This is a genomic window from Massilia eurypsychrophila, from assembly GCF_002760655.1.
Lineage (GTDB): Bacteria > Pseudomonadota > Gammaproteobacteria > Burkholderiales > Burkholderiaceae_D > JAFCUW01.
Map to the genome: position 1 here is coordinate 1 of NZ_PDOC01000026.1, position 57,525 is coordinate 57,525.

The following is a 57,525-nucleotide window of genomic DNA, read 5'->3' on the forward strand; positions in this document are numbered from 1 at the left end:
ACGGGGCTCGTCAACAGGAGACCAAGGTGAAGCCGATGGTTTCCACGACAGTGAAGAACTCGATCGACCGGGTTGAACACAGATGAACGCAGGCATGGCGCGCCGGGTTCGGTGCCATGACGTCAACCGTTCCAACCGCCCGGTGCGGACCCGCATGCCGGGTGGTGTGGCAGGGGAGCGGCCTTCGGGCCGTCCCCTATGCCGATCAGAACGTGTGGCGGATGCCAAGCGCCATGCTGTCGGTCGAATCGAACCCGGTTTGCTTGTCGCGCAGATAGATCGCATACACATCCGTGCGTTTCGACAGCACATGGTCATAGCCGATCGACGCGGTCTTGCGCACGTTATCGGCCAGCGCGGCGCGGGTGCGCTTGGTGTTGCCGTACTCGGCCAGCAACGCGCCCTGCGCCGTGACCGGCACCTTGAGTCCGACATCCCAGCCGCGCGTGCCGTTGACGACGCCGCTCGCTTCCGACTTCACCACCGAGCCATACACCTTGGCGACCCGGAAGTCGTACGCTGCGCCCAGCAGATAGCCTTCCTGCTGGGTCAGCGGCGCGATGACCGGAACGCGCACGCGCTGCGCCGAGAAAGCGGCGCTGAAGTTGCCCTTCAGGTAGTTGGCGTGCAGGCCGAGGTTGGCGGTGCTGCTGCTGCCGGCAACTTCGCCCAGGCCATAGATCACGTTGGCGGCAAAACCGTTGGTGCGCGGCGTCACATACTGGACCGCATTGTTCCAGACGGTGTCGCCGATCAGCGCGCCGTTGTAGGTGCCGACGAACGACTGCAGTACCAGCGGCGAAAATACCACCGAACTGCCGAACGGGCTCAACATGCCCATATTGATATAGGTCGGATTGGTCTGGCGCCCGACGGTCAGCTTGCCGAAACTGCCTTCCACGCCGACATAGGCATTGCGCGAAAACAGCGGATCGGCCGCGCTGCGCCCCTGCGCGCCGGTATCGGTCTGAAAGAAGCTTTCCAGCGCAAAGATGACCTTGTTGCCCGAACCGAGGTCTTCGGATCCGCGAAAGCCCCAGAACGACGTCGTCAAGCCGCCGTGTCCGATGACGGTGGTCGCCGCCGGACCGCCGCTGCGCTCGAGTTTGCCGGCGTAGGCGCCGACCAGGCCATACAGCTGGACCTGGGTGCCTGCTTGTGCCAGTGCGCCGAACGAGGTGCCGGCAGCGATCAACCCGGCGCCGAAGCGCAGGAAGTTAAGAGTGTTCATGTTTGTTCCCTGAGTGAAGTTAGGCAGAGCGGCGGTTCCGGCAGCCGGAACCGGCACTTATTGCTGCAGAATCTTGGCTTTGGTGATGACATCGCCCCACTTGGCGATATCGGCGGCAAGCAGCTGCTTGGTCGACTCGGGCGTGCCGCCTTGCGCGACGATGCCGAGCGCCAGCAGGCGCGCCTTGATCTCCGGTTTGGCCAGGGCGGCCTTGACTTCCTTGTTGATGCGGTCGATCACGGGCCGCGGCGTGCCGGCCGGTGCGGCCAGCGCGTTCCAGCTGGTGGCCTGGTAGTTCGGCAAGCCGCTCTCTGCAACGGTAGGCACATTCGGCAGTCCGACAAAGCGTTTTGCGGAGGTGACGGCGATGGCGTTGAAGCCGCCGGCCTTGATTTGCGGCAGCGCCGGGCTGAGAATTTCGACTGATGCGTTCACTTCACCGGTGGTCGTTGCCGTCAACACTTCCGGCGAACCTTTGTACGGCACGATCAGTGCGTCGATGCCGGCCATCGAGGTGAACAGCTCGGCGGCAAGGTTCTGCGTGCTGCCGCGGTTGATGGTTCCGATGCTCAGTTTGCCTGGGTTGGCCTTGGCGTAGCCGATCAGTTCGGCCACCGTTTTGACCGGCAGGTTCTTGTTGACCAGGATGGCCAGGTCGAAGTAGCCGAGCGTCGAGATCGGCACGAAATCGGCCAGCGTGTCGTAGGGCAGCTTCAACTTGAACAGGTTGGCGCTGACGGCGGTGCCGTTGCTCATCAACAGCAGCGTATAGCCGTCGGGCGTGGCGGAGGCAACCGAATTGGCGGCGACGATGCCGCCGGCGCCGGGCCGGTTTTCGATGATGATGGGCTGCTTCATCGACTGCGCCATTTCCTGCGCGACCATGCGCACCGTCAGGTCGGCCACGCCGCCGGCGCCGAACGGCACGACGATCTTGATGAGCTTGTTAGGGAAGTTCTGCGCGCTGGCGGAGACCGACACTGCCAGCGAGAATACGGCCAGTGCGAACTGCAGGCGCTTCATTTTTTGCGAAATCATAGGTTGCCTCTGTGAGTTGGATCGGCGCTTCTGGCGGCGCCTGCTATCGGGAAAAGATGCCCCGCCCGGTTTCGCCGCGTTGTGCAGCGAAATGACGTGAAGCGATTATCGAGTAGCAAAAGCCAGCCAACAACCCTATGCAGCGCCTAACAGATATCGCAGAATGTTATAGCTCGCGTTTTTGCTCGCTATCACGCCTGCACTTCACGCAGCACTTCACGCGTGATGCGCTCGAGGATTTCCAGGGTCGCCTGCTGCGTGCTGGTGGTGGGCCGGTCGGCGCCGATGGCCACCGACAGCAAAGGATACAGGCCGGGATTGGTAATCTGGCGCGTGCTGAAGCGCTCGGGCTGCGCCGCCGTCAGCACCGCGTGGCGCGACAGGATGGCATTGCCGACGCCGTCGGCCACCAGGTCGAGGATGGTGGCGACGCTGTCGACTTCCATCGCGATGCGCGGCTGCACGCCAATATTGAGCAGCGCTGTCTCGACGTGCATGCGGATGGCGTTAGGCCGGCGCGGAATGATCAGCGGGTATTGCGGGATGTCCTTCAGCTCGACCTGCCCATCGGCATTGCCGCCTGTCTGCACCAGCAGCAGCTCGTCTTGCAGCACCGGGCGCAGCTCGACGCCGGGCGACGGAAACGCGTTATACAGCAGCGCGATGTCGAGCTGGCCGGTCAGCAGCGACTCCTGCATCGTTTTCGACAGCCCGTCGACGATCGACAGCGTCGCTTCCGGCATCAGGCGCTTGAATTCGCGCGTGACCGGCACCGCCAAGATGCGGCCCAGCGTCGGCGGCAGCCCGATCGCCACCCGGCCGGCGAGCGAGCCGCGCACCCGCGACAGTTCTTCGCGCAGGCGCTCCATCTGGTGCAGCACGCCGCGGCTGTGCTCGAGCAGCACTCTGCCCGCCTCGGTCAATGTGATGCCGCGCCCGTTGCGCACCAGCAGGTTCTGGTGCAGCTCGACCTCCAGCAGGCGCACCTGGCGACTCAGTGCGGGCTGCGCGATGTCGAGCACGATCGACGCCCGCGTAAAGCTGCCCAGTTCGGCGACGCGCACAAAATACGACAGCTGTTTCAAATCCATTTGCAACTCCTGACATGTTTGCGCCCATGATATAGCAACTTGTTATAGCTGATAGATTTTCGGCGGCCTGTCACAAACGGCAGCGCCGCCCCAGAATGTCACCCATGCAAACCCCTATTCCCACCCTGTTCATGCGCGGCGGCACTTCGCGCGGCCCATTCTTCCGCGAGTCCGACCTGCCGGCCGACCGCGCAACGCGCGAGCGCGTGCTGCTGGCGGTAATGGGTTCGCCCGACCCGCGCCAGATCGACGGCCTGGGCGGCGCCCATCCGCTGACCAGCAAGGCCGGCATCGTGCGCAAGAGTGCGCAGCCAGGCGTCGACCTCGATTTCCTGTTCGTCCAGGTGCAGCCGGGCCAGGACAGGGTCGACACGACGGCCAACTGCGGCAACATGCTGGCCGCGGTGGTGCCGTTCGCGCTCGAAACCGGACTGGCCGCGCCGCAAGGCCCGGTGACCACCTTGCGCGTGCTGACCCTGAACACCGGCATGCAATGCAACATCAGCGTGCTCACCCCCGGCGGCCAGGTCGCGTACGACGGCGAAGCCCGCATCGACGGCGTACCGGGCACATCGGCGCCCGTGAAGATCAACTTTCTCGACACCGCCGGCTCGGTGTGCGCCAGCCTGCTACCGACCGGCAACGTCAAGGATGACATCGACGGCGTCGAAGTGACCTGCATCGACAACGGCATGCCGCTGGTGATCCTGCGCGCCGAGGCGCTGCAGTGCAGCGGCTATGAAAGCGTGGCCGAGCTGAACCTCAACACGGCGCTCAGGCAGCGCATCGAAAAGCTGCGCATTGCCTGCGGCTTAGCGATGGGCCTGGGCGACGTGACGGCCAAGAATTACCCGAAGATGACGCTGATCGCGCCGCCACGCGCCGGCGGCAGCATCTGCACGCGCAGCTTCATCCCGCACGTCTGCCACGACGCCATCGGCGTGCTGGCCGCGGTCACGGTGGCCACCGCCTGTGTGATTGACGGCTCGGTCGCCGACGGCGTCGCCGTGCCGGCCGCCGCCGGCGCCGCTGTGTCGGTCGAGCACCCCACCGGGGAGTTCTCGGTCGAGCTCGACGTCGACCCGGCGCAGCCGCAAAAAGTCCTGCGCACCGCATTGCTGCGCACCGCGCGCCTCATCATGCGCGGCGAAGTGATGGTGCAAAACACCATTTGGAACAAAGGAAATAGAGGAGAAGCAGCTTGATCATCGATATCCACGGTCACTACACCACCGCGCCGCCGGCGCTGGAAGCGTGGCGCAACCAGCAGATCGCCGCCCTGAAGGACAGAGCGCTGGCGCCGTCGATCGCGTCGCTGCGCCTCAGCGACGATGAACTGCGCGAGAGCATCATCGGCAACCAGCTTGGCAAAATGACCGAGCGCGGCATCGACCTGACCATTTTTTCGCCGCGCGCCAGCTTCATGGCGCACCACATCGGCGACTTCAATACCAGCGCCAACTGGGCGGCGATCAACAACGAGCTGTGCTACCGCGTCAGCCAGCTGTTCCCGGACAACTTCATCGGCGCGGCGATGCTGCCGCAGTCGCCTGGCGTCGATCCGGCCAGCTGCATTCCCGAGATCGAGCGCTGCGTGAAGGAATACGGCTTCGTCGCCATCAACCTCAACCCGGACCCGTCGGGCGGTCACTGGACCAGCCCGCCGCTGACCGACCGCCACTGGTATCCGGTCTACGAGAAGATGGTCGAGCACGGCCTGCCGGCGATGGTTCACGTCTCCACCTCCTGCAACGCCTGCTTCCACACCACCGGCGCCCACTACATCAATGCCGACACCACGGCGTTCATGCAGTTCCTCAGCGGCGACCTGTTCAAGGATTTCCCGACCTTGAAGTTCGTCATCCCTCACGGTGGCGGCGCCGCGCCGTATCACTGGGGCCGCTACCGCGGACTGGCGCAGGAGATGAAAAAGCCGCTGCTGCAGGACCACCTGCTGAATAACATTTTCTTCGACACCTGCGTGTACCATCAGCCTGGCATCGACCTGCTGACCAAGGTGATTCCGACCGAGAACGTGCTGTTTGCGTCCGAAATGATCGGCGCCGTGCGCGGCATCGACCCGGAGACGGGCCACTACTACGACGACACCCGGCGCTACATCGAGGCGGCCAGCCTGAGCGCCGAACAGCGTCACCAGATTTTCGAAGGCAATGCCCGCCGCATCTACCCGCGGCTCGACGCCGCGCTGCTGGCCAAAGGACTGTAACCATGAATACTCCCGCGAACATGCCAACCTTTAACCAGCTCGGCGTCGTCAAGCGCAACATCGTGCGCGCCGATCGCGAGGCGGTCGACCTGCTCGGCCGTTTCGGCAGCGCCACCGTGCACGAGGCGATGGGCCGGCTCGGCCTGATGAAGCCGTACATGCGGCCGATCCACCCGGCACACGTTTCCGGCACCGCCGTCACCGTGCTGCTGCATCCGGGTGACAACTGGATGATGCATGTCGCCGCCGAGCAGATCCAGCCAGGCGACATCGTCGTCGCGGCCATCACGTCCGAGTGCAGCGACGGCTATTTCGGCGACCTGCTGGCGACCAGCTTCATCGCGCGCGGCGCCCGCGCACTGATCATCGACGCCGGCGTGCGCGATGTGCGCGAGCTCGGCGCGATGGGCTTTCCGGTGTGGAGCAAGGCGATCAGTGCAAAGGGCACCATCAAGGCCACCCTCGGCTCGGTCAACGTGCCGGTGGTATGCGCCGGCGCGCTGGTCCAGCCGGGCGACGCCATCGTCGCCGACGACGACGGCGTGGTGGTGGTGCCGGCCGCCGACGTCGTGCGCGTGGCCGCAGCGGCAGCAAAGCGCGAGGCGCTGGAAGCGGACAAGCGCGCCAGGCTCGCTTCCGGCGTACTTGGCCTCGACATGTACGACATGCGCGACGCCCTCCAACAAGCCGGACTCATTTACCTTGACTGACACCAGCATGGACATCAACATCGCTACCAAGACCGAAGGCTGGCTCGACTGGCATCAGGATCCGGCCACGCCGCGCTTCGAGCTGCCCGCCGGCGCCGTCGACGCCCACTGCCACGTGTTCGGCCCCGCCGCCGAATTCCCCTTCGCCCCGGAACGCAAATACACCCCGTGCGACGCCGGCAAACAGCAGTTGTTTGCCTTGCGCGACCACCTCGGCTTTGAGCGCAACGTCATCGTGCAGGCCACCTGCCACGGCGCCGACAACTCGGCGATGGTCGACGCCTGCCTCGCCTCGAACGGCAAGGCACGCGGCGTGGCCACCGTGAGGCGCGACATCAGCGACGCCGAATTGCAGCGGCTGCACGAGAGCGGCGTACGCGGCGTGCGCTTCAACTTCGTCAAGCGCCTGGTCGACTTCACGCCGAAAGAGGAGCTGCTGGAAATCGCCGGCCGCATCGCCGCCTTCGGCTGGCACGTGGTGATCTATTTCGAGGCGCAGGACCTGCCGAATCTGTGGGATTTCTTCACCGCGCTGCCGACCATCGTCGTCGTCGACCACATGGGCCGCCCGGATGTCGGCAAGCAGGCGACCGGGCCGGAGTTCGCGCTGTTCGTCGATTTCATGCACCAGCACCCGAACGTGTGGTGCAAGGTCACGTGCCCGGAGCGGCTGTCAGTCACCGGACCGAAAGCGCTCGACGGCGAAGCCAATCCGTACCGCGACGTGATTCCGTTCGCCCGCCACATCGTCGAACAATTCCCCGACCGCGTGTTGTGGGGCACCGACTGGCCGCACCCCAACCTGCAGGACCACATGCCCGACGACGGCTTGCTGGTCGACTTCATCCCACACATCGCACCGACCGCCGCTCTGCAGCAAAAGCTACTGGTCGACAATCCGATGCGCCTGTACTGGCCCGAGGATTGAAAACGTCAGCGCATCGCGTCCAGCTCCTCTTCGGTGAAGCCGGCCAGCCGGCGCGCTTCGAGGTTGAAGGGGCCCTTCAGTACCGGCGCTTCGTATTGCGCGGCCAGTTCGGCGTAGATGGCGCGCGGTTCCAGCGCGCGCTGGCGGCACAGGTAGCCGTACCAGCGGTTGCCGATTTCGACGTGGCCGACTTCCTCGCGCAGGATCAGATCGAGGATGTGGGCGGCGGCCAGGTCGCCGGCCTGCGCCAGCTTGGCGCGCAGCGGCGGGATCGCGTCGAGCCCGCGCGCTTCGAGCGTGCGCGGCACCAGCGCCATGCGCGCGAGCACGTCGCCGCGCGTCTTGTCGACCATTTCCCACAAGCTGTCGTGGGCCGGGAAATCTCCGTACTGAAAGCCGAGCGACTGCAGGTGCGCGGCGAGCAAGGTGAAATGCACCGCCTCCTCCGCCGACACGCGCAGCCAGTCGGTGTAATAGTCGGCTGGCATGTCCCGAAAACGCCACAGTGCGTCGAGCGCCAGGTTGGTGGCGTTGAACTCGATGTGGGCCAGCGCGTGGATCAGCATGGCGCGCCCTTCGATCGTCACCATCGAGCGGCGCCCGACCAGCCGCGGCGCGACCAGTTCGGGGCGCGGCGGGCGCCCCGGAATGGCGCCGGAGGCGTCCAGCACCGCGCCGGCGTCGAGCAGCATGGCGCCGCAGGCATGGGCGCGCGCCATCGCGGCCACCTGCCGCGCCTTGGCGGCCGGGTCGGTTTCGAGCAGGCAGTGCAGCGCGCTTGCGCGCAGTTCGGGCGACAGCACCATCGGATAGTCCGTCATAATTGAAAGCGCGCAGTGTAGCAAAACGGCGGGCGCGGGCCTGCACTTTGGCCTGCCTGTGACTGTTAAATTACGGTCAATAAGGGTTTCTACCTAGTTGCAAATCAGACTATTTGCTGATACAACCGTAGTGCAAACTAACGAGCATAGCTCCGCGGTTGTATAGACAGAGAGCAACGGCAGTTCGCTACGGCGCGCTGCAAAGATTCGCTCACGATGATCATAAAAGTTATAGAGGAAGACACCCGATGAAATTGACACTTTTGAGCACCGCTGCGTGCATGGCTTTGATGGGCGGCGTCATGACGCAGGCCCAGGCCCAGAACTACCCGACCAAGACGATCACGATGGTAGTGCCGTTCGCCGCCGGCGGGCCGACCGACACGGTGGCGCGTCTGGTCGCCCAGTCGATGGGCACCAAGCTCAAACAGACGGTTCTCATCGAGAACGTCGGTGGCGCCGGCGGCACCATTGGCGCCGCACGGGTCGCCAAGTCGGCGCCGGACGGCTACACGCTGTTCCTGCACCACATCGGCCAGTCGACCGCGCCGGGCCTGTACCGCAAGCTCAGCTACAACGCCATCGACAGCTTCGAGCCGATCGGCCTGGTCACCGACGTGCCGATGACGATCGTCGCGCGCAAGGACTTCCCGGCCAAGGACATGAAGGAATTCCTCGCCTACGTCAAAGCCAACAAGAGCAAGGTCACCTACGCCAACGCCGGCATCGGTTCGGCCTCGCACCTGTGCGGCATGCTGTTCATGACGGCAATCGGCACCGACCTGACCACGGTGCCGTACAAGGGCACCGGCCCGGCGATGAATGACTTGCTCGGCGGGCAGGTCGACTTCATGTGCGACCAGACCACCAACACCACCAGCCAGATCAAGGGCGGCAAGATCAAGGCTTACGCCGTCACCACCAAGACGCGCCTGGCGTCGATGCCTGACCTGCCGACCTTGAACGAATCGGGCCTGCCGGGCTTCGAAGTGGCGGTCTGGCACGGCCTGTACGCGCCGAAAGGCACGCCGAAACCAATCGTCGACGCCCTCGCCGACGCCTTGCAGGTGGCGCTGAAGGATCCGACTGTCAAGCAGCGCTTTGCCGACCTCGGCACCGAGCCAGTCGCTGACAGCCGCGCCCGTCCGGAGGCGCTGCGCGCCCACCTGAAGGCCGAGATCGACCGCTGGGGCCCGATCATCACCAAGGCCGGCGCCTACGCCGACTGATCGACCCTGTCCGGGCCGGCGCGCAGAGCGTGCCGGCCCCTTGACAACGCCATACAACAACACCGCGGCCCGCCGCGCGCGCGCTTTTGGCGGGCGCTTTCGGGACCGCAAGATTTACAGTAACCAGGGGACACGCAGTGCCATCATTTATTCGTCATCCAAAGGACTTTTGGACCGGCATCATCTTTCTATTTTTCGGCCTCGGCGCCGTATTCATCGGCCAGGACTACGCGATGGGTTCGGCCGGCCGCATGGGCCCGGCCTATTTCCCGAGCGTGCTCGGCACCTTGCTGGCCGTGATTGGCCTGATCGGCATCATCCGTTCCTTCATCCTCGTCGGCGAGCCGATCGGCCGCTTCTACATGAAGGAACTGCTGATGATTCTCGCAGCGATCCTGCTGTTCGGCATCCTGATGCGCGGCGCCGGCTTGGTACCCGCGATCCTCGTGCTGATCTTCCTGAGCGCCTACGCCGGCCCCAAGTTCAACTTGAAGGAAGTGACGTTTCTGGCCGTCGGATTGGCCGTTTTTGCCGTGGTCGTGTTCGTCAAGCTGCTGGGCTTGCCGATGGCTGCCTTCGGTCCCTGGTTTGGTGTCTGAGTAGAAAAATATGGAAATCTTAAATAACCTCCTGATGGGCTTTGACACGGCCCTCTCGCTCACCAACCTGATGTATTGCCTGATCGGCGTGTTCGTCGGCACCGCCGTCGGCGTGCTGCCTGGCTTGGGTCCGGTTGCCACCATCGCCATGCTGTTGCCGGCCACCTTCGGCCTGCCGCCGATCTCGGCGCTGATCATGCTCTCCGGTATTTACTACGGCGCACAATACGGCGGTTCGACCACCGCCATCCTGGTCAACCTGCCGGGCGAATCATCGTCCGTGGTGACCGCCATCGACGGCTACCAGATGGCGCGCAACGGCCAGGCCGGCAAGGCGCTGGCCACCGCGGCGATCGGTTCGTTCTTCGCCGGCACCGTCGCCACCATCCTGCTGGCGCTGTTCGCGCCGCCGCTGGCCGAACTGGCACTGAAGTTCGGCCCTGCCGAATACTTCTCGCTGATGGTGCTCGGCCTGGTCGCCTCCGTGGTGCTGGCCAGCGGCTCGCTGCTCAACGCGATCGGCATGGTGATTCTCGGCCTGCTGCTCGGCCTGGTCGGCACCGACGTCAATTCCGGCGCCGCGCGCTACACCTTCGACACGCCGCAGCTCGCTGACGGCATCAACTTCGTCATCGTGGCGATGGGCATGTTCGGCATCGGCGAAATCGTCCGCAACCTGGAGCATGACGAGACGCGCAACCTGGTGATGAAGAAGGTCTCCGGGCTGATGCTCAACAAGGACGACTTCAAGCGCATCATCGCGCCGGTCCTGCGCGGCACCTTCCTCGGTTCGGCGCTCGGCATCCTGCCGGGCGGCGGCGCCATGCTGGCGTCGTTCGCGGCCTATTCGATCGAAAAGAAAGTGTCGAAAAATTCCGCCATGTTCGGCAAGGGCGCGATCGAAGGCGTGGCGGCTCCCGAGTCGGCCAACAATGCCGGCGCGCAAACGTCGTTCATTCCGATGCTGACCCTGGGCATTCCGTCGAACCCGGTGATGGCGCTGATGATCGGCGCCATGATCATCCAGGGCATCCAGCCAGGTCCTGCCGTCATGACCGAACAGCCGGCCTTGTTCTGGGGCCTGATCGCCTCGATGTGGATCGGTAACTTCTTCCTCATCGTGCTGAACCTGCCGATGATCGGCCTGTGGGTCAAGATGATCATGGTCCCGTATCACCGCCTGTACCCGGCCATTTTGATGTTCTGCGCGATCGGCGTGTTCAGCCTGAACAACAGCGACTTCGACGTCTGGCTGATGGCGCTGTTCGGCCTGTTCGGCTACATCTGCGCCAAGCTCGGCGCCGAGCCGGCGCCAATGCTGCTCGGCTTCATCATCGGACCGATGATGGAAGAATACCTGCGCCGCGCGCTGCTGCTGTCGCGCAGCGATCCGATGGTGTTCGTCGAGCGTCCGATCAGCGCGGTGATGCTCGGCCTGGCCGTTGCCGCACTGATCGTCGTGCTGCTGCCGTCGCTGCGCAAGAAGCGTGAAGAGGCGTTCCACGAAGAATAAAACGGGAACGTGGCGATAAAAAGCCCCTGCATGCAGGGGCTTTTTATCGTCGGCGGTCTTAGGTAGCAGTTGACCTCAGCGAAATCACTCATTCTTGACAGCTAATCGCTACAGTTAAAAAAGCAGGGTGGCACTTACGCCGCCCAGCTCTTGGGGACTAGATATGGCTGAAAAAAGCGATTATTGATTGCTGCAGAAGGGCAATCGACTGGCGGAATTTTGGACAAGGTACGAAAGTTCCATATCGAGCGGCGAACAAATGATTACCTCAAATCGGTAGAACGTCACGATGATTACAACCAAATCAACATCATCGGGTTCGTTTTTTTCACACACGAAAGAGCCATCGAACCAAAGCTCCCCCTTGATCCCAAGAGCGGAGAGTTCTACCGCAAACTTTCTCAACCCTTCGAGGAGCATTGGCCTGCGTTGCGAGTACGTGAACGGTTCAACAAAGGTCGCGGGCAGCTCATCTAACGTGAACCTGTGAAACCCGGCTGGCAAGAGGTGAGGGAATTCAGGTTTGGACATGGTTGCCAATTGTACTTGACAATTGGTTAACTCGACAGTTCGATCAACGCACTGTTTGATACGTTATCAACCGATCATCCGCCAGCCGAAGGGTTACACCTCCGGCTGGTTAAGTCGTAGCCGCAAGTTGGAGCTTGGAACTCTTAATACCGATGCCCGGAAGCGCTGCCCGCCCGGCTGACGCGGCGTCGTCCGGGCATCGGACTTGAGCTTGAGCGAGATCAAGCCCGCCGGGATGGGCCGCAACGAAGCAGAGGGAGCCGCCGTCCTAACGAAATACGCTCCGCTTGCGAGGCCCCATGCGCGATTCCAAGTATTCCCGGCCTACTGCCGAGTCTTCCTCGCCAGCCGGCCCGCGCGCCGTGATCGGGCTGGGCGAGGCAATCGCCCTGATCGTCGGCGTCGTCATCGGCGCCGGCATCTTCAAGGCGCCGTCGATGGTGGCCGGCATGACCGGCGACGCCGGCTGGATGTTCGCCGCCTGGGCGCTGGGCGGCCTGATGTCGATTGTCGGCGCGCTGTGCTACGCCGAGCTGAGCACGGCGTATGCCAATGCCGGCGGCGACTACCATTTCCTGCAGCGCGCCTACGGCAATTCGGTGGCCTTCCTGTTCGCCTGGGCGCGCTTCTCCGTCATCGCGACCGGCTCGATCGCGCTGCTCGGCTTCGTCTTCGGCGACTACATGCACCAGGTGCTGCCGCTGGGCGGGCCGCAGTCCGCCTGGGGACCTGCCGCCTACGCCGCAGCGGCCATCATCGCGCTGTCGTGGCTTAACATCGGCAACGTCAAATACGGCACCACCACCCAGACGTGGCTGACGGCGCTGGAGGTCGGCGGCCTGCTGCTCATTGTCGGCGCCGCGCTGTTCCTCGTCGCCGGCGGCCATGCGCCGCCCGCGCCTGCCGCCGCTGCCGCAGCCGCAGCCGCTACCGCGCCGGGCATCCCCGCCTCGTTCGGCCTGGCGATGGTGTTCGTGCTGCTGACCTATGGCGGCTGGAACGAGGCGGCCTACATCAGCGCCGAACTGAAAGACGGGCGGCGCAACATGGTCAAGGCGCTGGTGCTGTCGCTGCTGATCATCACGGCGCTGTACATGCTGGTCAACTGGGCCTACTGGAAAGGCCTCGGGCTGGCCGGCATGAGCGGCTCGGAAGCGATTGCCGCGGACCTGCTGCGCACCGCCTTCGGCCGGCCCGGCGCGGCGATCATTTCGCTGATCATCGCGCTGGCGGCGATCACGTCGATCAACGCCACCATTATCGTCGGCGCCCGCTCGAGCTACGCGGCCGGGCGCGACTGGCCGGTGCTGGCGCCGCTGGCGGTATGGGACGCGCGCCGCGGCACGCCGGCCAACGCCCTGCGCATCCAGTGCGCCGCCGCGCTGGTGCTGCTGCTCGTCGGCGTGTGGACCGGCAGCGGCTTCAAATCAATGGTCGAATTTACCGCGCCGGTGTTCTGGCTGTTTTTCCTGCTGTCGGGCGTCTCGCTGATCGTGCTGCGCATCCGCGAGCCGCACACGGCGCGGCCGTTCCGCGTGCCCTTGTATCCGCTGCTGCCGCTGGCGTTTTGCGCCACCTGCGCCTACATGCTGAAGGCCAGCCTGTCGTACGTCTACAGCCAGTCGCTCGGCGGCTGGAACGCCGCCTGGGTCGGTGTCGTCGTGCTCGCCGTCGGCGGCATCCTGCTGCGGTTCCTTCGCCGCCGCGCACCCGCGCCCGGCAACTAAACCCGCCTTTCGATTAACAGGAGAAGCCCATGTCCCCTTCGCGCCTCGGTCCCCGCTTGATCAATCTGCCCCGCTTTCTCAGCCAGGTCCTGTGCGTTTTCCTCGTCGTCGGCGCCGCCGCCGCCGACCAGCGCCCGCGCCTCGACGTACCGTTTGTGCCGACGCCGCAGCCGGTCGTCGACCGCATGCTGAGCCTGGCCGACGTCAAGAAAAATGACGTCCTGTACGACCTTGGCAGCGGCGACGGCCGCATCGTCATCACCGCGGCCAAGCGCTACGGCGTGCAAGGCATCGGCATCGACCTCGATCCGGTGCGCATCGCCGAAGCGCGCGCCAACGCCCGCAAGGCCGGCGTCGACCGCCAGGTCAAGTTCGTCGCGGGCGATCTGTTCAAGGCCGACTTGTCGAACGCGACCGTGGTGACGCTGTATCTGCTCGACAGCATCAACCGCGAACTGCGCCCACAACTGTGGAAGCAGCTCAAGGTCGGCACCCGCGTGGTGTCGCACGCGTTCGACATGGGCGAGGAATGGCCGCCGCAAAAGACTGAATCGGTGGACGGGCGCACCGTCTATTTCTGGACCATCACGGAGGCCAACAAGCGCGCCGCCGCGAACTTGAAGCAATCGCCCGAGCGTGCCGGGCGCTGACGGCAATGACGCGGCAGCGGCAATGGCAGCAAAGGCGCCAGCGAAGGCGCCGGCCGGTTTCGGACGCCGTTGCCCTCACGGCGCCACCGGCAGGCCCTGCTGGCGCAGGAACTGGCGGATGGCCGCATTCGCCGCCTGCGCTTCGGCGGCGGAAAAGCCGCCGTGGTTGCCCGTCTCGATCGTCACGAGCCGGTTCGGCACGCCGGCGCCATCAAGGGCCGCGTGCAGCGTTTCGGCCTGGCTGTAGGGCACCACGGGATCGCGCTTGCCGTGCACGCTGATGACCGGCGGCAAGCCGGCGCGCACCAGCCGCAGCGGCGAGAGTTGGCGCGCCAGCGCCTCGCGCTCGCTGTTGCTGCCGAACCATTCGATGGCGTAGTGGCGTTGCTGCGGGCCATCGAGCATCGCCTCGACGTCGCCGATGCCGAACCAGTTGACCACCGCCGCCACGTTCATCGCCGGCTCGGCGCCACTGTTCCAGCGCGTCGCGTCCGGCGTCGGACAGGCGCGCTCGAACGGCGAGCCGGCCGGCAGCAGCGCGGCCATCAGCGCGAGGTGGCCGCCGGCTGAGTCGCCGGCCACCACCATCGTGCTGGCGTCGGCGCCGTGCGCGGCCGCGTTGGCGCGCAGCCAGCGCAGCGCGCAGCGCACGTCCTCGACCGCTGCCGGCGCCGGGGCCACCTTTGCCAGGCGGTATTCGACGTTGGCCACCGACCAGCCCATTGCCAGGTAAGGCAACAGCATGAAGGCGGCGTTCTCCTTGCGTCCATCGACCCAGCCGCCGCCGTGAAAATACACCAGCAGCGGCGCCGGCGCGCGCCCTTTCGCCGCCGCGCGGTGCAGGTACAAGTCGAGCTTGAGCTGCTGGCCGGACGCCGTGCCGTAGACCAGGTCGGGCTTGACCTGGTAACGCACGCCGGCCGCGTCGGCAAATTCATCGGCGCGCGACGGCAGTGCGAGGGTCAGGGCGATCAGCGCGGCCGGCAATAGCAAGCGGCGAACCAGGCGACGGGCGACCAACATAAAGACTCCACGGAAGATGGCGTGCGTGCACGCGAAAGTAGATTGAGGTGACCGTTCATGACGTACGCATTCTGCGCCGATCGGGCCGGGGCTGGCCGGCGAACTGGCCGGGCGCCGCGCCGACATCGTCAGCGTAGCGCTCGGTTTCAACGATTGGTATTGGCACGCAGGCACCTTGGCCGACACGGTGTGGCGCTTCGAAGCCTTGCCGGCACGCTTGCGGCGCGCCCAGCCAGGCGCGCTGATTGTCGCCATCACGCCGCTGGCCAGCACGGCAAATCCGGCCGGCGCGAAGGCGCCGTACTCGCTCAACTGCGCGGCGCCCTTGCTGCAGTGGTAGCGCGCCGCCGCGCTGCCGGCGACCATCGCTTGCGCCTGGTAGCCGGCGAAGCGCTGAGCAACAGCGCCATGCTGCTCGACGCGTCCACCTGTCGGTCGAGGGCGCCGGCAGATATGTCAGCGCCCTCGCCGGCACCCTGCCTGCCGTCAGAACTTCGCCTTGAGGCTGACGAACACCTGGCGGCCATTGGCGTAGTAACCGAGCGGCATTTCCTCGGTGATGGCGTAGTAGCGGCGCACCGGGTTCAGCAGGTTGTTGGCGTCGACCGTCAGCGACAGCGTGTTCGACAGCTTGTAGGTCGCCGATGCCGACAACGTGCCCTGGGCGGCGGCGTAGTTGGCGCCGATGCGCACCAGCGTGGTCGGGTTGACTTGGTCGACGCCGTTGCCGCTAAAGCCGATGGCGTAACGGGTACGGTAGTTCCACGCCAGGCTGGCGCTGAATTTTTCGTCCTCGTAGTAGCCGCGCAGGTTGTAGGTGTACTTCGAGGTGTACACCATTTCGATGCCGTCCTCGTCTTTGCTGTTGACGTAGGTGAGGTTGCCCAGCACGCCGAAACCCATGCCGACCGGCTGCTCGACCGACAGTTCGACTCCGCTCAGCTTGGCGCTCTTGCCGTTCGACGACGATACCGAGTAGTCCGAGAACGACGTTGTCGCGTCCTTGGTGGCGGCGAACTTGGTAATGTTGAACAAACTCTGGATCGACGTGCCCGGCTTGACATAGTTGTGGATGCGCTGGCTGAAAATGGAACCGGCCACGTAAGCGCGCGGTGCGTAGTACCAGCCGAGCGAAGCGTCGACGTTGTTGGCGATGATCGGCTTGAGGTAAGGGTTGCCGGCCGACGCCGTCAAAGTGGTGTCGTTGACGCCCGACAGCGAGCCGGCCAGCTGGCTGAAGTTGGGCCGCCCGAGCGTGCGCGAGGCGGACACGCGTCCGATCAGGCCGTCGTTGAAATCCCAGCGCAGGTTCAAGCTCGGCAGCCAGTCGCGGTAGACGTTCGACACCGTCACCGGCAGGTAGCCCGACAGGCGTGAACTGGTGATGGCGCCCTGGCCGATCAGCGTGCCGCTGCCGGGCACGCAACTGGTCGCCATTGCCGGGCAGGCCAGCGCGCCGTTGTTGAGGGCTCGGTAGAAGTCCGAGCGCACGTCGGTCTCCACCCAGCGCACGCCGACATTGCCGCTGAAGCGACCTTGCTCGAAGTCCTGGGCGATGTAGGCCGCGCGGTTCTTTTCCGTGACGGTCGCGCTCGAGCCCCAGTTCTTGTTCAGCACCGGGTCGTAATTGATGTTGGCGTTGCCCCAGGCGATCAGGGTGTCGGTGTCGTAACGCGGCAGGTTGCGCGGGAAGTTGCCCGACAGGTCGCCGGCATAGTCGGACGGGAAGCTGGTCGACGGGACGGCCCAGGTCGCAAATGGATAGAACTTGTCCATGTCGGCCTGCGACGAACCGCCGGCGCCCAGGCCCGGCAGCTTGTACTGGCCGTTGACGGTGATCTTGTCGTTGGTGTGCGAACTGGCGCGCACGCCGAACTTGAGCGTGGTCAGCGCACCCTGTTCCAGGCGCAGCTGGCCGTCGGCGTGGGCGTAGTCTTCCTTGTCGAGCGTGTAGATGGCGCCGCCGACGTTCGGCAGCAGGCGGTAGTTCTGCAGCTTGGTCAGGTCGGTGCCGATGACGTTCCAGTCGGCCGGCTCGCGGCCGTTGTCGTTGAGCTTGTAGCTGACGCCCTTGTCGAAGATCTCGTACAGCGCGCCCGGCTGGCCGGCCGTGGCGCCGGTGCCCTTGGTCGCGCCGAGCTTGCCGCTGAAGGTCAAGCTCGGCGTCGCTTTCCATTTGATGTCGATGTCCTGGTACGCGGCGGTCGACCTGGCGCCGGTGCGCGCCTGGTGGGCGAACTGCAGCGTGTTGCCGTCCTTGCGCGTCGGATTCGGCACCAGCGTGCCGGCGGTGATGACGTCGCCGGCGATGGTGTAGCCCTTGATCAGGGCGCCGTTGTTGACGATCGTGGCCAGTTCGGCAAATGCCGACGTGTTGTAGTTGTCGGCCGTGAGCGAGGAGTCGAACACATTGATGTTGACGTCGAGCTGGCTCGTTGGCTTGAATTGCAGCCCGACGTAGCCGCCCTTGCGCTTGCGCACGCCTTCGAAGAAGGCCGAATTGAGCTGGCTCGGCACGCGCTTGCCCTTGAGCGCGAGATCGCCGCCGCGGGCCGGATCGGCCGCCGCCTGGGTGTTCAGGTACAGGCCCTGGCCGAAGTTTTCCTGGCCGTCGCGGCGCAGGTGGCGATCTTCGCTGAAGGCCTGGACCAGCACGCCGAAGGTGTTGGCCTCGTTCTTCCAGTTGATCAGCGCGCTCAATTGCGGATCGGTCTTGCGCGCGAGCGTCGAGTAAGCCACGCCGGCGCTCACTTCGCCGATGAAGTTCTTCTTCTGGTCGAGCGGGCGGCGGGTGATGATGTCGACCGTGCCGGCGATGCCGCCTTCGACGATGTCGGCGCGGCCGTTCTTGTAGACGATCGCCTGGCCGATCAGCTGCGACGGCAGCATGCCGAAGCTGATGCCGCGCGTGTTGGTGTTCTGGTCGCCGATGTACCAGTCGCCCGAGCTGAGCGAGTGGCCGTTCAGCGTGGTCAGGTTGAGGAACGGCGGCGTGCCGCGAATGGCGATGCGCTCGGCTTCATCGAACGCCAGCGCCGAATTGTAGGTGATGTTGACGCCGGACAGGCGCGCGAGCGAATCGGCGATGTTCTTGTCGGGCATCTTGCCGATGTCTTCGGCCGTGACGACCTCGATATTGGTGTCGGCGTTCTTCTTCACCGCCATCGATTTTTGCAGCGAAGCGCGCAGCCCCGTCACTTCCACCGTCTGCATCGCCGGCCCCTCGGTGCTCTGCGCCAGCGCCTGGCTGGTCAGCGCGAGCAGCGCCAGGGAAATCGCCGCGGCCATCGGTGTCTTTTGTACGTTCATCCAGGTCTCCATGAGTTTATTGTTATCGCTGCATACAAAATAATCCAACTGGTCTAATTAGTCAAACAGAATATAGACCACTTGCCCATCATTGCTGTGTGAACATTCTGACGGGCCGCTCGCCGCGTCTTTCCCGCAACAGCTCGACCTGCGTGTAGCGGCCTGGCAGGCGCACCTGGCGCACCCCCGCCGCCAGCAGGTCGAGCGAGCGCCACGCCTGGCCGTCGTGGCCAATCAGCCGGTAGCGTCCGGCCGGCATGGCTGGCACGCGCCACTGCACCGATCCTTCCCGGCTGGCGTTGGCGCGAGCGTGCAACTGCTGCAGCGGCACCGACGGCTGGCGCCAGCGCGGGCCGAAAAACGGGTGCGCCGCAGCGCCGCTATCGCGATAGAAGGCGGTCAACTGGCCTGCATACAGATCGGTCACACCGCGGCTGTACCACAGCACGTGCCCGCCGTTGCCCATGCTGCGGGTCAGTTCGATCGACTGGCGCAGCTGGTCCCAGCTCGAATCCGGGCCGTCTCCGACGATGCGGATGCCGGCTACCAGGTCGCGCTGGCGGTCGCCACCGGTGGCGCGCACTGCTGCCGCCTGGTCGCGCCAGGTCTGGGCAAACGCGGCGTAGCTATTGCGGTAGGCCTGCGGGATGAACTCGTCCCAGCGTGGCGCGCTGGCGGTGCCGGCGCTGCCGCCGGCGCTCCAGCCGCTCCAGCGCGGCCAGTCGAGCAGGTAGTGCTCCCACGCCCACGGATGCACGGCCGGACTGAGCGAAATGAGCAGGCTTGGGCGGCGCGCGCGCAGTTCGCGCACGAACTGCTGCGCAAAGGCGTCGACCTTGTCGGCGCGCCAGCGCATCCATTCGGCGTCGCGAAAGTCGTCCGGCGGCTGGCGTCCATCGTGCTCGCCGGCGTACACTTTGCGCGTGTAGTCGTCATAGCCCATCGTCACATACGGCCAGACGATGCGGTCGTCGAGCTGGATGCCGTCGATGTCGTACTTGTCGACTGCCTCGAGCACCAGATCGAGCAGGAAGCGGCGCGCCTCGGGGTGCAGTGGGTTCATCCATACAAAGCCGTTCGGCGCCACTTCATTGCCGGCGATGTCGCGACTGAGCCACTCCGGCTTTTGTCGGCGCAGATGGTTTATCGTGTCTTTATAGGCGGCCATGAAGCCGTACTCGAACCAGGAGACATAAATGAGGCCGTTGCGGTGCGCCTCGATCAGGGTCTCCTGCAGCAGGTCGCGCGCCGGGGCCTGGCGCTGCGCCAGCGTGTCGCTCGGATCCTGCGGCATCGGCGCCGGGCGCTGGCGCACGCCGATGGTTTTTTCCAGTACGTCCGACGGGAACTGGGTGTAGCCGTTCTTCCAACTCTCGACGTACACGGTGTTCAGGCCGATGTCGCGCAGGCGCCGCATGGTGGCGGCGCTGGCGGCAGGCGACGCGATGGCGCCGTTCGCCGTGGTGGTGACCCAGGTGCCGCGCACCTCTGCGGCAGGGGTGGAAAGGGTGGCAGGCGCGGCGCCGGCCAGCGCCGGCAACGCCAGCGTCACGGCCAGCGTCAAGGCGGCATGCGCCAGCTTCAACGAATGGCTCGGGCGCTGCGGCGCCGTACCACGACTTACAGTTGGCATAGATTCCTTTTTGATAAACTAGACCTTTGGTGCAAAATAATAGTACCATTGGATCAGAAAAATGAAATGCTTTTTTCGTTCCGACCCACTTGCCGACGCCATGACCCTGATTCCTACCATGCCCGATTTCGCCAGCACCGCCTTCCTTGACCAGCACATGCGCGACATCATGGCGTTCTACGACGGCCGTTGCGTCGATCCTGCCGGCGGCTTCTTCCATTTCTTCCGCGACGACGGTAGCGTCTACGACCGCCGCACGCGCCACCTCGTCAGCAGCACGCGCTTCGTCGTCAACTACGCGCGCGCGGCGCGCCACTGGCAGCGGGCCGACTACCTGGAGCTGGTGCGCCACGGCCTCGATTTTATCGAGCAGGTCCACTGGCAAAGCGCCACCGGCGGCTACGCCTGGCTGCTTGAAGACGGCAAGCCAGTCGACGCCACCAACCATTGCTACGGCCTGGCGTTCGTCATCCTCGCCTACGCCGAAGCGCTGAAGGCCGGCGTGGCCGGCGCCGCCGAAGGGCTGGCGCGCGCCAACGCCTTATTGGTCGAGCGCTTCTGGTCCGAGCAGCACGGCCTGCTGGCCGACGAATACGACGCCACCTTCACCACCTTGTCGCCGTACCGCGGCCAGAACGCCAACATGCACGGCTGCGAAGCGCTGATCAGCGCCTTCGAAGCGAGCGGCGACGAAGCCTACCTGACGCGCGCCGTGCGCATCGCCGACGGCGTCACCGCCGGCCTGGCCGCACAATCGGATGGCCTGGTCTGGGAACACTACGACAGCAACTGGCGCGTCGACTGGGACTACAACCGCGACGATCCGCGCCACCTGTTCCGCCCATGGGGCTTCCAGCCTGGCCACCAGACCGAGTGGAGCAAGCTGCTGCTCACCTTGCACCGCTACCGTCCCGACGCGGCGATGGCCGCGCGCGCGAAGATGCTGTTCGAGCGCGCGGTGACCACCGCCTGGGATAGCGAGCGCGGAGGCCTGTACTACGGCTTCGCTGCCGACGCCAGCATCTGCGACAGCGACAAGTACTTCTGGGTCCAGGCCGAAAGCCTGGCCGCCGCTGCGCTGCTAGACGAACAATTCCCCGGTCAAGGCTTCGACGGCTGGTACGACCGCTTGTGGCAGTACAGCTGGACGCACCTGGTCGACCATCGCTACGGCGCCTGGTACCGCATCCTCGACGAGAACAACCGCAAGTACGGCGACGAAAAGAGCCCGGCCGGCAAAACCGATTACCACACGTATGGCGCCTGCGCCGAAGTGCTCGAGTCGCTGCGCCGGCAGGGCCGCGCATGACGCGCGCCCCGAAGGCGTTGCTGGCGTTCGGCGAAGTGCTGATCGACCTGCTGCAGGACCCGGCCGACGGTGCGCTATACCACCGCAACGCCGGCGGCGCGCCGGCCAACGTGGCGGTCGGCTTCGCCCGCCTTGGCGGCGCCGCCAGCTTCATGGGCATGCTCTCGACCGACGCGTTCGGCCGCTTCCTGCACGACGCCATGACCGGCAACGGTGTCGACATGCGCTACGCGCGCACTACGCACGATGCCAACACGGCCTTGGCGGTGGTATCGCTGGCGGCCGATGGCGAGCGCAGTTTCGGCTTCTACCGCCCGCCTGCGGCCGACCTGCTGTTTACCACGGCCGACATCGACGGCGCCGCGCTGGCCGACGCGCCCTGGCTGCACCTGTGCTCGAACAGCCTGACCGATGAACCGGTGCGCGGCGCCACGCTGGCGCTGCTCGACCATGCGGCCACCGCCACCTGCCCGATCAGTTTCGACGTCAACTGGCGTCCTTCGTTGTGGCAGGCCGGCAGCGAGCGCGCCGGCAGCCGGGCGCGTGTGCATGCCCTGCTGCCGCGCGCCCACCTGTTAAAACTGAGCGCGGAAGAGTGGCGCTGGCTGGCCGGCGGCGACGCCGATGCAAGCGCCGAATCGGACGATGAAGCCCTGTGCGCACACTGCTTCGCTGGCGTGACGGCGATCATCGTCGTCACCGACGGCGCCCAGCCGGTGCGCACGCGCTTGCGCGGCGGCGGCTGGACGGCGCATCCGCTGCAGCCTGTCGCCGTCGTCGACAGCACTGCCGCCGGCGACGCCTTCGTCGCTGGACTGCTGACGCGCCTGGCCGCCACCGGCGCCGGGCCGGACGACCTGCCGGCCACGCTCGGCGACGCCACGCTGCTGGCAGCGCACATCATGTTCGCCGCGCGCTGCGGCGCGTTCGCCTGCGGCCTTTACGGCGCCTTCGACGCCCTGCCGATGCTCAGTGACCTGACTTAGCGCGCCGGTGAGGCGTGCGCCGGCGCAGCGGTCATGGCGGCGGCAAACCACTGCGTCACCAGTTCGGTGCGGGTAATCGCCGTGCCGACGGTGACGGCCCAGGCGCCGGCTGCGCGCGCCAGCACAACGTCGGCCGGGGTATGGATGCGACCTTCGGCCATCACCCGCGGTACTTGCGCGGCCAATGCGGCGATCAGATCGAAGTCGGCGGCATCGGGAACAGCGCCGCCAGTGTAGCCGGACAAGGTGGTGCCGATGATGTCGAAGCCGAGCGCGTGCGCGGCCAGAGCGTCCTCCTCGCACGAGCAATCGGCCATCGCCCAGGCGCCGCCTGCGCGGATCGCCGCCAGCAGATCGGCCAGCGCCACCGGACGTGGGCGCGCGGTGGCGTCGACGGCGACGATGTCGGCGCCGGCGGCGATCAGCGCATCGACGTCGGCGATGAAGGGCGTGATGCGCACGGGCGAATCGTCAAGGTCGTACTTGACGATGCCGATGATCGGCACGTTCACTTGGGAGCGCACGGCGGCTAGCCGCTCCGCGCCTTCGATGCGGATGGCGCCGGCGCCGCCGACCACCGCCGCCATCGCAAAGCGGGCAACGATGTCATGCCGGTCGAGCGGGCCATCGTCGATCGGCTGGCACGACACCACCAGCCGTGCGGCCATCTGGCGGTCCAGTGCAGCGAGCGTATCGAACGCGCGGCGACGCGTCATGGCGCCGCCTCGTCGTTGTCGCTGCCTGCGGCCGGGCGCAGCACGCTCACCTCGAAGCGATAGCGGTCCGCGCGGTACAGGCTCTTGCCGTATTCGAAGATCTGGCCGTTGCTGGTGGTGACCTGGCGTTCGACCAGCAGGGCCGGGCTGAACGGCGCGACGTCGAGCAGGTCGGCCTCGTCTTCATTGAGCACGGTCGCGTGAATCTGCTGCGTGGCGGACTTGATATGCAGGTTGTAATTGCGTTCGATCAGTTCATACAAAGAATGGGTCGCCAGCAGGCTCGGATCGAAATCGGGCAAGGCGTCCTTGACGAGAAACACCGTTTCGAGCGCCATCGGCTCGTCGTTGGCGAAGCGCAGGCGCCGAATTTCGTAAGCCGGCGCGCCTGGCACCATCTTCAGTTTCTGCGCCAGCTTGGCGCCGACCTTGACGATGCGGGTCGACAGCACTTCGCTCGACGGCGTCAGGCCGCGTTCGCGCATGTCTTCGGAAAACGAGATCAGCTGGAACTGCTTGACCAGCGCCTGGCCGGAGACGAAGGTGCCGGCGCCTTGCTTACGCTGCAGCAGGCCGTCCTTTTCCAGCTCGCGCAGGCTGCGCCGCAGCGTTTCGCGCGCCACGCCAAGTCGTTCGCTCAGCTCGCGCTCGGACGGCAGACGCACGCCCTCGCCGTTTTGCTGGATCAGGCCAAGCAGGTTCTGCTTGAGCATGTCGCGCTTTTGCGCGCGGTCCGGTTTGTCGGCTGGCTTTTCCGCTTTGTCCACTTGTTTGCTCTCCCGGCGGGACGCCGTCATGGCTGATGATGGTTGGGCTGATATGTCTGGTCCATTCTATCACCGACATTTTGATTAAACTAGACCATTGGGCGAGAATTAATCGGCAATTTTTGCAAAAAATGGAATTTTCTCGTTCGCCGGAAAAAAATCCTGCATAAAATTATACCATTGGTATATTATTGATCCAGTCGGCGCCTGCATGCGGTTCCTTCTCCGCCTTTTATCCACTTCAGCCACGCGTTCAGGCCCATGTTCAAGCGACGTTTCCCAGCTGCCGAGTCTTGCCTGCGCGCCGGCGCCATGCTGCTCATCGCCGCCGCCATCACATGTCCAGCGGCAGCGGCGACGTCGCAGCGCCAGACCGTCCAGTTCTGGACCATGCAGCTGTCGCCCTTCAACGATGCCTACGTGCTTGGCGTGATCGCCGCGTTCGAAAAAGCCCATCCGAGCGTGACGATCCGCTGGACCGACGTGCCGTGGGCCGAAATGGAGCGTAAGACGCTCGCCGCGCTGGCGGCGAAATCGGCGCCCGACGTCGTCAACCTCAATCCCCAGTTTGCCGCCAAGCTGGCCGAATTCGGCGCGCTGGCCCAGCCGGAAGCTTATCTGTCGGCCGACCAGGTGGCCGCCTTCCTGCCTGCCGTGTGGCGCGCCAACCGCCTCGATGGCAAAACCTTCGCCCTGCCCTGGTACCTCAACACCAACGTGACGTTATATAACCGTCCGATGCTGGACAAGGCCGGCGTCGCCGTGCCGGCCAACCTCGACGAACTGCTCGGCGCTGCACGCCAGCTCAAGGCGCGCAGCGGCAGCTACGCCTATTTCCCCGCGCTCGACGCCAGCAGTCCGCTCGAGGCGCTCGTCGCGATGGGCAATCCGTTGCTCGACGCCAGCGGCTGCCGTGCCGGCTTCATTACCGCCGGCGGCGAACGCGTGTTCAACGTCTACCGCAGCCTGTACCAGGATGGCCTGGTGCCGAAGAACGTCGTCACCGAAGGCCACCGCAAGGCCGTCGAGATGTTCTTGTCGGGCCAGGTGGCGATGGTCAGCACCGGCATGCAGTTCCTCGGCTATATAAAGAACAGCAATCCCGGCATGTACAGCCAGATCGGCGTGGCCGGCCAGATCGGCGCCGGCGGCGGGCCGGCCAGCATCGCGGCGATGAACGTGGCAGTGATGGAGCGCTCGGCCGTCAAGCCGGCCGCTTTTGCCTTCGCCCAGTTCCTCACCAACCCACAAAACCAGACCGAGCTGGCCAGGCGCGTGCCGGTGCTGCCGTCGACGTCGGCCAGCTACGACGACGCGTTTTTCCGCCAGCCGCTGGCCGACCCTTTGCTGAACCGGGCGCGCCAGCTGTCGGTCGAGCAGGTGCGCCGCGGCGAAGTGCTGGTGCCGCCGCTGCGCAAGTACAGCAAGCTGCGCATCAGTTATGCGCGCAACCTGCAGTCGGCGATGCTGGGGGCGAAGACGGCGCCGCAGGCGCTGGCCGATGTCGGCCGCGAGTGGCAGGCCGTGCTCGGGTGCGCGCGATGAGCCGCGTGTGCCTGGCCGTCGATGTCGGCGGCACCAAGATCGCCGCTGCGCTGGTTGACGCCACTGGCGCCGTGCTGGCGTCGGCGCGCCGCCCGAGCGAGCCGGCGCGCGGCGGCGCTGCCGTGCTGGCCGACATGATCGCCTGCATGGATGGCATCGAGCGCCGCGGCCATGACCTGGTGGCAGTCGGTGTCTCGGCCGCCGGCGTGATCGATCCGCGCGCCGGCGTGGTGGCCGACGCCACCGACGTCATGCCGGGCTGGAAAGGCCAGCGCCTGGCAGATGCCTGCGCCACGTGCTTCGGCGTGCCCGTCGCCTGCGCCAACGATGTCCACAGCGCCCTTGCCGGTGAACTGTGGCGCAATGAGGCGCTGGCCGGCGTGCGCGGCGCGGTTGTCATGCTCGCCCTCGGCACAGGCCTGGGCGGCGCCATCGCCGTCGACGGGCGCCTGTTGGCCGGCGCGCATTTCATCGCCGGCCACTTCGGCCGCACGCTCGTGCAGCACAACGGCGGCGCGGTTACGCTCGACAGCCTGGTCTCGGGCACCGGTTTGTCCAACTTGTATCGCGAACTGGCGCACGCCGAGGCCGACGGCCCCGCCGTGCTGGCGCGCGCCGGCGCCGGCGAAGCAGCAGCTGCCGCCGCGCTGTCTGCCTGGCTCGATTACCTGGCGATGACGCTGCATAACATCTACTGGATGCTGGATCCAACACTGCTGATCATCGGCGGCGGCGTCATCGACAGCCGCGCGCACTGGTGGAGTGAGCTCGAAGCGCGGTTGGCTGGCCTGGGCGGCGGTCCGCGCCTGGCGCCCGCCATCCTCGGCAGCGACGCCGGCGTCATCGGCGCGGCGCGCCTGGCGTGGCAATCGGTAGAGGCGCGCGCATGACACTGTTCCGCCGCCGGCTCGACCATCCGATGCTGCCCTACCTGTTCCTGATTCCCGCCTGCTCGATCCTTGGCATGTTCGTCATTTATCCGGCGCTCGAAGCGATCATGCTCAGTTTTACCGACTTCAACATGATCACCTCGCCGTCGTGGGTCGGCCTGGCCAACTACCGCGCGCTGTGGCGCGACCCGTTCTTCTGGTCGGCGCTACGCAATACCTTGCTGTACCTGATCGTGGTGGTGCCGGCGCTGGTGCTGCTGCCGATCTTCCTCGCGCTGCTGGTCAACCGCGCCATCCCCGGCATTACCTTGTTCCGCGCGGCCCTGTACCTGCCGGCCATCACCTCGCTGGTCATCAGCGGCTTAATCTGGAAATGGGTCTACGAAGAAAAGGGCATCCTCAATTACCTCTTGATCGCCAGCGGCATCACCGACAATCCGGTGGCCTTCCTGACCGATCCGAATAACGCCCTGTTCAGCGTGATGGCGGTGACGGTATGGAGCGGCATGGGCTACTACATGGTCATCTACCTGGCCGGCCTGCAGTCGATCCCGCGCCACCTGTACGAAGTGGCCGAAGTCGAGGGCGTCAGCGCCTGGCAGCAGACATGGCACATCACCATCCCGCTACTGCGCCCGTCGGTGGCGGTGGTGACGGTGATGTCGTCGATCTCCGCCATGAAGGTGTTCGAGGAAGTCTACGTGATGACGCAGGGCGGGCCGCTCGACTCGAGCAAGACGCTGGTGTTTTATATCTACCAGTCGGCGTTCGAGGACTTCGAGATGGGCTACGCGTCGGCGATCGGCGTGGTGCTGTTCGCGATCACGCTGGTGTTTTCACTGATTAACCTGCGCATCCTCGGCAGGAAAGGCTGAGATGGCAACCTTCAAGCAAACCGCCGCTGCCGGCGCCGCCCTGCGCTACCTGGCGCTGGCGGCCGTCACCTTGCTCACCATCGGCCCGTTTCTGTGGTTGCTGTCGACGTCACTCAAACCGGCGGCCGACAATATCTTCGCCTATCCGCCGCAGTGGATGCCGTCGGCGCCGACGCTGGAGAACTACCGGCGCGTATTCGAGGCGCAGCCGTTTCTGCTGTACCTGAAAAACAGCCTGATCGTCGCCGCGCTGTCGGTGTTTTGCAACCTGCTGTTTTCGTCACTGGCGGCCTATCCGCTGGCGCGCATGCAGTTTCGCGGCAAGGGCCTGATCTTCGGCGTGCTGCTCGCGTCGATGATGGTGCCGTTCCAGCTACTGATGATTCCGGTCTACCAGCTGGCCATCTGGCTCGGCCTGCAGAACAGCTACCTTGGCTTGGTGCTGCCGCATGCCTGCACCGCGTTCGGCATTTTCTTCATGCGCCAGGCGTTTTCCACCTTGCCGATGGCGCTAGAAGAGTCGGCGCTGATGGAAGGCGTGTCGCGCCTGCAGATCTGGCGCTACGTGCTGCTGCCGCTGGTCAAACCGTCGCTGGCGACGCTCGCCGTATTCAGCTTCATTGCTGTGTGGGGCGACTTCCTGTGGCCGCTGATCATCATCGACCAGCCGCATTTGTTCACCTTGCCGCTCGGGGTAAACCGGCTATCGAGCACATTCTCGCTGGACTGGCGCCTGGTCGCCGCCGGCGCCGTATTCTCGGTGCTGCCGATACTGCTGTTCTTCGGCTTCACCCAGCAGTACTTCATCGAAGGCGCATTAAAAGGAGCAGTCAAGCAATGACGCAGCACGAACAAGTTGGCCAGGCGCCGCCGATACCAGTCAGCGTGGTCGTCCAGACGCACTGGGACCGCGAATGGTATTTGCCGCACCAGAGCTTCATCGCGCGCATGCTGCGGGTGGTCGAATCAATCGTCTGCCAGCTCGAAGCCGGGCAGCTCGACAGCTTCCTGTTCGACGGCCAGACCGCCGCCATGGAAGACCTGTTCGAGCACGCCGAAGCGCCGCTCGCGGCGCGCGTGCGCCAGTTGGCTGCGGATGGCCGCATCGTGCTTGGGCCCTGGTATGTGATGGCCGACGAATTTCTCGCCAGCGGCGAAGCGCTGCTGCGCAACCTCGAGCTGGGCATGCGCGACGCCGCGGCGCTGGGCAGCTGCCAGAAAGTCGGCTACCTGCCCGACACCTTCGGCCACGTCAGCCAGATGCCGCAAATGCTGGCCACCGCCGGCATCGGCAGCGCGGTGCTATGGCGCGGCGCCGACGCCGAGCATGCCGAATTCGACTGGGTCGGCCTCGACGGCACCGTCACGCCCACCATTTTCCTCACCGAGGGGTATTACCAGCATCCGTTCAACGTCGACAACTGGGAGCAGGCGCTCGACACTTACCTGGCGCAGATAGCGCCGCGCAGCCTGTCCGGGCAGCTGCTGCTCACCCAGGGCGGCGACCACCTGCTCTCGCGCGCCGACCTGGGCGAGCGCATCGCCGTCTTCAACGCCGGCCAGTCCGGCTACCGCCTGGCCCAGTCGACGCTGGCCGCGTTTGTCGACAGCGCCGTGGCCGCCAGCGCCGGACGGCGCAGCCGCATCGATGGTGAGTTGCGGCGCAACCGGCAAGCGTTCGTGCTGCCCGATGTGCTGTCGACGCGGCGCTACCTCAAGCGCCTGAACCAGCAGGCCGAAGACCGCCTGCTCGGCGCGATCGAACCGCTGTTCGCCCAGCTCGACGTGCCGCTACCGGCTGCGTACCTCGAAAAGTGCTGGCGCATCCTGATCCAGCAGCAGGCGCACGACTCGATCTGCGGCTGCAGTGTCGACGCCGTCCACGACGAGATGCGCACCCGCTACACCCTGCTCGACCAGCGCTTCGACGCGCTGCTCGAGCGCGCCCAGGCCGACGCCGGCATGATCGCCCTCGCCCACGCCGATGGCCACGCCGACGGGCCGTTTGCCGATTTCGCCAGCTTCACGTTGTTCAATCCGCAGCCGCACCATATCGACGGCTGGCGTACCTACAGCCTGTTCCTCAAGGGCGAACGTGCCACCGGCCTGGCGATCGTGCGCGACGACGGCGCCGCGCTCGAGGCGGTAGTGATCGACGCGCTGGCGCACAGCGAACTGCGCTCGCCGCTGGACGATTTTCCCGACCCGGTGCACGGCTGGCGCTACGAGGTGGCGATCCGCACGGTACTGCGCGGGCTGCAGGCGCTGGCCTGCACGGCGGCACCTGCCGCTACGGCGCCGCAGGTGGACGCAACGGCGTCGGCGATTGAGAACGACAGCGTCAGGCTGGTCGTCGACGCCGGCGCGCTGCGCTGGACCGACAAGGCGAGCGGTCACGAAACGAACGACCCGCTTGTATTCCTGAGCGAATTCGACGCCGGCGACAGCTACAATTTTTCGCCACCGCCCGAGCAGCAACAACGTCTGCAAGACCGTTACACCTTGCTCGGCACCCGCACCGTCGGCCCGCTGCAGGAGATGACGCTGGCCATCGCCATGACACTGCCGCACTCGCTGGAGCAGCGCGGCACGCTGGTGCGCTCGAGCGGCGTGCTGCGCCTGCGGCTGTGGCAGGACCGTCCCGGCGTCGAATGCCGGCTCGACTGGGACAACCAGGCGCGCGACCAGCGTACTCGCCTGCTGATGCCGGTAGCGCCAGGCCTGGCACATACCGTCAGCGACAGCGCCTTCAGCTGGGCGCGCCGCCCGGTGGTGCTGGCCGACTATCCGAAATCGGTCACCCGCAGCGAAATGCCGGTCTGCGTCAACCCAAGCTACAGCGCCATCGAAGCGGGCGAACTGTCGTTCTGCCACCGCGCCATGCAGGAATACGAAGTGCTCGACCATGCCGGCCGGCGCTGGCTCGGCGTGACGCTGGTTCGCAGCGTCGGCTGGCTGTCGCGGCGCGACCTTGTCACCCGTGGCGTCGGGGCGGGGCCTGACCTGGCAACGCCTGGCGCCCAGTGCCTGGGCACCGAATGGTTCGATTTCCTGCTCGGCCGCCACGGCGGCGACGCCCTGCGCGAAGCGCGCCTGCTGCGTCGCCCGGCCCTGCTGCTGCGCGGTCACAGCCAGCGCTGGCGTGCTCCATTCGAGATCGACTCCGCGCTTGAGGTATCGGCAGTGCGCCCGCGCGCAGAAGGCATCGAACTGCGTGTATTCAACCCGACCGGCGCGACCGTCGGCGGCGTCAAGGCGTTCGGCATCGCCACCATTGCTGTCGGAGAGCCGGCATGAGCGTGCCGACGCGCCGCATTGCCGGCCTGCCCGTCGACGCTCGTCCGGTCGTGCGCGAACAGGTGCAGTTGCTGGTATCGAAAGCGGGATGGGATCTGGACATGCCGGCCCCCGCAAGTCTGGGCCACTTGCGCCGGCCTGCCGAGCGCGACGCCCTCGCCGCCTGGCTGGAAAACGCCGCCGCCGGCGCCGACGCGCTGGTGCTGTCGCTCGACATGCTCGTCTACGGCGGCCTGGTGCCGTCGCGCTTCATCGACGACAGCCTGGCGAACTTGTCGGACCGTCTCGATTTGCTCACCCGGCTGCGCGCCGCACACCCGCACAAGAATATCTACGCCTTCGCCGCGACGATGCGCATGTCGAACAATAACGTCAACGAAGAAGAAAAGCTGTACTGGTCCGACTACGGCATGGCGATCTGGAAGTGGTCCTACCTGAGCGACCGCCATGCGCAGCTGGGCGAACGCGCCGACGGCGACGGCGCCGAGCGGGCCGCTGCCGCGATTCCGCTGGCAGTGCGCCAGGACTACCTGGCCACGCGCGAGCGCAATCTTGCGCTGACGGTGCAGGCACTTGACCTGGTGGCCGCCGGCGTCATCGACCGCCTGGTGCTGCCGCAGGACGACACCGCCGATTTTGGCTTCAATATCGCCGAACGGCGCATGCTCGAACAACGCATCGCCGCCGCCGGCCTGGCCGATAAAGTACTGGTGTATCCTGGCGCCGACGAGGTGATGCACACCCTGTGCGCGCACCTGGTCGCAAGCGCCGACAGCACCCGCGCGCCGCTGGCGTTCTACCTTCACTGCAGCGACCCGGCCAACGTCGGTGCGCTGCGAGCCCTGTACGAAGACCGCCCGGTGCTCGACGCCGTGCGCTGCCAGGTGGTGGCCGCCGGCGCGCGCGTGTGCGAGCGGATCGACGACGCCGACATCGTGCTGGCCGTGCACACGCGCGGCGCCGGCCAGGGCGACTGGGCCATGCAGCGCCCGCTACCCGATCCGGTCGACATCGATCCGGCCTGGATCGAGGCGATGACCGCCTGGCACAGCGCCGGCCGGCCAATCGCGCTGGTCGACCTGGCGTATGCCAACGGCGCCGATCCGGCCATGCTGGGCGAGCTGGCGCAGCGCCTGCCGCTGGCCGCGCTGTCGGCCTACGCCGGCTGGAACACTGCCAGCAACAGCATCGGCAGCCTGGTGGCGCAGTGCGTGCTCGAGCGCGGCAACGCCACCGACAAGGAAATGCTGACGCTGCGCCTGCTGGAAGACTACTTGTGGCAGGCCGTGCTGCGCCAGGCAGTGCGCCTGGGCGCCACCGAGTCCGACTTCGATCCAGCGCGCCTGCGCCAGCGCGTCGACCAGGTGTTCCGCGCCCACGCCAACGCCTGGGCCGCGGCGAATGGCCTTGGCTACGAAGTGACCGACATTACGCTGCCGTGGGACCGCACGTTCGAAATCGGGCTGCGTCTGAAGAGAACCGCATGAACGATCGCATCGACACCGACATCGCCGTCATCGGCGCCAGCCTGGGCGGCGTGCTCGCTGCCTGGCAGGCTGCCAGCGCCGGCAGCGCCGTCGTGCTCACCGCCGAATTCGACTGGATCGGCGGACAGCTGACCAGCCAGGGGGTGCCACCCGACGAGCACCGCCTGATCGAGCACGGCGGCGCATCCCGCAGCTACCTGGCGATGCGGGAGGCGCTGCGCAGCCACTACCTCGAGCAGCCTGGCTTCGTCGACAACTCGGTCATGACCGAAGGCTGCAATCCTGGCGACGGCTGGGTAAGCCGGCTGTGCGTGGAACCGGCCGTCGCCGCGGCCTACCTGGAAGACCTGCTGGCGCCGCTGGCTGCCAACGGCAGCCTGCGCATCGTGCGTGGCGCGAGGCCCGTTGCAGCAAGCTGCGCGCAAGACGGCGCAGCCAAGCGCGTCACCGCGGTCACGCTGCGCGGTGCCGATGGTGCGCTGACCACCATCGCCGCCCGCTGGTTCCTCGACGCCACCGACACCGGCGCGCTGATCGACCTGGCCGGATTGCCAAGCCGCCTTGGCAAGGAAGCTCGCGCCGAATTTGGCGAAGCCGACGCGCCCGAACAGGCCGACCGGATCGACCAGCAGCCGGTGACGATGGTGATGGCGCTGCGGCGCGGCGGTGCCAACTTGCAGTTGCCCCCCGCGCCGCCGCACTACGACTTCTGGCACAGCCACGTGCTGCCGCACTACGGTTACCTGCAGCTGGGCCTCGACATCCCCGGCGCCGGCCGCGGCGAAAGCGTACGCCTGCCGCTGTTCGGCAGCGGCCAGGTGCTCGACCTGTGGCGCTACCGGCGCGTCGTCAGCGCCGCCAACTGGCGCCAGGCGCGCGCCGAGGTGTCGCTGATTAACTGGGCGCAGAACGACTACGGCCTGCAGCCGCTTCTGGAAGGGCCGATGGCCGAAGACGACGTCGTCGCCGCGGCTGCCGCCCTGTCGCTGTGTCTGTTGCACTGGCTGCGCACCGAGGCCCCACGGCACGACGGCAGCGGCGCCGGTTACCCTGACTTGGAGCTCGCGCCCGAGGTGCTCGGCACCGCCAGCGGCCTGGCGCAGCAAGTGTACGTGCGCGAGTCGCGCCGCATCATCGGCCTCGATTGCCTCAGTCAGGCCGACATCGCAGTTGCGCCCGGCCTGCCGGTCGGCCAGGCGGCCGCGCGCGAGGACAGCGTCGGTGTGGCCTGGTACAACATGGACATCCATCCGACGGTAGTGTCTGGCCACGGCGTGAATGGCCACGTGCGTCCGTTCACGCTGCCGCTTGGCAGCTTCATTGCGCGCGACTGCGTCAACCTCATCCCGGCGTGCAAGAACATCTCCGTCACCCACCTGGTCAATGCCTGCACGCGCGTCCATCCTGCCGAATGGCTGATCGGCGAAGTGGCCGGCCTGCTGGCGGTGTTCGCCGAGCGCCGCGGCGTCGCACTGGCCGCCATTCACGCCGATGCGAATCTGCGCGGCGCCTTCCAGCAAAGCCTGGACGACGCCGGCATCGTGCGCCAGTGGGACGCTGCGCTGCTGGCGCGCCTTGCGGCGCCGGCTTCCCTTAATCCTGCCTGATCGGTTTCGCATGTCCTCACTTTCCCTTCGCGGTCTTGAAAAGCGCTTCGGCGCTATCCAAACCATCCACGGCGTCGATCTCGACGTCGACGCCGGCGAGTTTGTCGTCTTCGTCGGCCCGTCGGGCTGCGGCAAATCGACCTTGCTGCGCATGATCGCCGGCCTGGAAACCTGTTCGGCCGGGCGCATCGATATTGGCGGCGTCGACGTCACGCAGGCGGCGCCCAGTGCGCGCGACGTCGCCATGGTGTTCCAGTCGTACGCGCTGTACCCGCACATGACGGTGCGGCAGAACCTCAGCTTCGGCATGCGGATGCGCAAGGTGGAACGGAAGATCATCGACGCCAAGCTGGCGCGCGCAGTCGCCATCCTTGGGCTCGAGGCCTACCTCGAGCGCAAACCAGGTGAGCTGTCGGGCGGCCAGTGCCAGCGCGTGGCGATCGGCCGCGCACTGGTGCAGGAGCCGGCCGTGTTCCTGTTCGACGAGCCGCTGTCAAACCTGGACGCGGAGCTGCGCCAGCGCATGCGCATCGAAATCGGCGCGCTGCACCGAGAGCTGGGCAAGACCATGATCTACGTCACCCATGACCAGGTCGAAGCGATGACGCTGGCCGACAAGATGGTGGTGCTGCGCGCCGGCCTGGTCGAGCAGGTCGGCCATCCGCTCGACCTGTATGCCAACCCCGTCAACCAGTTCGTCGCAGGCTTCATCGGCGCTCCGGCGATGAACATGCTGCCGGCGATGCTCGATGGCGGCGTCGCAATCCTGGCCGGCGGCGAGCGCTTTAATGTCGCTTTGGCAGCATCGACTGCGCCTGGTCCCTGCACCATCGGCGTGCGGCCGGAGCACTGGCACATCGATACCGCCGGCCCCTTGCCGGCCCGCGTCGACGCCGTCGAGCGTCTCGGCACGGCCAGCTACGTGCACGCCGCCGCCGCTGGCTGCCGCGTGTGCGTGGAGACGCGCGCGGACAGCCTGCCGCGACCAGGCGACATGGTGCGGCTGGCGCCGCAGCCAGGGATGCTGTATGTGTTCGACGCCGCCGGCCTCACCGTGTCGGCGCCAAAGCCGAGCCGCCGCTGAGCATGGACGAAGTTTTGGCGCTGGCCTGCGGCGATCTACGCTGCCTGGTCGCGCGGCGCGGCGCCGAATTGCGCAGCCTGGCTTGCGCCGGCGACGAATTCATCTGGCAGCGCGGCGCGGCGTGGACCGACAGCGCGCCGATCCTGTTCCCGGTCGTCGGCCGCCTGAAAGGCGGCGAGTACTCGCACCAGGGCGGCCGCTTCCATCTGCCGATCCACGGGTTTGCGCGCGGCGCCCTGTTCGATGTGGCAGCGCGGCGCGCCGACAGCGTCACCCTCGTACTGAGGGAAACGGAAGCGACGCTGGAGTCGTATCCATTTCGGTTCGAACTGAAGGTGTGCTTCACGCTGACGGAGCGCAGCCTGCAGGTTCGCTACGAAGTGAGCAACCCGGGTACCTCGGCGCTGCTGTTTTCGCTTGGCTCGCATCCCGGCTTGCGCCTGCCGGACAGCACGCACGGTCTGTCCGACTGGTCGCTTGAGTTCGACGGTGGCGAGATGCCCGTTTGCTTCCGGCTCGATGGGCATTTGCTGGCAGCCGCGCCTTCGCCGCTGGCGTTCGCTGCACCCGGCCGCATCGCGCTTTCGCCGTCCCTGTTCGACGCCGATGCCCTGATTTTCAAGCGCATCCGATCGCGCCAGGTGCGCCTCGTCCACAACACTGGCGGCATAAGGCTAAGCATGGATACCGGCGCCGCGCCGAGCCTGGGACTGTGGGCGCATCCCGGTGCCCCCTATGTCTGCATCGAGCCGTGGCATGGCTACGACGACGACCACGCGGTCAGCGGCGAACTGGCCGACAAGCCCGGCATCGTCAGCCTGGCGCCATGCGCGCTGTTCGCCACCGGCTACTCGCTGGAGATACCGGCCTAGCGGTCCTGATAGGTTGGCCACCCCAGCAAAACGGGACGCACGTTCAGCCGCAGCCGGTAGATGGAATAGCGCTCGGAGGTGGCGGACGCGTAGCCCACACTATCGGCGGCGCGGCTGAAGCGAAACTCGAAGCCGCTCTTCGAGCCGCGCTGCTGCGGACCGTCAAAGGCCAGTCCGATCGCCGCCGGCTGGTCGCTGTCAATCAACTTGCCCATCAGGTCGACCACCGTTGTGTTGCCGAGGATGTCGGCGCTGAACAGCGCTTCGCGGAATGACGGCTGCCCAGGATCGAGCTTGCCGGCCGTCTTGTCGGCGGACGGCGTCAACACGCCAGTGGCCAGATTGAGCCGGTCGCCGCTATCGAGGTAGCTGATCATCACGTCGACAACGTTGAAGGCTGCCTGGCGGCTGTCGACGGTGGCACGCGACAGGTCCAGCAGCAAGGCGCCCTTGTAGCCGATCACTTCGACCTCGCGCTGCGGACCGATCACCACGGCGCTGTTCTCGTCGACGCCAAGGCCGAGCCGGTAGCCCTTCTTCAGCATCACCGGCAGCATCCGTGCGAAGCGGCCGCGCACCAGCAGGTGCTGGTCGATGAACACCTCGTTGCCGGCAAAGCCGAGGCCCGGCGCGATCTCGCGGCCGTCCTCGACGCCGTTCTGCAAGGTCGCCAGCACCGACTTGGCCTCGTAGAACATGGTGCTGCTCATGATGGCAGCGCCGGCGCTCGAGCCGGCGATGACGCCGCCGCGCCGGTACAGGTCCCACAACGCGTCGAGCAGCAGCGTGTTGCTGCCGTCGGGGTTGCGCAGTGCCTGTGTGATGCGGCCCTGGTCGCCGCCGGCAAAGTAGGCGCCGCCGGCATCGCGCACCGCCGCCGCCAGAACCGGATCGTTGGCCGCCTTGTGGAAGTCGCCCGGCAGACGCGGCGCCACCGGCACCAGGAACGCCGCGGCGCCATGGCTGCTGAGCGTCTGCACCAGCCGCCCGCCCGAGCCGGCCGGATTGCCGGCAGCCGCCGGAATGACGGCGATGCGCGCGCCCACGCCGCCGGCCAGGCGAACGATGCGCTGCCACACCGGCGCGCTGTCGGCCCGCAGCGCACCGCCGATGATGACCAGGCTGCCCTTGGCAGGCGCCGCCTCGGTCGCCGCCTGGGCGGCCATGCAGGCCAGCAGCAGCGCCAGCAAGGGCAACAAGCGACGCGAAATTCGGTAGATATTGTTCATGCTTGAGTCCATAAAAAATGGGACAGGCCAGTGATGCGCCTGTCCCAACGATCGACGTGCGCGACCGACTAACTATTTAAACGCTCACTTAAACGATTATTTAAACGAGTAGTTCACGTTGACGAAGGCACTGCGCCCGCGCGGATCGGTGTAGGTCGGGTCGTACGCTGCCAGGAAGTGGAAACCCTGGTTCGAGAACGGCGGCTCGGTGTTGGCCAGGTTCAGCACGCCGACACGCACTTTCATGTTCGCGTTGACTTTCCAAACGCCCGTCATGTCCCACAGCGAATAGGCACTCACATCGCGCGCCGGCAGCAGCTTATTGGTGGCCGGATCGTACGTCGTGTTGTGGTCGGTGTAGCCGGACGAGTACTGGTTCGCCAGGGTCAGGCTGACCGGGCCGATGTCCCAGTCGAAGCTGATGCGGTGGCGCCACTTCTGGATCACCTGGTCGTTGAGGAACAGGCCCAGGTTGCTGCGCTCCGGTTCCTGCGGACCGAACTGGCGATCGTACTTGAGCACCAGCGTGCCGGTCAGGTTGGCGCCGAAGCGGCCCATGCCCGTCTGTCCGCCGCGGTAGTCGATGCCGAGGTCGAAGCCCGAGGTGTGCAGGCGGCCCTGGTTTTCCTTCGCCAGCAGGATGCTGGTGATGTAGCCGTCTTCGTCGCGCTGGATGTAGGTGCCGTTGTACTTGGCCGGATTGTCGATGATGATCTGCTCGCCGAGCGTGCTGATGACGTCGGTCTTGCGGATGTCCCAGTAGTCGACCGTGAACTTGGTCTGCGGCGTCGCCTCGAACACCGCGCCGAGCGAGAACTGGCGCGATTTTTCGGGCTTGAGATTCGGGTTGGCGCGGCGCTCGACCGGATACTGGTCGGTGCAGCCGTCGATCGTGTCGAGGCCCGTGTTGACGCAATCGCGGTCGGTCAGGAAGCTGGCGGCGCTGCCGAAGATGGTCGGACGGTTCAGGTCCGACAGCGACGGCGCGCGAAAGCCGGTGCCGGCCGACGCGCGCAGCACCAGTGCCTTAGCCGGCTGCCAGCGGGCGCCGATCTTCGGATTGGTTGTCGAACCGATCTCGCTGTAGCGGTCATGGCGCAGGGCCAGCTGCAGTTCGAACTGCTTGGTCAGCGGTGCATTCAGTTCAGTAAACACCGAGTAGACCTTGCGGCTGTCGTCGGTGGACTCGACGTCGGCCAGCGCGCCAGGCGCCAGGGTCGAGTCGCGGTCGCCGCCGATGTTATTCGACAGCAGCAGCGCCGACGGCCGGAAGCTGGTTTTCTCACTGCGCGCCTCGGCGCCGACGGCGATCGCCAGGTCGCCGCCTTGCATCGCCATCAGCGCCTTCGACAGCTTGGCGTCGATCGAGGTCGACACGCCCTTCGCCTTGCGCGCCTCGTCGTTGACACGGATGCTGCCCAGCAGGTCGCGGCCGGCCTGCGACGACGGGCCGAAGGTGTTGATCAGGCCCGAACGCACGCCGGCCTCGAATTTATCGAACAGCACGTAGCCGTCGACGTACTTGTCGACCGCGCGGTTTTCCGCGCGCGCCACGCCAAGATCGTAGTCCCAGCCGTCGACGATGCCGGTGGCGCCCAGAACCAGGCGCTGGGCGTCGCTGGTCACTTCGTTGGTGCGGTTGCCCGCTTCGGTCATGCGGTAGCGGATGCCGCTGAAGGTAGTCGGCAGGCCAGGCGCGCTCAGCGCGGCGTACTTGGGACCGAGCAGGGTCACCGGCAGGTTACGGATGCGCACCGGGTTTGGGCTGAGCACATAGCGGCTCTCGGCGCGCGACTGCACCAGCTCGGCGAACACCTGGTTGTCGCTGTTGACCTGGAAGGTGGCGCGGCCGACGAAGCCGATCTTGCTCGCTTTTGGATACAGCTCGGTGTCTTCCATGTAGTCATAGCTGCAGGCGAGCGGGCCGCCCGGGCCTTGCGGCGCGTAGACGGTGGCTGGCGGATTGCAGGCCGGCGCGCTTGGATTGAGGCGCGTGCGGGTGGTACCGGCCGGCAGCACGCCGGCGGCGATCAGCGCGTTGCGCTGGGCGGCCGAGATGTCGAAGCTGGCCGGATAGGTATTGCTCGACATCTGCGCCGGCAGGGTCGTCGCCAGCGGGCGCTCCTGGATGAACGAGCGCTGCGACGAGCGCAAGGAGCCGAGCTTTTGCACGTCGAGCACGCCGAACAGATTGAAGCGGTCGGTATCGAGCTTGCCGTAGCCGGCGCTGATGCTGGCCGTTTTCTTGCCGGCGCCGCCGTCCTGGGTGCCGGCGGCCGACGCGTTCAGTTCGACGCCGGTGTAGTCCTTGCGGGTGATGAAGTTGATCACGCCGCCGATGGCGTCGGTGCCGTAGATGGCCGAGGCGCCGTCCTTCAGGATCTCGACGCGCGCAATCGCGCCGGCCGGGATGCTGTTCAGGTCGACGCCGGAATTGTCGCCCGGAGAGGCGAAGTTGGCCAGTCGGCGGCCATTAAGCAGCACCAGCGTGGACGACACGCCGATGCCGCGCAGGTTGGCGCCGTTCATGCCGCGCTGGCCGGAGGTGCCGTCGGTGATGCTGACCGCATCCGACAGCGGCGCCGTGTTGGCGCTGATGTTCTTGAGCAGCTCGGCGGCGGTGGTGGCGCCGCTCTTGTCGATGTCTTCGCGGCGCACCACCTGCACCGGCAGCGCCGTCTCGGCGTCGAGCCGCTTGATCGAGGAGCCGGTGATCTCGACGCGCTGCATCTTCTCGTCGGCGGCGGCCGTTTGTGCCAGCGCCGGCTGCGCGCCGACGGCGAAGGCGCCGGCAAGGGCAATCGCCAGTGCGGTTTGGGCCGGCAGTTTGGTGTAATGCTGTGTCATGTGTTTCAGCTCCCCTGGGTTTGAACTTCGTGATGTTGTTAACTACGTGTTGTTGTTCGTGGCGCCGCGCCGGGCGCGCTTCTTGTCGGTGCTGCCGGCGGCCGGTTCGGCGCCGACCAGATAGGCGGAAATGGCCTCGGTCAGGCGCGCCGCCTTGGCCACGTTGGCCTTGTTCGACGCCATCAGCGAAACGGCCAGCGCTTCGATCAGCGCCACCGCGGCCGTCGCGCTGCTTGGCAGGATCGGGTGGCTGCTTTCGGCATACAGCACATGGTCGCCCAGCTCGGCGAGCGGCGACGCCGGCGCGTCGGTGATCGAGACGATGCAGGCGCCATGGTCGCGCGCGAAACCGGTCAGGCGGATGACGTCGCGCGTGTAGCGCGGGAACGACAGCACCACCAGCACGTCGCGCGCGGTGATGTTGGTCAGGTGGCCGGCCGCCACTTCGGTGCCGCCATGGCCGGCCACTTCGACGACATGCTGGCAGAACGGCTGCAGGTGCGCCGCCAGGATGCCGGCCAGGTGCGACGACAGGCCGAAGCCGAGCACATACACCACCTTGGCGCGGGTGAGCTTCTTGACGACAGCGTCGACATCGGCGGCGGCCAGCGCCATCGCGGTGGCGCCGATATTCGCGCCCGCGTAGGCCAGGCTGTCGCTGGCCGGCGTGCTGGCGTCCTGGCGCCGGGCGATGCTGTTGCGTAGTTTTTCGACCGGCTGCAGCACTGACTGCAAGGTCTGCGCCACGGCGCTGCGCATGGCGGCGAAATTCTTGAAGCCGATCTCGCGCGCGAAGCGGCTGATGGTGGCGGTCGACACCTTGCAGTCGTCGGCCAGCTCCTCGATGCCAAGCGCGGTCACGCGCACCTGGTTGCGCAGCAGGTAGTCGGCGATGCTCTTGTGCGACGTGGAGCCCTCGGCCAGTATCGCCAACAGCGTGGCGCCCAGCGCCGAAGCGGCAAACGCCACCTCGGGCGAACGCGAGCCGGCGCCTGCCGGTAATGCTTGCTGCTCGATGTCGGACTGATTTTTCATGTTTCAAATGTACCCATATCAAAAACAAAACTCAACAACTTTATGTAAATTTTTTTACATTGATGTACTTTGAGAAAAAAATGATACATACTCGGCGGAGTCGAGCGACCTTCATCCAACCACCAATCCACCCCTGCCATGCAAGAAAAAAAGCACTCCTTCTGTCACCCCGCCAGCAGCAGCGGGCATCACCTGACCAGTTTCCACTTCGGTACGCCCGGCTCGGGAAAGAAGGCCTACCTGCAAGCCGCGCTGCACGCCGACGAAGTGCCGGGCATGCTGGTGGCGCAAAGCCTGCGCACCGAACTGGCCGCGCTGGAAGCGGCCGGCAAGATCCGCGGCGAAGTCGTGCTGGTCCCGGCGGCGAACCCGATCGGCCTGGCGCAGGCGATCCACGGCGCCCCGTTCGGCCGCTTCGACCTGGCCACCGGCGTCAACTTCAACCGCGCGTATATGCATGTGGCGCAAGCGCTGAAAGCATCGCTGGCCGGCAAACTGGGCCTTGATGCCGACGCCAACGTGGCGCTGATTCGCGATCACGCCATGCAAGCGGTGGCGCAGTGGCAGCCGGTCACCGACGCCGACGCGTTGAAAAAAGTGCTGCTTGGCCTGGCCATCGACGCCGACATCGTGCTCGACCTGCACTGCGATAACGAGGCGGTGATGCATGTGTACACCGGCACCCCGCTGGCCGAGGCGGCCGGTCCACTGTCGGCCTACCTCGGCGCGCACGCGCTGCTGGTCGCGCTCGAAGCCGGCGAGGAGCCGTTCGACGAAGCATGCAGCCGCCTCTGGTGGGAGCTGGCGGCGCACTTCGGCCCGGCCGTGCCGATTCCGCCGGCCTGCCTGTCGGCCACCGTCGAACTGCGCGGCGAAATGGACGTGAACTACGAGCTGGCCCGGCGCGACGCCCGCGCACTTCTCAATTTCCTCGCCCACGCGGGCGTGCTTGACATCGAGCCCGAGCCGATGCCGGCGCCGCTGTGCGCGGCCACGCCGCTCGAAGGGGTCGAGCCGATCGTGGCCCCGCACAACGGCGTGCTGGTGTTTCGCAAGAAGCTCGGCGAGACGCTGCAAGCCGGCGACTTCGTGGCCGACCTGGTCGACCCGGTCAGCGGCGCCGTCACCACGCTGGCGTGCACGCGCGCCGGCGTGTTGTTTGCTCGTACCGCACATCGCCACTTGCTGCGCGGCATGGCAGTCGGTAAAGTTGCAGGACCGGTCGCCTTTCGCGCCGGCAAACTATTGAGCCAATGATGAAACTGCGCATCCCGAATACCTTCGTTCTGCTGTTTTTGATCCTGGCAATGATCGCCCTGTCGACCTGGTTCGTGCCGGGCGGCCAGTACGATACCGTGCTGGTCGACGGCAAGCCGCGCATCCAGCCCGACTCGTTCCACTACGTCGCCAGCAATCCGCAAGGCTTCGTCGCGCTGATGCTCGCGCCCATCAAGGGCTTCGTCGCGGCGGCCGAAATCATCGGCTTCGTGCTGATCGTCGGCGGCGCCTTTGCGGTCATGCAGCGCACCAACGCAATCGATTCGATGATCAAGACGGTGGCCAAGGCGCACGGCACGTCGCCGTTCGTGCGGGCGATGATGATCCCGGTGTTCGTCACCATGTTCTCGCTCGGCGGCGCCACCTTCGGCATGAGCGAGGAGTGCATCCCGTTCATCCTGATCTTCGTGCCGCTCGCGCTGGCGCTCGGCTACGACTCGATCGTCGGCGTGGCGATTCCCTTCCTCAGCGCGCAGGTCGGCTTTGCCGCCGCTTTTCTCAATCCCTTCAACGTCGGCGTGGCGCAAGGGATCGCCGGCGTCGAACTGTTTTCCGGCGTCGGCTACCGCATGATCGTCTGGTTCATCGCCAACGGCGTCACCATCGCTTTCCTGATGTGGTACGCCGCGCGCATCAAGCGCAATCCGGCCTTGAGCCCGACCTTCGAACTCGATACGGTGCTGCGCAAGGAAAAGACCATGAGCCTGGCCGACTTTGCCGGCATGACGCGCCGCCATGGCGCGGTGCTGTGGCTGTTCCTCGGCTTCATGGGCGCGATGGTCTACGGCGTGGTGCGCCACGAGTGGAGCGTGGGCGAGATTTCGGCGCTGTTCCTGGTGATGGCGATCGTCGTCGGCGTGGTCGGACAACTCGACAGCGACCAGTTCGTCGACGCCTTCATCACCGGCGCCAAGGACCTGGTGACGACCGCGCTGGTGATTGCGCTGGCGCGCGGCACGATGATATTGGCGAAGGACGCCAACATCATCGACACCATGCTGCACGCGCTGACGCCGCTGGTGCAGTCGTCCAGCCCGATCTTCGCGGCGCAGAAGATGTTCCTGATCCAGACGGTGATCAACTTCTTCATCCACTCCGGCACCGGCCAGGCCGCGCTGACGATGCCGATCATGGCGCCGCTGGCCGACCTGGTGGGCGTGACGCGCCAGACCGCGATCCTGGCGTTCCAGTTCGGCGAATTCACCTTGCCGATGATTCCGACGTCGGGCGTGACCGTCGGCGTGCTGGCCCTGGCGCGCATTCCGTGGCTGACCTGGGCCAAGTGGATGATCCCGCTGCAGCTGATGTACTTCGTGCTGGCGCTGCTGCTGCTGATTCCACCCTGCCTGATGAACTGGCAGTAGACAGGATTACTTGGTCACCGCCAGCAAGGTGCGGTGGCCGCCCTTGAAGGTGTACAAGGTCAGCGTGCCGTCGCGGATGTCGCCGAACTTGTCGAACGCGACCGGGCCGGTGACGCCCTTGTAGCGCGACTTGGCCACCTGCGGCAGGTACTGCGCCGGCGCCGACGAACCGGCCCGCACCATCGCATCGGCCAGCACCATCACCGCGTCGTAGGCATACGGCGCGTTGATTTGCACGTCGATGCCGAAGCGCTTCTTGTAGGCCGCGCGGAACGCGTCCATGCCCGCCTTCCCGCTCGGCTCGACCCCGCCCGCTTCCGCGCACACGACCTGGTCGTCGGCCATCGCGCCGCCCGACAGCTTGGCGATTTCGTCGGAGCAGATGCCGTCGCCGCCCATCATCCTCGTGTTCATGCCCAGCTGCTTCATCTGGCGCAGCATCGGCCCGGCCACCGCGTTCATCCCGCCAAAGAACACAAGGTCCGGCTTGGCGGCCTTGATCTTGGTGAGGATCGCATTGAAGTCGGTCGACTTGTCGGTGGTGAATTCGCGCGCGACGACGCTGCCGCCTTGCGCCAGCAGCGCCTTGCCAAATTCGGTGGCCAGGCCCTGGCCGTAGGCGGTGCGGTCGTCGATGACGGCGACGCGGCGCGCATTCATGCCCTTCACCGCGTAGCGTCCCAGCGCGCTGCCAAGCTGGGTGTCGTTGGCCACTACCCGAAACGTCGTGTTGAAGCCCTGCTGGGTGTACTTCGGACTGGTGCTCGAATGCGAAATCTGCGGGATACCGGCGGTGTGGTAAATCCTCGACGCCGGGATGGTGGTGCCGGACGTCTGGTGCCCGACCACGCCGTTGACCTTCGCGTCGACCAGCTTTTGCGCCACCGTGGTGGCCTGGCGCGGCTCGCCGGCGTCGTCCTCCGGCACCAGCTCGAAGCGCACCTTCTTGCCGCCGATGGCGACAGTACGCGCATTGAGCGCTTCGATCGCCAGGCGCGCGCCGTTCTCGGTGTCTTTGCCAAAATAGGACACCGGTCCGGTGATGGCGCCGACGTGGGCGATCTTGATCACTTCCTGGGCCGACGCGGCACCGGCGACGGATAAGGCAACTACGAATACGGCGTGCTTGTTCATTGATCCTCTTGATTAAGTTTTTAGCTGATCCGAAAGATTTTATACGACATCGGCGCAGTGCGAATGCCGGCCCCGGCTATCCATGTTGCGAATATCCGATATCACCACCGAAATGCAGACTTACCCGGCATAAACATTTATAGTGCGAGGTTCCGCTCTTCCCCTCTTCCTCAAAATCACTGTGTTCAACAAAAGTCTTCTTCCGCTGGCCCTTGGCGGCTTTGGCATCGGCATGTCCGAATTCGTCATGATGGGCATCCTGCCCGACATCGCTGCGAGCCTGCGCATCACCATTCCCCAGGCCGGCTACCTGATTTCGGCGTATGCGCTCGGTGTGGTTTTCGGCGCGCCGCTGCTCGTTGGCCTGCTGTCCAAGCGGGCGCCGCGCGGCGTGCTGATCTGGTTCATGCTGCTCGTCACCGCGTTCAACACCATGTCGGCGTTAGCACCGAACTTCGAGCTGCTGATGATCACGCGTTTCCTTGCCGGCCTGCCGCACGGCGCCTTTTTCGGCGTCGGCGCGGTGGTGGCGATGCGGCTGGCAAGCGAAGGCAAGAGCGCGTCCGCGGTGGCGACGATGTTCGCCGGCCTGGCGTTCGCCAGCGTCCTTGGCGTGCCGTTCGGCACCTGGCTGGGCCACAACGTCAGCTGGCGCCTCGTGTTCATCATCGTCGCCGCGATAGGCCTGGCAACCATGCTGACGTTGAATAAACTGGTGCCGTACCTCGACCCGCCGCAAGGCGGCAGCTTCCGCCAGGACCTGCTTATCTTCCGCACGCCGCAGCTGTGGCTGGCAATGGCGATCACCTCGATCGGCACCGGCGGCTTTTTTGCCTACATCAGCTACATTGCGCCGCTGCTGATCGAAGTGACGAAGTTTTCCGCCAACACGATTCCAATGGTGATGATGGTGATCGGCATCGGCATGACGACCGGCGTGCTCCTTGGCGGCAAGTTGGCGGACCGCGTGGCGCCGCTGCCGGCGCTGCTGATGCTGCTGTGTCCGATGGCGGCAGTACTGTTGCTCAACGGCGTGATGATTGCGTCGCAGCCGGCGATGCTGATGCTGGCGTTCGCCACCGGCGCCATCGCGCTGGCGCTCGGGCCGCCGATCCAGATGCTGCTGATGGAGCATTCGAAGGGATCGGAGATGCTCGGCTCGTCGCTGGGCCAGTCGGGCTTCAACATTGGCAACGCGCTTGGCGCCCTGCTCGGCGGCGTGCCGCTCACGCTTGGCTACTCGTACGTGGCGCCGCAATGGGTCGCCTGCGGCCTGGCATTGTGCGGGGTGGCGCTGGTGCTGCTGATGCTCGGGCTCGAAGGCAAGCAAAGGATGGCTTCGGTTCCGGCCTGAATCGTCGGAGCTTTAGTAGCATCGGCATCATGACCTTCCTCGATGGGGACCTGACGCGATGAAAATGACAATCTCGACAATGCTGCCTGCCGGCTCGCTGCTGGCCTCCAACGCCTGAGCGGCTGTCGTTCCGGCGCCGGTTGCCGACCACCCCCAGCACCTGTTCAGCCCGGGCGTGGCGGCGATGATCGCGCCGCCGGCCACCACGCCGGTCGTGTTGATGGCCGCCGACCTGATTGCGCTGCTCGACAAGGCCGGCATCCAGCACGCCACGGTGATGTCGACCGCCTACATGTAGCCCCCCCAACCGCACTGTCGACGACGAATACAACAAGGTAAAGGCAAAGAACGACTGGACCGGCGCGCAGGCGGCGCTGTACCCGGACCGGCTGCGCGCATTTTGCGGCGTCAACCCGCTGCGCGACTACGCATTGAAAGAAACTGAACGGTGCGCCGCAAGCCCGACGTTGAAGCACGGCCTCAAGCTCCACTTCGGCAACCGCGCATCGAGCTGGAAAAGCCAGAACACCTGGCCCGCATGCGCGAAGTGTTCAGCCTGGCCAACAAGCACCGCATGGCGATCGGCGTACTGGCGGTAGCATGGCAGAGCTGACAGTTGGCATCAAGAAAAGCCGGATCTGTTCATCAAACGTGTCTATAACCAAACGGGTCTTGACACCTGCCGAGATGTGCGTGATGACTGACTCTATCCGTGCGTCAGCGTCGCCGTCTGAGCGGGTCTGTTGAGTGAGTTGGTCGAGCTTCGCTTGCAGTCGATCGGCGTTCAGCTTGAGAATGCTGATGGTGGTGGTGCCTTAGAGCGATTTAAGAGGTTCTGTTAAGCGTGCTAGATCAGGTTGCGCGCCACGCGGAAGCCGACGATGTCGTTACCCAGCGCCGCCGAGAACCCATTGCGCAGCGCCGAGCGCAGGTAGCGCGGGTTGTACAGCCATGAGCCGCCACGCAGAATGCGGCGCCCCTGATCGCCGCCCTCTTCCCACGCGCGGCCGGTGTTGGGCGCGCCATCGTAGTTATCGTGCACCACGTCCTGCATCCACTCCCACACATTGCCGTGCATGTCGTACAGCCCCCACGGATTGGGCGGGAACTCGCCGACCCGGCTAGTACCCTGCCGGTAGACGCCTTTCGGGCTGCCGTTGTAGCTGTAATTGCCGTCGTAGTTGGCCAGGTCGGTGCTGATGGTGTCGCCGAAGTAGAACGCCGTCTTGGTGCCGGCGCGGCAGGCGTACTCCCACTCCGCCTCGCTCGGAAGCCGGTACACCTGGCCGGTCATCGTGGTCAGCCAGCGCAGGTACAGCTGCGCGTCGTGCCAGCTCACCCCCACCACCGGATGGTCGTCGGCCTGCGCAAACCCCGGCGCGGCCCAGTTGAATTGTCCCTGCGGCTGCCAGTCGGTCGCCTCGACGAACTCGCGCCACTGGCGCACCGTCACCGGATAGCGTCCCATCGCGATCGGCTGCTCGATACCGACCCAGTGCTGCGGCGTCTCGCGGTCGAGCCACGGCTTTTGCGAGCCAGCCTCCATCGCCTTTTTGCGTTCGTGCTCGGGCGAGCCCATTTGGAAGCGCCCGGTCGGAATCAGCACCAGGTCGGGCCCGGTGCCGGAGCCATCTCGATAGCGGTCGCGCAGCACGCCTTCGGCGTCGGCCACCGGACTATTCGCGCTTGGCAGCAGCGCCGCCAGTTCGGCTTCGGTGCGCGCCGCGATCGCGGCGCGGGCGCGCTGCTGCTCGGCGCGATACGCAGCGGCGGCCTTGGCCTGCAATGCCTGGCGCTGCTGCTCCTCATTTTCCAGCCGCGCCTTTTCGGCGTCGGCTGCGCGCCGCTCCAGCAGTTGCAGCCGCAGCGCGTCCTTGCGTTCGCGCTTGGCGACCTCGGCCGCGGCGCGATCGGCTTTTTCTTTTTCGCGCCGTTGGCGGTCGCGGATCAGCTGCGCAGCGGCAGCGGCTTCGGCGTTAGCTTTCCGCTGGGTGTCCAGCTGCTGTTGGCGTTGTTTTTCTTCGGCGCGCTCGGCCGCCTCGCGCGCCGCTACCTCTTGCGGCGTCGGCCCCTTTGCATGCATCAGCTGGTCGAGCAGCTCGGCCACCGTGCCGGGACGCTGCGCCGGATCGAGCGCGAAGCCGTTTTGCAGCACCTTCCACTGCCAGCCAGTCAGCGCGGCCGGCTGCGACGGATGAAGCGCCGCCGTGCGCACGCCATCGAACGGCATGCGCCCTTCGACCATCTGGTAAATCATCACCGCCACCGCATACACGTCGAGCGCGCGCGACGGCTCGCCCTGGTGGACGCCGGCCTCCGGCGCGCGGTAGCCGGCGGTGCCGGAATTGGCCGGCGCCTCCAGGCCGATGCTGCTCGCGCTCGAACGGGCGCGCGCGGCGATGCCGAAATCGAGCAGCTTGATTTCGCCTATTTGGGTGACGAACACATTGCCAGGCTTGATATCGCGGTGCACCAGGCGGTGCTTGTCCCACGCGTACTGCAACGCCTCGGCGACCGGCGCCAGCAACTGCGCCGCGCGCTCGAGCGTGATCGGGCCTTCGCGCGCCAGCAGGCTGTCGAGGTCTTCGCCTTCCAGGCATTCCATGATGATGAAGTAGCTGGCCGTGGCCGGATCCTGCGCCCACTCGTAGACGCGCACGATGTGTTCGTGCGCCAGCCGGCGCGCCTGGGTCGCTTCCTCGATCAGCAGCTTGGCGTGAGTCGGACTCATGGTCAGCTGCGGCGGCAGGATCTTGATCGCCACGCAGGCGCTGTGACCAAGTTCGGCCTGGGTCGCCAGGTCAAGCGCCTGCCATACCTGGCCCATGCCGCCCTGGGCGATCAGCCGTTCGAGCTTGTAGCGGCGGTTTTGCGGGCCGATTTCCTGGCCCACCATCAGGCCGATCTCCGTCCCCTGGCGCACCGGCGGCGGCGCATTGATGCCTCCCGGCGGCGCGTACTCCGCGTCCAGGATGGCATTTTTGCGGCTGTCGAATTCCTGCTGGCTTAACAGGCCGTCTTCATGCAGGGCGCGCAGTTCGCGGATCTTGTCTCTTGCTGTCTGCATCGTTCCCGTCAAGTTTGAAGGGCCGCGCCGCACTGCGCGCAAAAACGGTCGCCCGGTTGCGCCGCGTGGCCGTTGGCGCAATAGCGCACCGTCGGCGCACGCGTCGCTTGCGCCACGCCGATGCCAAGCTCCGACTGCGACGCCAGCGCCGCCTTGTTGACGTCATTTTGCAGGTTCAGCAGGTCGAGCTGGTGGCGCCGGTCCTTGTCGACCTCGGCGTCGCGGCGCGCGCGCTCCTGTTGCCCGTGTTCCTGCGCCATGCGCGCGGCGTCCTGCGCGCTGACGCTGTTGGTCGCGCTCACCACGCCGGCCAGCGCGGACAGCTGCTGCGGGCTCATGCCGGCATGCACCTGGGTTTTCATGTAGTCGGCCAGCGCCGCCGCATTGGGCGCCGCCGCCAGCGCCACCTTGGCCGTGTCGCTCATGGCGCCGATCGTCTCCACGCGGGCGATTTCGATGCGCGCCATGTCGGCCTGATGGGCCAGGTGGGCGAACTTCTCGTCGCGCTCCAGTTCCAGGCGCCGCAAGTCCTGCTGCCATTCGGCTTCCTGCGCCTGGCGCTTGTGGTTGTGGCGCGCGTCTTCCGCTTCCAGCGCCAGTTGCTGCGCCTGGCGCGACGCAACGCCGTCGGCGTCGATGGTACGCAGCAGTTTTTCGTACTGGGCGATGGATTCGGCCTGGGCGCCTTCGCGCCGCATCGCTTCGAGCTTCTGGTTCGCTTCTTCCGCCAGCAGCGAGCCGCCGCGCAGCAGCTCGCGCTGGCGTTCCAGCGCGACCTGGTCTTCCCACTCCTGCATCCGCTCGGCTTCGCGCTTGTGCGCGGCATTGACCAGCGCGAGCGCCTGCCATTTGTTGGTGTGCTGTTCCGCTTCGATGTCCGACTGGCGCTTGGCGGCTGCCTGGCCGACGCCGTGCAGGCGCGCCAGCTCGGCGCGCTTGCGCGTCTCGTCTTCTATCAGCATCGCCTGGGCGACCTTGTTGGCGATCTGCTGCTGCAGCAGCTGGTGCGAAAAATGCTGCTGCGCCAGCTGGCGCGCTTCGGCCGACTGCTGCTGCGAGATTTCCAGTTCGGTGCGCATGCGGATCTGGGCGATGTGGCGCAGGTGCGCCCATTCGGCCGACTCGTCGCCGCGCGCCGCATTCTTCTTGGCCAGCTCGTGTTCTAGTTCGGCCAGCACGTCGCCGGCGCCGCGTTCGAGCGCTTCCTTGCGGTTCTTCGAATCGACGATGCGTCCGTACAAATCGATTTCGCGCGCGCGGATAGCTTGCACGCGCTCCGAACTTTGCAACGACAGTTCGGCACGTTCGATCGTCTCGTCGTGGCGCAGTTCGGCCTGGCGGTAGCGGATGCGCCCTTCCTGCTCCTCTCGGCGCATGCGCTGCCACTCGGCGTCGTCGTACAGCTGGTCGAGCTGCTTGGCGTGTTCAAGCTGCACGTTGCGCTGGTCGGCCACCAGCCACAGCGTGCCGATGCGCTCGCGGTGCTCGTCGAATTTTTCATGGCGCAGCCTTAGCGTGTCGACCTGCTCGACCGCCAGGCCGTACTGGGCCAGGCGCATCTTCAGTGCGCCCTGCAGGCGTTCGTCGAGCTGTGCACGCAGTTCCGGATTGCGCGCCATGTCGCGCAGCGACTGACCGGCGACGAATTCGGCGGCCAGCTGGCGCACCGACGGCGCCAGCAGCTCGCGCAGGTGCTCGGTGGTGACGGTGCCCGGCAAGGTCATGAAGTGGCGCGCAAAGGCCGGCACCTGCTCGATGCGCACGTTGACGGTGAAGCCGGCCGAAATAGTCAGGTGTTCGGCCGTTTGCAGGTCGTCGAACTCGAACTGCACCGGCAGCGCGGCGCTGCGGGTGATCAGGATTTCGGCGTGCTGGTTGCGCAGCAGGTGATTGAGGCGCCAGAAAAATCCTTCGATCTCGTATTCGCCCTGCGGCACCTCGGTCGCCTTGTCGCCTTGAAGGATATACGCGCGGGTGGTGGCCGGCACGCGCAGCGTCTTGACGAACAGGCCGGAGAGCTGGCGCACGCCGAAGAACACCGCGAACTCGTTGGGAGCGGGAATCCAGCGGTTCTCGCGCAGCACCGGTTCGTTGCGCGGGGCGCCGAGCGTCAGGCCGCACTGGGCGCAGTAACCCGATTCGTCGGCATTCTTGTGCTCACAGCGCGGGCATGTGACGCCGCCAAATCCAAACATCTGGAACATATTCCAACTCCTGGTTATTCAATCGGCACAGCTCTTGTTGGTTTTGTGCCCCCGCCTGATTCGATTCTAGCAGGGGCAGGCGCTTTACATGGTTCAGATGATGCCGATGCGCTCGACGCAGGCGACACTGGCGCCCTTTTCGCGCACCGCTTGGGCGAAGCCGGCCGGCAGCGCGCTTTCCCACGCCGCCGGCAGCACGATGCGGTCGCCCGCCACCGCGTCGCGCAGCATCAGCGCGCACTTCGGCTCGCAGCCGTCGACCGCGTCGACCCGGCCGGCATGCCACGCGGCCGAACAGCCGGTGGCGATCACGCGCCCGCGCGGTAAAAATTCGCGCCCGCGCGCGATGCGGTCGGCCGTTACAAGCGCCAGTTCGAACGAATTGCCCTGGAAGCGCGGCTGACCGAAGCGCACCACGCTCCTCCAGCGGCCAAGGCCGCGGGCGTCGAAGTGGCGCGCGCCGGCCAGCGCGCGGCGGACCGCCAGCTGCTGCGTCAGGTCGAGGCCAGGCACCGCGATCGCGTCCTCCTCGTCGCCGTCGGCGCGCGCCAGCGGATACACGCTGACCTCAACCCAGCACAGGCTGTCGTTGATGCCGCCGCTGTGCAGCGGGAACCAGGCGCGCGCCGACGACACGCTGGCGGCCGGGTCGGGCTGGCCGGTCAGCATGCCAAGGTGGGCCAGCCCTTCCGGCCCGCCCAGCAGCGCGTGTTCCGGCGCGCCGGCGGTGTCGTGGCCGGCGATGCGGCCCAGTTGCCAGGCGTCGGACCAGCCGTTGGCCAGCACCGGCGCGGCCGGCTGGAACACGCCGCGCACGATGCGGTCGGCCAGCACTACGGCCAGTTCCCAGTCGCGTTCACTGGCCGGCGGCGCGCGGTCGATGCTGACAACGACCTGGTCGCGGCTGTCGAAGCGCGGCTCGGTGTGGCGCGCCAAGCGCACCACCTGCAGCATGCGCTCGGCCAGCGCCGGCGCACCGGCGGCGCTGCACTTGACGTCGGCACGGTTGGCGCGCGCGCGGCGGGTGGCAGTCACGGCCACCAGTGAGCCGTCGGCCAGCATGCTTTGGCAAACGGCAGTGTCGGGCAGCGCGATCATGGCTCCTCGCTTTCGGCCTGCGCCAGGCGGCGTTCGGCCGTGTCGTATTCAAGATTGGCGATGATGCGTTCGGCGTCGTCGAACAACACTTCGAGCTGCGCGGCCTGCGCGACCTGAAGGCGCGACAGCATCGCCCACGCCTCGTCGAGCGACTCGACAGCCCGGCGGCTGTGGCCGATCCTGCGCTCTTGCTGCGGCGCCGCGAGCGGTACGCCGGGCGCGGCCAGTTCGAGCGCCGGCATCGTCCCCACCGACAGGCTGACCAGGTCCAGGCGGCGCAGCAGGTCCTGGTGGCGGCGGAACAGCTGCTGCCCCTGCGGCAGCACCGCCGCGCGGAACGCGCACATCACGCAAGGCAGTTCGAGGAACAGGCGGCGCAGCGCGCGCGCGTCCGACAGCGGCGCGGGTGCAGGCGCCGGCGCAGCCATGGCGATCAGCGCAGGTTCCTCGGCGATCGCGCGCGCCAGCAAAACCTGGGCGAAATCGACCGCGTCGCCCAGGTCGACCGGCACGCATTCTTCGACCGTCACGCCGAAGCGCAGGTACAGCAACTGGTTGAAGCCGGCGCGGAAGGTGTTCCATTCGGCCAGCGACGTGCATGGCGGCAGGTCGAGATTGCCCTGCGCCAGCTCGCGCTGCAGCGCCGCCTCGATCGCCATGGCGAACGAACCGAGGGCCAGCGCGCCTTCCGCCTCGCTGGCGAGGAACAGGTCGAAGCGCTGCTGCGCCACGCGCGGATCAGGGCTGTCGACGGCGAACGCAACACGCAGGCCAATTTCCGGCGCGGCGGCGAACGGCGTCAGGTCGGCCGCATACGGGCCGGGATGGAAGGCGAAAGCGGTTTCGCCGCAGCCGAGCGCCAGACGGCTGCCTTCGGGCGCGCGGCGGGGGCGCCCGCCGCGGTCGATGACGACCGCGCCGCAGCCGGCCGGTATGGTGCAGCCGGAGCGCAGCGGCATCGCCACCACGCCCTTGCCGAGCGCCGACGTGTCGACCGCGGCGGCGCGTTCAGGCCATTTGAAGATGTTCTTCATCGTCGGTCCGCCTTGACCGGTTGCACTGCGAAGGCGGCGCCGGCTTGCTGGAAGTGCGGCGCCGGCGCGGTGCCGAACGGCCAGGCGTTCTCGCACTCGCCATCGGCATCGAGCTGGCCTTGCAGGATGATGGCGCCGGCGCCGTCGACCACGCGCAGCATCGGCTGATCGCGCATCAGCTGCGGCGCGAATGGCGCGTCGGCCGCCAGTTTGAGGATGACCTGCCAGCTGGCCCCTTGCGGCAGGAAATGCAGGGCCCAGTGACCGTCGTCGGTGGCCAGTTCGCCCAGCGGACCGCTGCCCGAGGCGGCGCGCAGCATGCCGGCGCTGCCGGTCCATGCCGGCGCCGCCCGGTCGATCGTCAGCTGGCGCAGGCGGCGCATCGTCAGCGGCGACAGCGCCAGCGCGGCGCGCTCGTTCGGGTTAAGCGGGCGGCTGCCGTCCAGCGCGGCGCCAAGCACGTCGTCGGCCAGCATCAGGCGGTCGCCTTCGACGCGGCGTGCCAGCAGCAGTTGTTCGCGCAGCTTGCGCTCGAGGCCATCGGTGGTATTCACATCATTCTCCTTGACGGTTGTGCCGCCGCCAGCAGGCTGGCAATGGCGGCGTCGCGCCGTTTGCGCAGCGTCGGCAGCGATATCTGGTCCAGCGTGGCCAGTTGCTGCATCGTAGGCAGCTCGCCGGTCGCCGGATCGAGCCATTCGGCCGGATAGCTGTCGTCCTGCGAGCCTAGCATCTTGAGGTACACGGCAAGGCGCACCGGCAGCGAATCGGCGGCCATCGCCTGCACGCTCCAGCTGCCGCGGTCCTGCGCACCTTTTGCCAACTGCATGAAGCGGGGGGGCAGTGAAACGCCGACGGCGATCAGGCCGATACGCTCGTCGTCGTCAGGTTCCGGATCGCGCTCCTCGCTCGCTTCGTCGTCGCCGGCGGGCAGGATGCGGTCCGGCTCCGTGCTGGCCGCCTGCTCCGACTCGTCGAACACGCGCGCCAGGTCGTCCAGCCAGGCGGCAGCTTCGATCGTGTCCTGCTGCCAGTCGCCGTCGCGGTTGGCCGACAGTTCCTCGTATTCGCCGATTTCGGCGAGCATGGCGCCTATTTTATCCGGACTGTTCTTCAGGCTGGAAAAGCGCTTGGAGCGCGTATGCAGCGGCCCGGCGGCGCCGGTAAAGCGTTCGCGCGATTCACTCCAGCGGATCACCCAGTCCGCCTTGCACAGCGCGATCGATTTGAGCTGGCGCACCTCGATCGGCGCGGCGGCCGCGTCAACCGGCCAGCCGAGGATGGCGCCAAGCTGCTCGGCGTGCTGCTGCCAGCCGTCGAAGATGCGGGCGATGTCGCCGTACGCGGTGTCGAGCATCCGGTACGCGTAGATTTTGTTGGGGCTGCAGCTGCGGCCGCACGCGGCCTGGTAGTTGTCTGCATCGACCTTGTCGCGCAGGACGGCGTACATGTCGTTGACCTTCTTGCGCAAGATCGCTTCGCCGCCAGCCTGCTCCCAGAAGGCGCCGATCCTGGCATGTTCATTGGCGACAGCGGCGGCAAACGCGGTCCAGTCGGCAGGCCGCGCCTGCAGTTCGAACAGCAGGCCAAGCGCCAGTTCCAGCACGCTTTCGCCGTAGCTGTTGCCGGGCGCGGTCGCGCGCGAAGAGCGGCGCGCGGCGCGCAAGGCGCCGGCAGCCAGGTCGATGTAGTCGTCCAGCGCCTCTTGCGCGCCATCCGGGTCGAGCAGGCGCGCCGGCATCGGATGGGCGAGCGCCGGCAGGGAGCATTGTCCCAATAATTTGCGCACTTGTTCCCACCCGTGCTCTTGATACCGGGTTCCCGGCAGGCGCATACCTTTCCTCGTCGTGTCGATGGCCGCCCGCCGCAGCGCGGGCATAGCAAAATCATGCCATACAACTGCGCCGGTGCAGGCGTGTTTTAAGCGCCTATTTACCCTTCTGTTCCGTATTCCGCGCCAGGCTCGGGGCCAGCGCGGCGGCGACGATCGGCGCGGCGTGCTCGCCGCCGGTGGTTTCCGAGTGACTGACAAAGGCGGCCACCGCCAGCCGGTGGGTCTGCCCCGGCAGGCTGCCAGGCTCCAGCCAGCCGGTGAACCAGACCGTGGCGGCGGCGCCGCTCGGGCCGGTCGGCGACGTGCCGGTCTTGCCGGACAGGCCACGCCGCAGCGGCTCCAGGCGCGCGCCGCGGAAGGCGCCGGCGGCGGTGCCGACATCGACCACGCCCTTCATGCCGGCGCGGATGCGGTCGAGCCGCACGCCGACCGGGGTCATCGCCGGGGACGACGCCTCGCGGCCATCGAGCGACAGCAGCAGGCGCGGGGCGATCAATCTGCCCTGCCCGACGGCGCCGGCGGCGAGTGCCATCTGCAGCGGCGTGACCTGCATGCGCAGTCCGATCGACATCTGGCGCAGCTCGTGGCGGGTGTGGATCGGGTCGATCTGCGAGGCGCTCGCCTGCAGCGCATCCCACGTCGACCATCTGTAGTCGGGCGGCAGCAGGCCGCCATCGAGGCGCAGCGCGTTGCCAAAACCGAGCCGGCGCGCCATGCCGACGATCGGCCGCACGGCGTCTAGCGCGCCCACTTCGAGCGGCTGCAGATCCGGCGCGCCGCCTTCGGCGCGGCCAAACAGGCTGCGGTCGCTCAATTCGCCGGACCAGGCGAACCAGGTATTCAGGCTGTACGTCAGCGCCTGCGCCAGGCCAAGCCGCCCATCCTGGGCGCGCCGGTCCAGCTGCTGGTCCTTGTAGTTGGTGATGTGCGCCAGCCTGGTCGCGGTCGGGTAGCTCGGCGAATCGGTCTGGAAGGCGAAGCCTTTTTCGCGCGCCATGCGGTTAATCGCCGGCAGCGGCAGGCCGGCCAGCAGTGCTTCGACCTGCGGATCGCGCCGCGCGGCCTGCTCGAGGCCGAGCGCGCTGATCACCTTGAAGGTCGAGCCGGGACTGGAGTGGGCGCCGCCGTCGTGCTGGAAGGCCGGCAGGCGCAGCGGGCTGCGGGCCGGGTCGGTGCTGTCGAAGTTGCGCACGTCGTTCCAGTTAGCGGCGGTGACCGGCGCGCCACCGGCGCCGGCGGCGGCGAGCACGTCGCCGTTTTCGGCGTCGAGGATGACGATGCCGGCGCGGCGTCCGGCCGGCGGCGCGCGGCCGCCGCTGCAGGTCTTGCCGTTCCACTGGCCGCGCCGCATGCCGATGCAGTCGAGCGCACCCTGGCTGGCTGCCTGCAAGGCCAGGTCGAGCGTCAGCCTGGCCGCATGCGGCGAGCCGTCCGGCGACGGCAGACGGGCGAGCATACCGGCGACGCTGCCGGCATGCTCGGCGCGAATGCCGAGCAGCGGCGCCAGCCCGGCGTCGAGCGCGGCCTGGGTCGGGGCGCCCCCTTGCCACAGCGGGGCGCCGTTGCGGTCTTCCAGCGTCACCTGGGCGGCGGCGGGCGGGCGGGCCATTGCCGCAAGTGGCGTCAGTGGCTGCCAATCGAGGCGGCCGCCGGCCACCCGCAGGTGGCGGTACTGCTGGTCGCCTGGCATCGCCAGCACGGTCATGTCGAGCGGCGCGACGTCGATGGTCACGCTGCGCGCACCCGGCAGCAGTTCGAGCGCGACAATTTGGGCCGCGTCGCGCGACGGACAGGCGCGCCCGCTGCAGGCGCCCTGCGGTTCGCCGCGCAGCCGTGCGCCCTGCACTGCGCCGGCGCGCCCGACCAGCATCAGCGCCAGCGTTTCGCCGCCGCGCGCCGGCTGCGGCAAGGCCAGCGACAAGCGCGCGGCGGGACCAGCCTCGGGCCAGGCGGCGATGCGCGTCCACGGCGCCCATCCCTGCTCGACGCCGGCGAACAGGCGCGCCGACGCCACCGGCATCGCCGCCGTCGTCGATGCGGGCGCGCCGCCCACGCTGGCCTGCCATTGGCCGCGCACGGCACCGGAGGCACTGCGCCAGGCCAGCAGGCGCCGCTCGCCATTGAACACGCGCACCTGATCGCGCACGTAGTCGCCGTCGGCCATGCGATACAGCCGCTTGAGCAGGCGGACGTCGGCCTGGTCGAGCTTGACGTGGTCCCAGCTTGCCAGCTGGCCGGCGCGCTCGGGCAACGGCGCGGCGCGCCACGCCGCCAGGTCGGGCGGCACCAGCTCGGCCAGGCCAGCGGCGCCGAGGCGCAGCATGCCGCGCTGGAGCAGCTGCTGAAACAGCG

At 66.6% G+C, this 57,525-nt stretch carries 46 protein-coding genes (1 of these 46 only partly in view); 25 read left to right on the forward strand and 21 right to left on the reverse strand.

The window, feature by feature from the left end; genetic code table 11:
* Positions 1-205: 205 nt before the first annotated feature.
* The 3 genes from CR105_RS24025 to CR105_RS24035 all read right to left on the reverse strand — a co-directional run bounded on the left by CR105_RS24025 (position 206) and on the right by CR105_RS24035 (position 3,360).
* On the reverse strand, positions 206-1,231 hold the full coding sequence (locus tag CR105_RS24025) for a porin (protein ID WP_099792967.1): 1,026 nt from the start codon (positions 1,229-1,231) through the stop codon (positions 206-208).
* A gap of 57 nt (positions 1,232-1,288) precedes the next feature.
* Complete coding sequence (locus CR105_RS24030) at positions 1,289-2,269, reverse strand: Bug family tripartite tricarboxylate transporter substrate binding protein (protein ID WP_229414099.1); 981 nt, start codon at positions 2,267-2,269, stop codon at positions 1,289-1,291.
* 191 nt (positions 2,270-2,460) lie between these two features.
* On the reverse strand, positions 2,461-3,360 hold the full coding sequence (locus tag CR105_RS24035) for a LysR substrate-binding domain-containing protein (protein WP_099792968.1): 900 nt from the start codon (positions 3,358-3,360) through the stop codon (positions 2,461-2,463).
* A gap of 104 nt (positions 3,361-3,464) precedes the next feature.
* Between CR105_RS24035 and CR105_RS24040 the strand changes: the two genes are divergently transcribed.
* From CR105_RS24040 to CR105_RS24055, 4 genes are read left to right on the forward strand one after another with little or no spacing between them, the layout of a single operon-like run.
* A complete protein-coding gene (locus CR105_RS24040; protein WP_099792969.1) occupies positions 3,465-4,565 on the forward strand; it encodes a 4-oxalomesaconate tautomerase in 1,101 nt (366 codons plus the stop codon).
* The gene (locus tag CR105_RS24045) at positions 4,562-5,587 is read left to right on the forward strand and encodes an amidohydrolase family protein (protein WP_099792970.1); all 1,026 of its coding nucleotides are present in this window, start codon (positions 4,562-4,564) and stop codon (positions 5,585-5,587) included. The genes CR105_RS24040 and CR105_RS24045 overlap by 4 nt, the downstream gene beginning before the upstream one ends.
* 2 nt (positions 5,588-5,589) lie before the next feature.
* Complete coding sequence (gene ligK / locus CR105_RS24050; protein ID WP_229414100.1) at positions 5,590-6,297, forward strand: 4-carboxy-4-hydroxy-2-oxoadipate aldolase/oxaloacetate decarboxylase; 708 nt, start codon at positions 5,590-5,592, stop codon at positions 6,295-6,297.
* Positions 6,298-6,304: 7 nt separating this feature from the next.
* Positions 6,305-7,225, forward strand: a complete 921-nt coding sequence (locus CR105_RS24055) for an amidohydrolase family protein (RefSeq protein ID WP_218968751.1) — start codon at positions 6,305-6,307, stop codon at positions 7,223-7,225.
* 5 nt (positions 7,226-7,230) lie between these two features.
* Here the strand turns inward: CR105_RS24055 and CR105_RS24060 are convergent, their stop codons facing one another.
* The gene (locus CR105_RS24060) at positions 7,231-8,046 is read right to left on the reverse strand and encodes a ferritin-like domain-containing protein (protein ID WP_229414101.1); all 816 of its coding nucleotides are present in this window, start codon (positions 8,044-8,046) and stop codon (positions 7,231-7,233) included.
* Between the two features lie 281 nt (positions 8,047-8,327).
* On the opposite strand from CR105_RS24060, the gene CR105_RS24065 reads away from it, so the two are divergent.
* From CR105_RS24065 to CR105_RS24075, 3 genes are all read left to right on the forward strand, one after another.
* Positions 8,328-9,275, forward strand: coding sequence for a tripartite tricarboxylate transporter substrate binding protein BugD (locus CR105_RS24065; protein ID WP_370660704.1), 948 nt, complete (start codon positions 8,328-8,330; stop codon positions 9,273-9,275).
* Between the two features lie 137 nt (positions 9,276-9,412).
* A complete protein-coding gene (locus tag CR105_RS24070; protein ID WP_099792974.1) occupies positions 9,413-9,874 on the forward strand; it encodes a tripartite tricarboxylate transporter TctB family protein in 462 nt (153 codons plus the stop codon).
* A 10-nt stretch (positions 9,875-9,884) separates the two neighbouring features.
* On the forward strand, positions 9,885-11,387 hold the full coding sequence (locus tag CR105_RS24075; protein WP_099792976.1) for a tripartite tricarboxylate transporter permease: 1,503 nt from the start codon (positions 9,885-9,887) through the stop codon (positions 11,385-11,387).
* Between the two features lie 180 nt (positions 11,388-11,567).
* Here CR105_RS24075 and CR105_RS28535 read toward each other — a convergent pair whose 3' ends face one another.
* Positions 11,568-11,918, reverse strand: a complete 351-nt coding sequence (locus CR105_RS28535) for a DUF6932 family protein (RefSeq protein WP_099792978.1) — start codon at positions 11,916-11,918, stop codon at positions 11,568-11,570.
* 299 nt (positions 11,919-12,217) lie between these two features.
* On the opposite strand from CR105_RS28535, the gene CR105_RS24085 reads away from it, so the two are divergent.
* Both CR105_RS24085 and CR105_RS24090 read left to right on the forward strand, forming a co-directional pair.
* Positions 12,218-13,645, forward strand: a complete 1,428-nt coding sequence (locus tag CR105_RS24085) for an APC family permease (protein ID WP_099792980.1) — start codon at positions 12,218-12,220, stop codon at positions 13,643-13,645.
* Positions 13,646-13,674: 29 nt separating this feature from the next.
* Complete coding sequence (locus tag CR105_RS24090) at positions 13,675-14,295, forward strand: SAM-dependent methyltransferase (protein WP_099792982.1); 621 nt, start codon at positions 13,675-13,677, stop codon at positions 14,293-14,295.
* 75 nt (positions 14,296-14,370) lie between these two features.
* Here CR105_RS24090 and CR105_RS24095 read toward each other — a convergent pair whose 3' ends face one another.
* From CR105_RS24095 to CR105_RS24105, 3 genes are all read right to left on the reverse strand, one after another.
* Positions 14,371-15,684 carry an alpha/beta hydrolase gene (locus CR105_RS24095; protein ID WP_229414102.1) on the reverse strand — a complete coding sequence of 438 codons (1,314 nt, stop codon included), beginning with the start codon at positions 15,682-15,684 and terminating at the stop codon, positions 14,371-14,373.
* Between the two features lie 120 nt (positions 15,685-15,804).
* Positions 15,805-18,627, reverse strand: coding sequence for a TonB-dependent receptor (locus CR105_RS24100; RefSeq protein WP_180288299.1), 2,823 nt, complete (start codon positions 18,625-18,627; stop codon positions 15,805-15,807).
* Between the two features lie 88 nt (positions 18,628-18,715).
* Positions 18,716-20,260: a glycoside hydrolase family 10-like protein gene (locus CR105_RS24105; protein WP_099792986.1), complete on the reverse strand. Its 1,545-nt coding sequence runs from the start codon at positions 20,258-20,260 to the stop codon at positions 18,716-18,718.
* A 100-nt stretch (positions 20,261-20,360) separates the two neighbouring features.
* On the opposite strand from CR105_RS24105, the gene CR105_RS24110 reads away from it, so the two are divergent.
* Both CR105_RS24110 and CR105_RS24115 read left to right on the forward strand, forming a co-directional pair.
* Entirely contained in the window at positions 20,361-21,569 is a 1,209-nt protein-coding gene (locus CR105_RS24110) for an AGE family epimerase/isomerase (protein WP_099792988.1), read from the forward strand.
* Positions 21,566-22,555, forward strand: a complete 990-nt coding sequence (locus CR105_RS24115; protein WP_099792990.1) for a carbohydrate kinase family protein — start codon at positions 21,566-21,568, stop codon at positions 22,553-22,555. The genes CR105_RS24110 and CR105_RS24115 overlap by 4 nt, the downstream gene beginning before the upstream one ends.
* Here the strand turns inward: CR105_RS24115 and CR105_RS24120 are convergent.
* Together CR105_RS24120 and CR105_RS24125 are read right to left on the reverse strand one after the other, a co-directional pair.
* Entirely contained in the window at positions 22,552-23,271 is a 720-nt protein-coding gene (locus CR105_RS24120; RefSeq protein ID WP_099792992.1) for an N-acetylmannosamine-6-phosphate 2-epimerase, read from the reverse strand. The genes CR105_RS24115 and CR105_RS24120 overlap by 4 nt on opposite strands.
* On the reverse strand, positions 23,268-24,038 hold the full coding sequence (locus CR105_RS24125) for a GntR family transcriptional regulator (protein WP_180288300.1): 771 nt from the start codon (positions 24,036-24,038) through the stop codon (positions 23,268-23,270). The genes CR105_RS24120 and CR105_RS24125 overlap by 4 nt, the downstream gene beginning before the upstream one ends.
* Positions 24,039-24,299: 261 nt before the next feature.
* Here CR105_RS24125 and CR105_RS24130 point away from each other — a divergent pair, with 261 nt between their 5' ends.
* From CR105_RS24130 to CR105_RS24170, 9 genes are read left to right on the forward strand one after another with little or no spacing between them, the layout of a single operon-like run.
* Positions 24,300-25,583 (forward strand): ABC transporter substrate-binding protein, encoded by a 1,284-nt coding sequence (locus tag CR105_RS24130; RefSeq protein WP_099792996.1) that lies wholly within the window; start codon positions 24,300-24,302, stop codon positions 25,581-25,583.
* The gene (locus CR105_RS24135; protein ID WP_131021770.1) at positions 25,580-26,473 is read left to right on the forward strand and encodes an ROK family protein; all 894 of its coding nucleotides are present in this window, start codon (positions 25,580-25,582) and stop codon (positions 26,471-26,473) included. Before CR105_RS24130 ends, CR105_RS24135 begins: the two co-directional genes overlap by 4 nt.
* Positions 26,470-27,348, forward strand: coding sequence for a carbohydrate ABC transporter permease (locus tag CR105_RS24140; protein ID WP_099793000.1), 879 nt, complete (start codon positions 26,470-26,472; stop codon positions 27,346-27,348). The genes CR105_RS24135 and CR105_RS24140 overlap by 4 nt, the downstream gene beginning before the upstream one ends.
* 1 nt (position 27,349) lies before the next feature.
* Complete coding sequence (locus tag CR105_RS24145) at positions 27,350-28,189, forward strand: carbohydrate ABC transporter permease (protein WP_099793002.1); 840 nt, start codon at positions 27,350-27,352, stop codon at positions 28,187-28,189.
* Positions 28,186-30,645, forward strand: a complete 2,460-nt coding sequence (locus CR105_RS24150) for a glycoside hydrolase family 38 N-terminal domain-containing protein (RefSeq protein ID WP_099793004.1) — start codon at positions 28,186-28,188, stop codon at positions 30,643-30,645. The genes CR105_RS24145 and CR105_RS24150 overlap by 4 nt, the downstream gene beginning before the upstream one ends.
* Complete coding sequence (locus CR105_RS24155) at positions 30,642-32,132, forward strand: DUF4127 family protein (protein ID WP_099793006.1); 1,491 nt, start codon at positions 30,642-30,644, stop codon at positions 32,130-32,132. The genes CR105_RS24150 and CR105_RS24155 overlap by 4 nt, the downstream gene beginning before the upstream one ends.
* Positions 32,129-33,739, forward strand: coding sequence for an FAD-dependent oxidoreductase (locus CR105_RS24160; protein ID WP_099793008.1), 1,611 nt, complete (start codon positions 32,129-32,131; stop codon positions 33,737-33,739). The genes CR105_RS24155 and CR105_RS24160 overlap by 4 nt, the downstream gene beginning before the upstream one ends.
* A 10-nt stretch (positions 33,740-33,749) precedes the next feature.
* Positions 33,750-34,823: an ABC transporter ATP-binding protein gene (locus CR105_RS24165; protein WP_099793009.1), complete on the forward strand. Its 1,074-nt coding sequence runs from the start codon at positions 33,750-33,752 to the stop codon at positions 34,821-34,823.
* A 2-nt stretch (positions 34,824-34,825) separates the two neighbouring features.
* Entirely contained in the window at positions 34,826-35,695 is an 870-nt protein-coding gene (locus tag CR105_RS24170) for an aldose 1-epimerase family protein (RefSeq protein WP_099793011.1), read from the forward strand.
* On the opposite strand, the gene CR105_RS24175 is transcribed toward CR105_RS24170, so the two are convergent.
* The 3 genes from CR105_RS24175 to CR105_RS24185 all read right to left on the reverse strand — a co-directional run bounded on the left by CR105_RS24175 (position 35,692) and on the right by CR105_RS24185 (position 40,806).
* Positions 35,692-36,924, reverse strand: coding sequence for a cyanophycinase (locus tag CR105_RS24175; protein ID WP_131021769.1), 1,233 nt, complete (start codon positions 36,922-36,924; stop codon positions 35,692-35,694). The two genes, CR105_RS24170 and CR105_RS24175, sit on opposite strands and share 4 nt — an antisense overlap.
* Positions 36,925-37,020: 96 nt before the next feature.
* Entirely contained in the window at positions 37,021-39,771 is a 2,751-nt protein-coding gene (locus CR105_RS24180) for a TonB-dependent receptor (protein WP_099793013.1), read from the reverse strand.
* A gap of 42 nt (positions 39,772-39,813) precedes the next feature.
* Positions 39,814-40,806, reverse strand: coding sequence for a MurR/RpiR family transcriptional regulator (locus tag CR105_RS24185; protein WP_099793015.1), 993 nt, complete (start codon positions 40,804-40,806; stop codon positions 39,814-39,816).
* A 138-nt stretch (positions 40,807-40,944) separates the two neighbouring features.
* Between CR105_RS24185 and CR105_RS24190 the strand changes: the two genes are divergently transcribed.
* Positions 40,945-42,063: a succinylglutamate desuccinylase/aspartoacylase family protein gene (locus CR105_RS24190; RefSeq protein WP_099793017.1), complete on the forward strand. Its 1,119-nt coding sequence runs from the start codon at positions 40,945-40,947 to the stop codon at positions 42,061-42,063.
* The gene (locus CR105_RS24195) at positions 42,063-43,448 is read left to right on the forward strand and encodes a YfcC family protein (RefSeq protein WP_229414103.1); all 1,386 of its coding nucleotides are present in this window, start codon (positions 42,063-42,065) and stop codon (positions 43,446-43,448) included. The genes CR105_RS24190 and CR105_RS24195 overlap by 1 nt, the downstream gene beginning before the upstream one ends.
* 6 nt (positions 43,449-43,454) lie before the next feature.
* Here the strand turns inward: CR105_RS24195 and CR105_RS24200 are convergent, their stop codons facing one another.
* Positions 43,455-44,582, reverse strand: coding sequence for a branched-chain amino acid ABC transporter substrate-binding protein (locus tag CR105_RS24200; protein WP_099793021.1), 1,128 nt, complete (start codon positions 44,580-44,582; stop codon positions 43,455-43,457).
* 181 nt (positions 44,583-44,763) lie between these two features.
* Between CR105_RS24200 and CR105_RS24205 the strand changes: the two genes are divergently transcribed.
* From CR105_RS24205 to CR105_RS28540, 3 genes are all read left to right on the forward strand, one after another.
* The gene (locus CR105_RS24205) at positions 44,764-45,936 is read left to right on the forward strand and encodes an MFS transporter (protein WP_099793023.1); all 1,173 of its coding nucleotides are present in this window, start codon (positions 44,764-44,766) and stop codon (positions 45,934-45,936) included.
* 175 nt (positions 45,937-46,111) lie between these two features.
* Positions 46,112-46,234 (forward strand): hypothetical protein, encoded by a 123-nt coding sequence (locus tag CR105_RS29290; protein ID WP_267873915.1) that lies wholly within the window; start codon positions 46,112-46,114, stop codon positions 46,232-46,234.
* Between the two features lie 150 nt (positions 46,235-46,384).
* Positions 46,385-46,549, forward strand: a complete 165-nt coding sequence (locus CR105_RS28540) for a hypothetical protein (protein WP_180288301.1) — start codon at positions 46,385-46,387, stop codon at positions 46,547-46,549.
* Positions 46,550-46,783: 234 nt separating this feature from the next.
* On the opposite strand, the gene CR105_RS24210 is transcribed toward CR105_RS28540, so the two are convergent.
* The 7 genes from CR105_RS24210 to CR105_RS24240 all read right to left on the reverse strand — a co-directional run.
* Complete coding sequence (locus CR105_RS24210) at positions 46,784-49,003, reverse strand: bifunctional serine/threonine-protein kinase/formylglycine-generating enzyme family protein (RefSeq protein ID WP_099793025.1); 2,220 nt, start codon at positions 49,001-49,003, stop codon at positions 46,784-46,786.
* Between the two features lie 8 nt (positions 49,004-49,011).
* Complete coding sequence (locus CR105_RS24215) at positions 49,012-51,207, reverse strand: SPFH domain-containing protein (RefSeq protein ID WP_099793027.1); 2,196 nt, start codon at positions 51,205-51,207, stop codon at positions 49,012-49,014.
* A gap of 93 nt (positions 51,208-51,300) precedes the next feature.
* Entirely contained in the window at positions 51,301-52,305 is a 1,005-nt protein-coding gene (locus CR105_RS24220; protein ID WP_099793029.1) for a hypothetical protein, read from the reverse strand.
* A complete protein-coding gene (locus tag CR105_RS24225; RefSeq protein WP_099793031.1) occupies positions 52,302-53,339 on the reverse strand; it encodes a hypothetical protein in 1,038 nt (345 codons plus the stop codon). The genes CR105_RS24220 and CR105_RS24225 overlap by 4 nt, the downstream gene beginning before the upstream one ends.
* Positions 53,336-53,893 (reverse strand): hypothetical protein, encoded by a 558-nt coding sequence (locus CR105_RS24230; RefSeq protein ID WP_099793033.1) that lies wholly within the window; start codon positions 53,891-53,893, stop codon positions 53,336-53,338. The genes CR105_RS24225 and CR105_RS24230 overlap by 4 nt, the downstream gene beginning before the upstream one ends.
* Positions 53,890-55,128 (reverse strand): hypothetical protein, encoded by a 1,239-nt coding sequence (locus CR105_RS24235; RefSeq protein WP_307189653.1) that lies wholly within the window; start codon positions 55,126-55,128, stop codon positions 53,890-53,892. The genes CR105_RS24230 and CR105_RS24235 overlap by 4 nt, the downstream gene beginning before the upstream one ends.
* A 139-nt stretch (positions 55,129-55,267) precedes the next feature.
* Positions 55,268-57,525: the 3' portion of a penicillin-binding transpeptidase domain-containing protein gene (locus CR105_RS24240; RefSeq protein WP_307189654.1), read on the reverse strand. The gene runs 943 nt beyond the window's last position; the window shows 2,258 of its 3,201 coding nt (coding positions 944-3,201); its start codon lies beyond the right edge, outside the window; its stop codon occupies positions 55,268-55,270.

What these genes read in the sequence shown, in the direction of transcription:
- CR105_RS24090 (WP_099792982.1), top strand. Translation starts at nt 13,675, where the DNA reads ATGTCCCCTTCGCGCCTCGGTCCCCGCTTGATCAATCTGCCCCGCTTT.
- CR105_RS24155 (WP_099793006.1), top strand. Translation starts at nt 30,642, where the DNA reads ATGAGCGTGCCGACGCGCCGCATTGCCGGCCTGCCCGTCGACGCTCGT.
- CR105_RS24225 (WP_099793031.1), bottom strand. Translation starts at nt 53,339, where the DNA reads ATGAAGAACATCTTCAAATGGCCTGAACGCGCCGCCGCGGTCGACACG.
- CR105_RS24210 (WP_099793025.1), bottom strand. Translation starts at nt 49,003, where the DNA reads ATGCAGACAGCAAGAGACAAGATCCGCGAACTGCGCGCCCTGCATGAA.
- CR105_RS24055 (WP_218968751.1), top strand. Translation starts at nt 6,305, where the DNA reads ATGGACATCAACATCGCTACCAAGACCGAAGGCTGGCTCGACTGGCAT.
- CR105_RS24135 (WP_131021770.1), top strand. Translation starts at nt 25,580, where the DNA reads ATGAGCCGCGTGTGCCTGGCCGTCGATGTCGGCGGCACCAAGATCGCC.
- CR105_RS24065 (WP_370660704.1), top strand. Translation starts at nt 8,328, where the DNA reads ATGGCTTTGATGGGCGGCGTCATGACGCAGGCCCAGGCCCAGAACTAC.
- CR105_RS24160 (WP_099793008.1), top strand. Translation starts at nt 32,129, where the DNA reads ATGAACGATCGCATCGACACCGACATCGCCGTCATCGGCGCCAGCCTG.
- CR105_RS24130 (WP_099792996.1), top strand. Translation starts at nt 24,300, where the DNA reads ATGTTCAAGCGACGTTTCCCAGCTGCCGAGTCTTGCCTGCGCGCCGGC.
- CR105_RS24040 (WP_099792969.1), top strand. Translation starts at nt 3,465, where the DNA reads ATGCAAACCCCTATTCCCACCCTGTTCATGCGCGGCGGCACTTCGCGC.
- CR105_RS24075 (WP_099792976.1), top strand. Translation starts at nt 9,885, where the DNA reads ATGGAAATCTTAAATAACCTCCTGATGGGCTTTGACACGGCCCTCTCG.
- CR105_RS24100 (WP_180288299.1), bottom strand. Translation starts at nt 18,627, where the DNA reads ATGAACGTACAAAAGACACCGATGGCCGCGGCGATTTCCCTGGCGCTG.
- CR105_RS24165 (WP_099793009.1), top strand. Translation starts at nt 33,750, where the DNA reads ATGTCCTCACTTTCCCTTCGCGGTCTTGAAAAGCGCTTCGGCGCTATC.
- CR105_RS24120 (WP_099792992.1), bottom strand. Translation starts at nt 23,271, where the DNA reads ATGACGCGTCGCCGCGCGTTCGATACGCTCGCTGCACTGGACCGCCAG.
- CR105_RS24145 (WP_099793002.1), top strand. Translation starts at nt 27,350, where the DNA reads ATGGCAACCTTCAAGCAAACCGCCGCTGCCGGCGCCGCCCTGCGCTAC.
- CR105_RS24180 (WP_099793013.1), bottom strand. Translation starts at nt 39,771, where the DNA reads ATGACACAGCATTACACCAAACTGCCGGCCCAAACCGCACTGGCGATT.
- CR105_RS24025 (WP_099792967.1), bottom strand. Translation starts at nt 1,231, where the DNA reads ATGAACACTCTTAACTTCCTGCGCTTCGGCGCCGGGTTGATCGCTGCC.
- CR105_RS28535 (WP_099792978.1), bottom strand. Translation starts at nt 11,918, where the DNA reads ATGTCCAAACCTGAATTCCCTCACCTCTTGCCAGCCGGGTTTCACAGG.
- CR105_RS24200 (WP_099793021.1), bottom strand. Translation starts at nt 44,582, where the DNA reads ATGAACAAGCACGCCGTATTCGTAGTTGCCTTATCCGTCGCCGGTGCC.
- CR105_RS24105 (WP_099792986.1), bottom strand. Translation starts at nt 20,260, where the DNA reads ATGCCAACTGTAAGTCGTGGTACGGCGCCGCAGCGCCCGAGCCATTCG.
- CR105_RS24035 (WP_099792968.1), bottom strand. Translation starts at nt 3,360, where the DNA reads ATGGATTTGAAACAGCTGTCGTATTTTGTGCGCGTCGCCGAACTGGGC.
- CR105_RS24060 (WP_229414101.1), bottom strand. Translation starts at nt 8,046, where the DNA reads ATGACGGACTATCCGATGGTGCTGTCGCCCGAACTGCGCGCAAGCGCG.
- CR105_RS24185 (WP_099793015.1), bottom strand. Translation starts at nt 40,806, where the DNA reads ATGAAAAATCAGTCCGACATCGAGCAGCAAGCATTACCGGCAGGCGCC.
- CR105_RS24215 (WP_099793027.1), bottom strand. Translation starts at nt 51,207, where the DNA reads ATGTTCCAGATGTTTGGATTTGGCGGCGTCACATGCCCGCGCTGTGAG.
- CR105_RS24030 (WP_229414099.1), bottom strand. Translation starts at nt 2,269, where the DNA reads ATGATTTCGCAAAAAATGAAGCGCCTGCAGTTCGCACTGGCCGTATTC.
- CR105_RS24095 (WP_229414102.1), bottom strand. Translation starts at nt 15,684, where the DNA reads ATGGTCGCCGGCAGCGCGGCGGCGCGCTACCACTGCAGCAAGGGCGCC.
- CR105_RS24170 (WP_099793011.1), top strand. Translation starts at nt 34,826, where the DNA reads ATGGACGAAGTTTTGGCGCTGGCCTGCGGCGATCTACGCTGCCTGGTC.
- CR105_RS24150 (WP_099793004.1), top strand. Translation starts at nt 28,186, where the DNA reads ATGACGCAGCACGAACAAGTTGGCCAGGCGCCGCCGATACCAGTCAGC.
- CR105_RS24195 (WP_229414103.1), top strand. Translation starts at nt 42,063, where the DNA reads ATGAAACTGCGCATCCCGAATACCTTCGTTCTGCTGTTTTTGATCCTG.
- CR105_RS24190 (WP_099793017.1), top strand. Translation starts at nt 40,945, where the DNA reads ATGCAAGAAAAAAAGCACTCCTTCTGTCACCCCGCCAGCAGCAGCGGG.
- CR105_RS24140 (WP_099793000.1), top strand. Translation starts at nt 26,470, where the DNA reads ATGACACTGTTCCGCCGCCGGCTCGACCATCCGATGCTGCCCTACCTG.
- CR105_RS24085 (WP_099792980.1), top strand. Translation starts at nt 12,218, where the DNA reads ATGCGCGATTCCAAGTATTCCCGGCCTACTGCCGAGTCTTCCTCGCCA.
- CR105_RS24110 (WP_099792988.1), top strand. Translation starts at nt 20,361, where the DNA reads ATGACCCTGATTCCTACCATGCCCGATTTCGCCAGCACCGCCTTCCTT.
- ligK (WP_229414100.1), top strand. Translation starts at nt 5,590, where the DNA reads ATGAATACTCCCGCGAACATGCCAACCTTTAACCAGCTCGGCGTCGTC.
- CR105_RS24220 (WP_099793029.1), bottom strand. Translation starts at nt 52,305, where the DNA reads ATGATCGCGCTGCCCGACACTGCCGTTTGCCAAAGCATGCTGGCCGAC.
- CR105_RS24175 (WP_131021769.1), bottom strand. Translation starts at nt 36,924, where the DNA reads ATGAACAATATCTACCGAATTTCGCGTCGCTTGTTGCCCTTGCTGGCG.
- CR105_RS24115 (WP_099792990.1), top strand. Translation starts at nt 21,566, where the DNA reads ATGACGCGCGCCCCGAAGGCGTTGCTGGCGTTCGGCGAAGTGCTGATC.